51 protein-coding genes and 1 tRNA gene (1 of these 52 cut by a window edge) are annotated in these 56,653 nt (G+C 72.3%); 27 read left to right on the top strand and 25 right to left on the bottom strand.

Annotation, left to right across the window (positions count from 1 at the left end; genetic code table 11):
• The 4 genes from ACIRQF_RS34865 to ACIRQF_RS34880 form a co-directional block, all read right to left on the bottom strand.
• Positions 1-368: biotin carboxylase N-terminal domain-containing protein (locus tag ACIRQF_RS34865; RefSeq protein ID WP_404098634.1), on the bottom strand; the 368-nt coding region annotated here is incomplete at its 3' end.
• Between the two features lie 166 nt (positions 369-534).
• Positions 535-1,527, bottom strand: coding sequence for an aldo/keto reductase (locus tag ACIRQF_RS34870; RefSeq protein WP_404098636.1), 993 nt, complete (start codon positions 1,525-1,527; stop codon positions 535-537).
• A 111-nt stretch (positions 1,528-1,638) separates the two neighbouring features.
• Entirely contained in the window at positions 1,639-2,568 is a 930-nt protein-coding gene (locus tag ACIRQF_RS34875) for an NAD-dependent epimerase/dehydratase family protein (protein WP_404098639.1), read from the bottom strand.
• Between the two features lie 31 nt (positions 2,569-2,599).
• Entirely contained in the window at positions 2,600-3,523 is a 924-nt protein-coding gene (locus tag ACIRQF_RS34880) for a ScbA/BarX family gamma-butyrolactone biosynthesis protein (RefSeq protein WP_389753701.1), read from the bottom strand.
• 457 nt (positions 3,524-3,980) lie between these two features.
• On the opposite strand from ACIRQF_RS34880, the gene ACIRQF_RS34885 reads away from it, so the two are divergent.
• Together ACIRQF_RS34885 and ACIRQF_RS34890 are read left to right on the top strand one after the other, a co-directional pair.
• A complete protein-coding gene (locus tag ACIRQF_RS34885) occupies positions 3,981-4,751 on the top strand; it encodes a response regulator transcription factor (RefSeq protein ID WP_404098641.1) in 771 nt (256 codons plus the stop codon).
• A 172-nt stretch (positions 4,752-4,923) separates the two neighbouring features.
• Positions 4,924-5,610 (top strand): ScbR family autoregulator-binding transcription factor, encoded by a 687-nt coding sequence (locus tag ACIRQF_RS34890; RefSeq protein WP_376637107.1) that lies wholly within the window; start codon positions 4,924-4,926, stop codon positions 5,608-5,610.
• Between the two features lie 406 nt (positions 5,611-6,016).
• On the opposite strand, the gene ACIRQF_RS34895 is transcribed toward ACIRQF_RS34890, so the two are convergent.
• Positions 6,017-6,520 (bottom strand): TetR family transcriptional regulator, encoded by a 504-nt coding sequence (locus ACIRQF_RS34895; protein ID WP_382482759.1) that lies wholly within the window; start codon positions 6,518-6,520, stop codon positions 6,017-6,019.
• Positions 6,521-6,840: 320 nt separating this feature from the next.
• A complete protein-coding gene (locus ACIRQF_RS34900; protein WP_404098644.1) occupies positions 6,841-8,673 on the bottom strand; it encodes an acyl-CoA dehydrogenase in 1,833 nt (610 codons plus the stop codon).
• A 289-nt stretch (positions 8,674-8,962) separates the two neighbouring features.
• Between ACIRQF_RS34900 and ACIRQF_RS34905 the strand changes: the two genes are divergently transcribed.
• The 4 genes from ACIRQF_RS34905 (at position 8,963) to ACIRQF_RS34920 (ending at position 13,513) form a co-directional block, all read left to right on the top strand.
• Entirely contained in the window at positions 8,963-9,649 is a 687-nt protein-coding gene (locus tag ACIRQF_RS34905) for a ScbR family autoregulator-binding transcription factor (RefSeq protein ID WP_376637104.1), read from the top strand.
• 121 nt (positions 9,650-9,770) lie between these two features.
• Positions 9,771-11,006: a cytochrome P450 gene (locus tag ACIRQF_RS34910; protein ID WP_376637118.1), complete on the top strand. Its 1,236-nt coding sequence runs from the start codon at positions 9,771-9,773 to the stop codon at positions 11,004-11,006.
• Between the two features lie 88 nt (positions 11,007-11,094).
• Positions 11,095-11,775 (top strand): ScbR family autoregulator-binding transcription factor, encoded by a 681-nt coding sequence (locus tag ACIRQF_RS34915; protein ID WP_376637103.1) that lies wholly within the window; start codon positions 11,095-11,097, stop codon positions 11,773-11,775.
• Positions 11,776-11,875: 100 nt separating this feature from the next.
• Positions 11,876-13,513 carry a class I adenylate-forming enzyme family protein gene (locus ACIRQF_RS34920; protein WP_404098648.1) on the top strand — a complete coding sequence of 546 codons (1,638 nt, stop codon included), beginning with the start codon at positions 11,876-11,878 and terminating at the stop codon, positions 13,511-13,513.
• Between the two features lie 21 nt (positions 13,514-13,534).
• Here the strand turns inward: ACIRQF_RS34920 and ACIRQF_RS34925 are convergent, their stop codons facing one another.
• Positions 13,535-14,809, bottom strand: coding sequence for a M6 family metalloprotease domain-containing protein (locus ACIRQF_RS34925; protein WP_404098651.1), 1,275 nt, complete (start codon positions 14,807-14,809; stop codon positions 13,535-13,537).
• A gap of 311 nt (positions 14,810-15,120) precedes the next feature.
• Here ACIRQF_RS34925 and ACIRQF_RS34930 point away from each other — a divergent pair, with 311 nt between their 5' ends.
• Both ACIRQF_RS34930 and ACIRQF_RS34935 read left to right on the top strand, forming a co-directional pair.
• Entirely contained in the window at positions 15,121-15,750 is a 630-nt protein-coding gene (locus ACIRQF_RS34930) for a TetR/AcrR family transcriptional regulator (RefSeq protein WP_382482834.1), read from the top strand.
• Positions 15,751-15,848: 98 nt separating this feature from the next.
• Entirely contained in the window at positions 15,849-17,390 is a 1,542-nt protein-coding gene (locus ACIRQF_RS34935) for an MFS transporter (protein ID WP_404098654.1), read from the top strand.
• Between the two features lie 66 nt (positions 17,391-17,456).
• Here ACIRQF_RS34935 and ACIRQF_RS34940 read toward each other — a convergent pair whose 3' ends face one another.
• Positions 17,457-17,945, bottom strand: a complete 489-nt coding sequence (locus ACIRQF_RS34940; RefSeq protein ID WP_376637099.1) for a MarR family winged helix-turn-helix transcriptional regulator — start codon at positions 17,943-17,945, stop codon at positions 17,457-17,459.
• Positions 17,946-18,099: 154 nt separating this feature from the next.
• Here ACIRQF_RS34940 and ACIRQF_RS34945 point away from each other — a divergent pair, with 154 nt between their 5' ends.
• Complete coding sequence (locus ACIRQF_RS34945) at positions 18,100-18,906, top strand: dioxygenase (RefSeq protein WP_382482765.1); 807 nt, start codon at positions 18,100-18,102, stop codon at positions 18,904-18,906.
• 25 nt (positions 18,907-18,931) lie between these two features.
• On the opposite strand, the gene ACIRQF_RS34950 is transcribed toward ACIRQF_RS34945, so the two are convergent.
• Positions 18,932-19,444 carry a GNAT family N-acetyltransferase gene (locus ACIRQF_RS34950; protein WP_404098656.1) on the bottom strand — a complete coding sequence of 171 codons (513 nt, stop codon included), beginning with the start codon at positions 19,442-19,444 and terminating at the stop codon, positions 18,932-18,934.
• Positions 19,445-19,609: 165 nt separating this feature from the next.
• Here ACIRQF_RS34950 and ACIRQF_RS34955 point away from each other — a divergent pair, with 165 nt between their 5' ends.
• A complete protein-coding gene (locus tag ACIRQF_RS34955) occupies positions 19,610-20,635 on the top strand; it encodes an RNA polymerase sigma factor RpoD/SigA (protein WP_382482766.1) in 1,026 nt (341 codons plus the stop codon).
• A gap of 139 nt (positions 20,636-20,774) precedes the next feature.
• Here ACIRQF_RS34955 and ACIRQF_RS34960 read toward each other — a convergent pair whose 3' ends face one another.
• Complete coding sequence (locus ACIRQF_RS34960) at positions 20,775-21,737, bottom strand: helix-turn-helix transcriptional regulator (protein WP_404098659.1); 963 nt, start codon at positions 21,735-21,737, stop codon at positions 20,775-20,777.
• A gap of 62 nt (positions 21,738-21,799) precedes the next feature.
• Here ACIRQF_RS34960 and ACIRQF_RS34965 point away from each other — a divergent pair, with 62 nt between their 5' ends.
• Entirely contained in the window at positions 21,800-23,323 is a 1,524-nt protein-coding gene (locus ACIRQF_RS34965; protein ID WP_376637094.1) for an MFS transporter, read from the top strand.
• Between the two features lie 92 nt (positions 23,324-23,415).
• Here ACIRQF_RS34965 and ACIRQF_RS34970 read toward each other — a convergent pair whose 3' ends face one another.
• From ACIRQF_RS34970 to ACIRQF_RS34990, 5 genes are all read right to left on the bottom strand, one after another.
• Positions 23,416-24,195 (bottom strand): DUF6227 family protein, encoded by a 780-nt coding sequence (locus tag ACIRQF_RS34970; protein WP_376637093.1) that lies wholly within the window; start codon positions 24,193-24,195, stop codon positions 23,416-23,418.
• 171 nt (positions 24,196-24,366) lie between these two features.
• Complete coding sequence (locus ACIRQF_RS34975; protein WP_389753928.1) at positions 24,367-25,452, bottom strand: P1 family peptidase; 1,086 nt, start codon at positions 25,450-25,452, stop codon at positions 24,367-24,369.
• 259 nt (positions 25,453-25,711) lie between these two features.
• Complete coding sequence (locus ACIRQF_RS34980; RefSeq protein ID WP_404098664.1) at positions 25,712-26,515, bottom strand: SDR family oxidoreductase; 804 nt, start codon at positions 26,513-26,515, stop codon at positions 25,712-25,714.
• Positions 26,516-26,703: 188 nt separating this feature from the next.
• Positions 26,704-29,556, bottom strand: coding sequence for a BTAD domain-containing putative transcriptional regulator (locus tag ACIRQF_RS34985; protein ID WP_404098666.1), 2,853 nt, complete (start codon positions 29,554-29,556; stop codon positions 26,704-26,706).
• A 117-nt stretch (positions 29,557-29,673) separates the two neighbouring features.
• The gene (locus tag ACIRQF_RS34990) at positions 29,674-30,846 is read right to left on the bottom strand and encodes a low temperature requirement protein A (RefSeq protein ID WP_404098669.1); all 1,173 of its coding nucleotides are present in this window, start codon (positions 30,844-30,846) and stop codon (positions 29,674-29,676) included.
• Between the two features lie 662 nt (positions 30,847-31,508).
• Between ACIRQF_RS34990 and ACIRQF_RS34995 the strand changes: the two genes are divergently transcribed.
• The 7 genes from ACIRQF_RS34995 (at position 31,509) to ACIRQF_RS35025 (ending at position 38,708) form a co-directional block, all read left to right on the top strand.
• A complete protein-coding gene (locus ACIRQF_RS34995; protein WP_382482775.1) occupies positions 31,509-32,933 on the top strand; it encodes an MFS transporter in 1,425 nt (474 codons plus the stop codon).
• A 272-nt stretch (positions 32,934-33,205) separates the two neighbouring features.
• Positions 33,206-34,369 (top strand): MFS transporter, encoded by a 1,164-nt coding sequence (locus tag ACIRQF_RS35000; protein ID WP_404098671.1) that lies wholly within the window; start codon positions 33,206-33,208, stop codon positions 34,367-34,369.
• Positions 34,366-36,675 carry a molybdopterin oxidoreductase family protein gene (locus ACIRQF_RS35005; RefSeq protein WP_404098674.1) on the top strand — a complete coding sequence of 770 codons (2,310 nt, stop codon included), beginning with the start codon at positions 34,366-34,368 and terminating at the stop codon, positions 36,673-36,675. The genes ACIRQF_RS35000 and ACIRQF_RS35005 overlap by 4 nt, the downstream gene beginning before the upstream one ends.
• 7 nt (positions 36,676-36,682) lie before the next feature.
• The gene (locus ACIRQF_RS35010) at positions 36,683-37,282 is read left to right on the top strand and encodes a 4Fe-4S dicluster domain-containing protein (RefSeq protein ID WP_376637086.1); all 600 of its coding nucleotides are present in this window, start codon (positions 36,683-36,685) and stop codon (positions 37,280-37,282) included.
• Between the two features lie 62 nt (positions 37,283-37,344).
• Positions 37,345-38,019, top strand: coding sequence for a Rieske (2Fe-2S) protein (locus tag ACIRQF_RS35015; RefSeq protein ID WP_404098833.1), 675 nt, complete (start codon positions 37,345-37,347; stop codon positions 38,017-38,019).
• Positions 38,016-38,435: a hypothetical protein gene (locus tag ACIRQF_RS35020; RefSeq protein ID WP_382482779.1), complete on the top strand. Its 420-nt coding sequence runs from the start codon at positions 38,016-38,018 to the stop codon at positions 38,433-38,435. The genes ACIRQF_RS35015 and ACIRQF_RS35020 overlap by 4 nt, the downstream gene beginning before the upstream one ends.
• A gap of 57 nt (positions 38,436-38,492) precedes the next feature.
• Positions 38,493-38,708 carry a hypothetical protein gene (locus tag ACIRQF_RS35025; protein ID WP_376637083.1) on the top strand — a complete coding sequence of 72 codons (216 nt, stop codon included), beginning with the start codon at positions 38,493-38,495 and terminating at the stop codon, positions 38,706-38,708.
• Between the two features lie 19 nt (positions 38,709-38,727).
• On the opposite strand, the gene mscL is transcribed toward ACIRQF_RS35025, so the two are convergent.
• The 6 genes from mscL to ACIRQF_RS35055 all read right to left on the bottom strand — a co-directional run bounded on the left by mscL (position 38,728) and on the right by ACIRQF_RS35055 (position 44,493).
• Complete coding sequence (gene mscL, locus ACIRQF_RS35030; RefSeq protein WP_376637082.1) at positions 38,728-39,240, bottom strand: large conductance mechanosensitive channel protein MscL; 513 nt, start codon at positions 39,238-39,240, stop codon at positions 38,728-38,730.
• Between the two features lie 114 nt (positions 39,241-39,354).
• Positions 39,355-39,888, bottom strand: a complete 534-nt coding sequence (locus ACIRQF_RS35035; protein WP_382482780.1) for a hypothetical protein — start codon at positions 39,886-39,888, stop codon at positions 39,355-39,357.
• A gap of 222 nt (positions 39,889-40,110) precedes the next feature.
• Positions 40,111-40,971 carry an S-methyl-5'-thioadenosine phosphorylase gene (locus ACIRQF_RS35040; protein ID WP_404098679.1) on the bottom strand — a complete coding sequence of 287 codons (861 nt, stop codon included), beginning with the start codon at positions 40,969-40,971 and terminating at the stop codon, positions 40,111-40,113.
• A gap of 91 nt (positions 40,972-41,062) precedes the next feature.
• Positions 41,063-41,383 carry an FmdB family zinc ribbon protein gene (locus ACIRQF_RS35045; protein ID WP_376637079.1) on the bottom strand — a complete coding sequence of 107 codons (321 nt, stop codon included), beginning with the start codon at positions 41,381-41,383 and terminating at the stop codon, positions 41,063-41,065.
• Between the two features lie 68 nt (positions 41,384-41,451).
• The gene (locus ACIRQF_RS35050; protein ID WP_403527225.1) at positions 41,452-42,732 is read right to left on the bottom strand and encodes an MFS transporter; all 1,281 of its coding nucleotides are present in this window, start codon (positions 42,730-42,732) and stop codon (positions 41,452-41,454) included.
• A gap of 246 nt (positions 42,733-42,978) precedes the next feature.
• Positions 42,979-44,493 (bottom strand): potassium/proton antiporter, encoded by a 1,515-nt coding sequence (locus tag ACIRQF_RS35055; RefSeq protein WP_376637077.1) that lies wholly within the window; start codon positions 44,491-44,493, stop codon positions 42,979-42,981.
• Between the two features lie 268 nt (positions 44,494-44,761).
• Here ACIRQF_RS35055 and ACIRQF_RS35060 point away from each other — a divergent pair, with 268 nt between their 5' ends.
• Positions 44,762-47,488, top strand: coding sequence for a penicillin acylase family protein (locus ACIRQF_RS35060; RefSeq protein ID WP_376637076.1), 2,727 nt, complete (start codon positions 44,762-44,764; stop codon positions 47,486-47,488).
• Positions 47,489-47,529: 41 nt separating this feature from the next.
• Here ACIRQF_RS35060 and ACIRQF_RS35065 read toward each other — a convergent pair whose 3' ends face one another.
• Positions 47,530-48,135, bottom strand: coding sequence for a 5-formyltetrahydrofolate cyclo-ligase (locus tag ACIRQF_RS35065; protein ID WP_404098683.1), 606 nt, complete (start codon positions 48,133-48,135; stop codon positions 47,530-47,532).
• 159 nt (positions 48,136-48,294) lie between these two features.
• Between ACIRQF_RS35065 and galU the strand changes: the two genes are divergently transcribed.
• From galU to ACIRQF_RS35100, 7 genes are all read left to right on the top strand, one after another.
• Positions 48,295-49,194 (top strand): UTP--glucose-1-phosphate uridylyltransferase GalU, encoded by a 900-nt coding sequence (galU, locus tag ACIRQF_RS35070; RefSeq protein ID WP_404098685.1) that lies wholly within the window; start codon positions 48,295-48,297, stop codon positions 49,192-49,194.
• A gap of 4 nt (positions 49,195-49,198) precedes the next feature.
• The gene (glp, locus tag ACIRQF_RS35075; protein WP_404098688.1) at positions 49,199-50,557 is read left to right on the top strand and encodes a gephyrin-like molybdotransferase Glp; all 1,359 of its coding nucleotides are present in this window, start codon (positions 49,199-49,201) and stop codon (positions 50,555-50,557) included.
• 57 nt (positions 50,558-50,614) lie between these two features.
• Complete coding sequence (gene moaC, locus ACIRQF_RS35080) at positions 50,615-51,100, top strand: cyclic pyranopterin monophosphate synthase MoaC (RefSeq protein WP_376637072.1); 486 nt, start codon at positions 50,615-50,617, stop codon at positions 51,098-51,100.
• Positions 51,097-51,684, top strand: a complete 588-nt coding sequence (locus ACIRQF_RS35085) for a molybdenum cofactor biosynthesis protein B (protein ID WP_404098691.1) — start codon at positions 51,097-51,099, stop codon at positions 51,682-51,684. Before moaC ends, ACIRQF_RS35085 begins: the two co-directional genes overlap by 4 nt.
• Positions 51,681-52,298 carry a GNAT family N-acetyltransferase gene (locus tag ACIRQF_RS35090; protein WP_376637070.1) on the top strand — a complete coding sequence of 206 codons (618 nt, stop codon included), beginning with the start codon at positions 51,681-51,683 and terminating at the stop codon, positions 52,296-52,298. The genes ACIRQF_RS35085 and ACIRQF_RS35090 overlap by 4 nt, the downstream gene beginning before the upstream one ends.
• A 146-nt stretch (positions 52,299-52,444) precedes the next feature.
• Positions 52,445-53,512: a gephyrin-like molybdotransferase receptor GlpR gene (gene glpR, locus ACIRQF_RS35095; RefSeq protein ID WP_404098695.1), complete on the top strand. Its 1,068-nt coding sequence runs from the start codon at positions 52,445-52,447 to the stop codon at positions 53,510-53,512.
• A 95-nt stretch (positions 53,513-53,607) separates the two neighbouring features.
• Positions 53,608-53,681, top strand: a tRNA-Ala gene (locus ACIRQF_RS35100).
• Between the two features lie 81 nt (positions 53,682-53,762).
• Here the strand turns inward: ACIRQF_RS35100 and ACIRQF_RS35105 are convergent.
• On the bottom strand, positions 53,763-54,731 hold the full coding sequence (locus ACIRQF_RS35105) for a trypsin-like serine peptidase (protein ID WP_376637066.1): 969 nt from the start codon (positions 54,729-54,731) through the stop codon (positions 53,763-53,765).
• A 144-nt stretch (positions 54,732-54,875) separates the two neighbouring features.
• Entirely contained in the window at positions 54,876-55,376 is a 501-nt protein-coding gene (locus ACIRQF_RS35110; protein WP_376637065.1) for a GNAT family N-acetyltransferase, read from the bottom strand.
• Between the two features lie 50 nt (positions 55,377-55,426).
• Between ACIRQF_RS35110 and ACIRQF_RS35115 the strand changes: the two genes are divergently transcribed.
• A complete protein-coding gene (locus ACIRQF_RS35115) occupies positions 55,427-56,239 on the top strand; it encodes an exodeoxyribonuclease III (protein WP_382482793.1) in 813 nt (270 codons plus the stop codon).
• A 281-nt stretch (positions 56,240-56,520) separates the two neighbouring features.
• Here the strand turns inward: ACIRQF_RS35115 and ACIRQF_RS35120 are convergent, their stop codons facing one another.
• Positions 56,521-56,653 carry the 3' portion of a MerR family transcriptional regulator gene (locus ACIRQF_RS35120; RefSeq protein ID WP_376637063.1) on the bottom strand. 482 nt of this gene lie beyond the right edge of the window, so 133 of the gene's 615 nt are visible here — the last part of the coding sequence; its start codon lies beyond the right edge, outside the window — the gene reads right to left on this strand; its stop codon occupies positions 56,521-56,523.

A 56,653-nucleotide genomic window follows, 5' to 3' on the forward strand; every position in this document is an offset into this window, starting at 1 on the left:
TGGGCGATGTGCCGGGCGGCGACCTTGTCGCCGAGGTCACGGATCGCCTGCGGCGGCGGGCCGATCCAGGTCAGACCGGCGTCCAGCACGGCCTGCGCGAACTCCGCGTTCTCGGACAGGAAGCCGTAACCGGGATGGACCGCGTCCGCCCCCGAGTCCTTGGCCGCCGACAGCACCTTGTCGAAATCCAGATAGCTGGTGGCCGGGGTGTCGCCACCCAGCGCGAACGCCTCGTCCGCGGCCCGGACGTGCAGAGCGTCCCGGTCCGGGTCCGCGTAGACGGCCACACTGGCGATCCCGGCATCCCGGCAAGCACGGGCCACCCGGACAGCGATCTCGCCACGGTTGGCGATGAGCACCTTGCGCACGATGCCTTCCTTCTGCTGAAAGTCTCTGCTGAGAGTACGAATACATCCGGCCGCCCCCGCTTCTGGCGAGGCTCCCGGCCGGTCCTGCGGGACGGGTGCCGCCCCGGAGGCACGCACCACCGCACGGGTACGTGGCTCCGGGGCGGCGTTCAGCACGCGAGCGTGCTCACCAGGCGTAGGCCTCGGGCGCCGGCTTGGCCCCGTTCGGGCCGGGCGGCGGGAACAGCTGGTCCAGCTTCGCGAGCACGGTCGAGTCGAGCCGGATCGTCAGGGCGCGCAGCGAGCCGTCGAGCTGCTCGGCCGTGCGCGGTCCGATGATGGGGCCGGTCACGCCCTCCTGGGCGAGCAGCCAGGCCAGGCCGACGTGCGCCGGGTCCTCGCCGATCTCGGCGCACAGCTTCTCGTACGCCTCGACGGTGTCGCGGTGCTGGGCGAGCAGCCCGGCGGAGTGCCCGGAGGTGCCGCGCGCGGCGCCGCCCTCCTTCAGCTTGCGCAGGACGCCGCCGAGGACGCCGCCGTTGAGCGGGCCCCAGGGGATCAGGCCGAGGCCGTAGTGCCGGGCCGCGGGCAGCACCTCCAGCTCGACCCAGCGGGTCATGAGGTTGTACCGGGACTGCTCGCTGACCAGGCCGAGGAAGTGCCGCGCCTTCGCCGCCTCCTGCGCCTGGGCGATGTGCCACCCCGCGAAGTTCGACGAGCCGAAGTAGAGGACCTTGCCCTGCTGGCGGAGGACGCTGAAGGCCTCCCAGATCTCCTCCCACGGCGTGTTCCGGTCGACGTGGTGCATCTGGTAGACGTCGATGTAGTCGGTGCCCAGGCGCTGGAGCGAGGCCTCGCAGGCACGCCGGATGTTGAGCGCCGACAGGTACGACTCGTTGGGCCAGTTGCCGGTCGGGAGATAGACCTTGGTGGCCAGCACGGTCTTCTCGCGCCGCCCGTTGCCGCCGGCGAACCAGCGGCCGATGATCGGCTCGGTGGGCTGCTCGCCCGGCCGCGTGCCGTACACGTTGGCCGTGTCGAAGAAGTTGATGCCGCGGTCGTGCGCCCGGTCCATGATCGTGTGGCTGTCGGCTTCGGACGTCTGCGTCCCGAAGTTCATCGTGCCGAGCACGAGCCGGGACACGGACAGTCCGCTGCGGCCGAGGTTGGTGTATTCCACGTGAGTCCTTCAGTAGTGCTGGATCTCCGACCGCGCGCCGGTGCCGGGGCGATCGGGGCTGGGGGGTGCCGTACGGGGCCGGGCCGGGCCCGGACGACGGGGGGAGCGGGATCAGGCGGCGGCCGCGTCCGGGTACCACTCCGCCATGCGCGCGAGGTCGGCCTCCCATCCGGGGCCCGGTGCGCGGCCCAGGTCGGCCCAGAGCGGGGCGCTGTCGAACCAGTGGTCGGTGGCCAGCATGTCCAGGGCGCGGGTGGCGGCCCCGTTCTCCGTCGGCAGGGCACGGGCGTGCGCGAGACCGATGTTCCGCCGGGGCGGCGGGGGAGTCATCCGGCCGGCGACCGCCTGCAGCAGCGCGGACGCGGTGACCGGCTCGGGATAGGCCGCGTGGTAGACGTCCGAGGAGAGGCCCTCGCGCGGGGCGAGGCCGACCGCGACGATCAGGGCGGCGAGTTCGGCGACCGAGATGACCGAGAGCCGGGCGTCCCAGCCGGTGGGTGTGCCGGGCAGTGTCCGCAGCAGCCGGCTGAGCCCGGGCACGACCCAGGCGTCGCCGGGGCCGTAGACCAGGTGGGGCCGTAAGACGACGCCCCCGGCGGCCAGGACGGCGTCCTCGGCCTCGGCCCGGGTCCGGGAGGTGGGCGACCGCGGCCGGCGCGGCAGCTGTTCCGGGCGGGCGCACCGGAAGATGCCGCGTCCGTATACCGAGGCGGTGCTGAGGTGGACGATCCGGGAGACTCCGGCGCGCTGCGCGTCGGCGACGAGTGCGGCGGTCCCCCGGGCGTTGACGGCCTCGTTCGCCTCGGGCGTCCCGCCGATCCGCGAGGCGCAGTGCAGGATGACGTCGGCGCCGTCGCACAGTCCGTGCAGCGAGGCCGGGTCGGCCAGGTCCGCCCGTACGATCCGGGCCCGGCCCGCGGCGGGCGGCCGCGGCGGTGTGCGGTGCGAGGTCAGGGTCAGCCGGGCGCCGAGGCGGGCGGCTTCACGGGTGACGTGGGCGCCGATGAATCCGCCCGCTCCGGTGATCAGGATGTTCTGCACGTGGGAGCTCCGGTCGCGTGACGGTCGTGGGTCACCGGCTGCGCGTGCGCAGGGTGAGGTGGGTGACGAAGACGGATGCGCCGTTCTGGGTCCCGCGCACCCGGACGTGGACGTCGCCGGAGGGGTCGACCGCGGTCGGCTCGGCCTCGATGACGGTGGGCGCGTCGAACTCGGCGTACCGCTCGAAGGTGCTCGACAGGTCGAGGACGACGGTGTCGGTCATGCCGGTCACGGCGTGCGCGGCCTGCCGGGCGGCCTCCAGGAGGACCATGCCGGGGACGTGGTCCACGGGGTGGTCGAAGAAGATCGGGTGGCTGCAGTCGACGCGGAGCTCCCATCGGTTGGCTCTGCCGCCCGGATCCTCGCAGAGCACCACGTGCTGCGGGTCGGTGCGGCCCACCCGGGCCGGGTCTATCGGCTGTCCCGGCCGGCGGTCGGTGCAGGTGGGCCGCTCGCCGCGCAGGCGCTTGTAGACGCTCGGCCGGGTGCAGCTCAGGGAGGCGCCGGCGGTGGCCAGGGTCTCTCCGTCGATCTTCACGTTCACTTCGTAGCGCATGCCCCCCAGTTCCTTGCCCCGCCGGACGATGTCGCGGCACACGGTGTGCAGTTCGACCTCGGTCGGGGTGGGTGTGGCGACGAACAGCTCCATCCTCGAGGCGAACGAGATGGAGTGCATCAGGAACTGGTGCCCGAAGCCGACCCCGAACTCGGCGTGCGCGAGCAACGCGCCTGTCTGGCGCACCGATTCGACCAGGAGCATCGGGTCCTGGTAGCCGCCGGACTGGGCGAACAGCGCGTGACCGCGCGGCCACTGGGCCCCCACGACGAAGGAGTCGGGCTCCTCGGTCCACCGCCAACCGGTGAGCAGGACCTCAGAGACAGCGGCCCGGTGCACGTACTGGCGCGGAACGGTGGTGGTGAAAGCCGTGGGCGCGGAATCGAGCATTGCGGTCATGGCTGGCGCTCCTGTCTGTTTTCGGGCAGGGCGGAGCTGCTGAGTGTGGCAACAGCCCCCGTTCGGTCCACACACCCAACAAAATACAGACAGGTCTGTTGGGTAAATCAAGTAAAAAGTTGGGGTCGGGCGTGTCGAAGAACGGAGTCCCAGGCTCCGCCGGCGCCTGCGCGCAGCGGAGCAAGCGCATCACGCAACGAGATCAAGGAACCGGCAGTTTTGCCGGTTCTTGGCCATCGTCCCACGTCGGCCCGGCTAGGCAAAGGGGCTCGGCGGGGCCGGTGCAAAGCACCCCATTTTCTACGTCAAGGCAGGTCAGGGGTGTTCGAGCAGCCCTGACACGGCTGCTTCAATACGCATTGACAATCAGACAAGTCTGTTTGGTATCTTCGCCGAGCACCTGAACTTCGAGACGAGCATTTGGCAGTCGGTGACGCCGGCGCTCCAGGAGGACCAGATGAACCAGCAGGTAGCAGACCTACCCGACGCCCACACCGCGCGGCTTCACCCCGTGCCCCAGCACGCCCACCCCGCCGCGCCGCGACTGCACGTCCCGGTCGAGCACCCTGCCCTGCGCATCCTGGTCGTCGAGAACGAGGAGCGTTCGGCCAAGGCCCTGGTCCAGGACCTGATTCGGCGGGGGTACCGCGCCGACAGCGTGACCACCGGGAGCCAGGCGCTCCAGGTGCACCGCCAGGCCGACCTCATCCTGCTCGACCTCGACCTGACCGACCTGGACGGCCTGGAGGTCTGCCGGAGCATTCGCGCCATGAGCGACACCCCGATCATCGCGGTGACCGAGCGCGGCAGCGAGCTCGACCGCGTCCTCGGGCTGCAGGCCGGCTCCGACGACTACATGGTCAAGCCCTATGGCTTCCATGAACTCCTCGCCCGCATAGGGGCGGTGATGCGCCGCGTGCGGCCCTCGCCGACGGCCCGGACGATCGAGTACGGTCCGCTCCGGATCGACGCCGACACCCGCAGGGTCACCCTGCACGGGCGCCCGGTGGACCTCACCCGCAAGGAGTTCGACCTGCTGCACATGCTCGCGATCCAGCCGGGCGCCGTCGTCTCCCGGCGGCAGCTGATGACTCAGGTCTGGGACGACGCGTGGTCGCACAAGGGGCGCACCATCGACACGCATGTGAGCAGCTTGCGCGGCAAGCTCGGATCCAGCCATTGGATCGTGACCGTCAGAGGTGTCGGTTTCCGTCTGGGCAACCCGTGAGGGCGCGTCGCGGCCGCCCGGTGCCGGAGGCGAGGGCTCTCCGCACCCCGGCGCGCGACGGAAGTGCGCAGTCTGTCCGTTTCCGCTTGCGCGCCCCTGGCCAGCGGCGCACGGGTAAGTAGAATGCAGACTTGTCTGTTTCGTTCGTTGGCGAGTGGCGAGGATCCGGGGTATGGCAAAGCAGGAACGCGGAACGCGATCAAGGCAAGCGATCCTGGAGGCCGCCGCCGAGGTCTTCGACCTTCGCGGCTACGACGCCGCGAGCACGAACGAGATCCTGGCCCGCAGCGGTCTCACCCGTGGGGCCCTCTACCACCACTTCCCCTCCAAAGAGTCGATCGCCATGGCGCTGCTCGACGCGCACGGCGGTGCTCTCTTCGCTCCCGAGCGGACCACCAAACTCCAGTCGGTGATCGACCTGACCTTCGCGTTCGCCGTCCAGCTGCAGTGCGATCCGGTGCTGCGGGCGAGCGTGCGCCTGGCGGTGGAGAAGACGTCCTTCCCCCGCCCCGTCGAGACGCCCTACGAGCAGTCGACCGTCGCGATCGGCGAACTCCTCGCCGAGGCCCAGCAGCACGGCGAGATCCTGCCGGGCCTGGACGTCGGCGACGCCACGACCGTCATCATCGGCGCCTTCACCGGCCTCCAGGTGATGTCGCAGGTCTACACGAACCGTGAGGACCTGCCCCAGCGCGTCAGCGCCATGTGGCGCTTCCTGCTGCCGGGCATGGTCGCCCCCGGCCTGATCGGCAACCTGCGGGTCACCCCGCCGTCCGACGAGCTCGTCGCCGCCGACGTGGCCCGGGCCGAGGTCCTGACCGAGCAGGCCGCCGCCGCGGCGGCCACCCAGGCCCCCTAGACCTCGGACGTCACACGCCCCGGCCGACGGCTCCGCTGCCGGCCCGGCGTGACCCGACCGGGCCGCCCGCTGTCCGCCCGCCCTCTCTGTACGCCAGGAGCAAGGCCGCGGGTCCCGGTGCGGCGTCCGCCGTCCGCGCCGCCCGTACGGCCGGGCCGGAGGCGTTCCGTCGGACCTGGCGCCTGGGCCGACGCGACCGCGACCGACCGCCCGCGGCGGACTGGCTCACCGACCGTCCGCGGCGGACTGGCTCACCGACCGTCCGCGGCGGACCGGCTCACCGACCGTCCGCGGCGGACCGGCTCACCGACCGTCCGCGGCGGACCGGCTCACCGACCGTCCGCGGCGGACCGACTCACCGACCGCCTGTCCGTGTCGGCCGGCCGGCCGGTCCGTCCGCAGGGCCTCAGCCGGCTTCCTTGAACAGCGGCAGCAGCATGTCCCATATCCGCTCGGTGCTCTCCCGGCTCCACCAGGCCGTGTCGGTGTACCCGAGGGACTCCAGGCCCGCGGTGACCACGACGGCCAGGTCCGCCAGGATCTTCCGGTCCGGGCGTTCGGGGGTCTCCGTGAGGACCTCGGCGCGCACCCGGTCCAGCATCGCCTCGCGCAGCCGGGGCGGGTTGTCGGTGCCGTCAGGTGCCAACCGCAGCCCCGCGCGCACCAGTTGGTCGTCCGCCAGGGCCCTGCCGAGGGCGACGCTGAACCGCGCGGGCGCGTCGGCGCCCCCGTCCGCGAAACTGTCGTCGGCGAGAGTCCGGACGCGGTCCTGGGCCTGCGTGTGGACCTCCGCCACCAACTCCGCGATGGACGGGAAGTGGTGGTAGAGCGCGCCACGGCTGACCCCGGCGGTGTTGCAGATGTTGACCAGTCCCGCGTCGGCGAGCCGGCCGTTCGCGATGAGCTCCACGGTGGCACCCACGAGTGCCTGACGGGTCGTATGCGACCGTTTTTGCATCGCGCATGTCCCTTGCCCGGTACGACGGCTCTCCCTGCGACAGCCCGAAGTGTGAGGAGGCGCCGAAGGTGCCTCCGCCAGCAAGAACCATACAGCTATGCCTGTTTCGAAGGACACCCACGGAAGGGTACGTATCTCAAATTCCACGCAAGACGGCCGGTTCCTGCTAGGGAGCGCCGTGTACGCGTCAAATCCTTTTCTTGGGGCAGTTAACCAACATACAGGTCTGTATGTTTTGGCTCAGGCGTGGTCGGCCCCTCCCGGGCGGGCGGTCAGGACCCGAAACGGTCCAGGTAGTCCGCATTCGCGAGCGGGGTCGCCGCCAGGTACTCCGCGGGCAGGTCGAAGGCGTCCACCAGAGCCGTCAGATGGGGCGCGAGGTCCGCGACGGCGCTTTCCGTCGTGCCGTGCAGGGCCTCCACCTGGGCCGGGGTGAGGTGCCCCGCGACGAGCAGGTCACCGGTGTGCGGGCGCAGTTCGTGGAGGAGGAAGAGCCGGGAGGCGCCCTCCAGGAGGAAGCGGGTGCGCGGTGCGGTGGCGCGGGCGGTGGCGGCGAGCAGGGCGTCGGCGGCGCGCACCCGGGCGTGGGCGGCGACCATCTCCAGGGCGGCGCCGGAGGTCTCGTTCCAGCGCCCGACGGGGTCGCCGGAGGGGCCGCCGCGCAGGGCGGTGCGGGCGCGGTTCTGCCAGATGCGCTCGACGCAGGCGTGCAGGTCGCGCAGGAATCCCAGGTCGCCGAGCTCGCCGCGCGGGGCACGGGCCGGGCCGGCCTCGTGGGCGAAGACGAGCTCGGAGCCGGCCTTGACCCAGATGACCAGGTTGTCGCCCTCGGCGGTGATGCCGCCCTCGACGTTGAGCGGCAGGTCGGAGAGGCCGTTCGCGGGGAACAGGCCCTGGGCTCCGCAGCGTTCGCGCGCCTCGATCGTGATGTCCCGGGCCTGCCAGGTGATCCAGCCCTTGGCGATGGCGATCAGCCGCTCGACCTCCTCCCGCTCCACCGGGTCGGCCGGGTCGTGACCGGCCCACCGGTCGACGACCGAGCGGTGCAGGAAGGTCATCGCGTAGGCGGTGGCGACGGCGCGGAGCAGCCGGCCGTGGTGGCTGCGGTGGGCGCTGAGCGGCATCCGCTCGCCGGCCTTGGGGGCGCCTATCTTGCGGTGGTGGGAGTAGCGGACGGCGATGGAGAGCGCGGCGCGGGCCATGCCCAGGGTGCCGCCGCTCATGCACAGCTTGCCCATGGTGACCCGGCCGACGGAGCGCAGGAACCGCTTGCGCCGGTTGCCGAGGCTGCTGGTGAGCCGGCCGCCCTTGTCCAGCCGGCCGTGCGCCGCCTCCAGCATCGCCTCGCGGGGGAGTCGTACGTGGTCGAAGGAGGTGAGGCAGTGGTCGACGGGGGTGCCGGTGCGGTCCGGCAGCGGGTGCACCCGTATGCCGGGGAGATGGCCCTCGGCGTCGCTGAGCGGGGTGAGGAAGAGGAAGATGCCCTGGTCCTCGTCGTCGACGAGCAGGCGCGCGGCGACGACGGCGGTCTTGGGGCCGCCCGCGAGGCTCGTGTTGGGCATGAACTTGCGCGCCCCGGGATGGGGGGTGTGCAGGACGAAGCCGCCGGTGTCGCGGTCGTGGCGGGCGACGGTCTCCAGGGACGTGACGTCGTTGCCGTGGGCGAGTTCGGTGCACAGGAAGGTGCCCACCCGCTCCATGGCGGTGTAGGGGGACAGGTCGCGCCGGTAGCCGTCGTGGTCGAGGAGGCTGCCGAGGAAGAGGTTGTAGTGGATGCTCGCGAGGGTGCACAGCCCGCCGTCGAGGAAGCCGGTCCACTCGTGCAGGGCGGCCAGCCGGTGCGCGTCGTAGCTGAGCGCCTCGGCCGCGGGGCCGGTCACGGTGTCGTTCACGAGCCGCAGGCGGTCGTAGGAGAGGGCGATGCGCTCGGCGGGGGTGAGGTCGGGGCGGTGGGCGAAGGCCTCGCCGGCGATCAGGCGCCGCCATTCGCCGTGGACGCGCTCGCGGTCGTCCCCGTCGAAGAGGAGGCGGGTGAGTTCGTCCGCGCCGCCTGGGGCGATGCCGTCTCCGGCCTGTCTGAGCGGTGCCTCCGCATGCTGGAGCATCTCGGCTCGTCCCCCGAAGTGAGTTGACCGGTGAGGGTGGTCTGACCTGTCAAGAGTAAGATACGTACCACCCGGTTTTGTTTCAATAGCCTGTCAAACCTTGTCAAACCGGTTGGATGGTTTTATTCTCGAAATGTGGATGTGTGAAGAAACCGGGATCGCCGGGGCCCACCCTACGCGCGTCGTGAGTCCCTGCGGAGAGACCGGTCGCCGACGCATCACTCCATGTGAGCCGTTGGAATACCAGCCTCGCGGTTTGTTTCGGTTTCCGCGAGGTACGGAGGATGTAGTGGCGCAACAAGAACGGGCCATCCGTACACGTCAGAAGATCGTGCTCGCAGCGGCCGAACTCTTCGACGAGGTCGGCTACGAGGCGGCGACGATCTCCGAGGTCCTGAAGCGCTGCGGGGTGACCAAGGGCGCCCTGTACTTCCACTTCTCCTCCAAGGAGGAGCTCGCCCAGGAGGTGCTGGCCGGACAGGTCGGCGCCCTGCCGCCGGTGCCGCAGCGCGAACTCCACCTCCAGCAGCTCACGGACGAGGCGCTCGTCCTCGCCCATCTGCTGCGCGTCGGCGACCCCATGGTGCGCGGCAGCATCCGCCTCACCGTCGAGCAGGGCTCGCTGCAGGACGGCCTCGACCGCCAGGTCCCCATGCGCGGCTGGATCGACCACAACATCGACGTCCTCACGCACGCGAAGGCGGCCGGCGAGCTGCTGCCGCACGTGGACATCACGTCCGCCGCGACGCTCTTCACCGGCAGTTTCACCGGGGTCCAGATGCTGTCCAAGATCATGACCCAGCACGCGGACATGGTGGACCGGGTCGCCGACCTGATGCGGACACTCCTGAGCGCCATCGCCGTGCCGGGCGTCCTCGTCCGCCTCGACTTCGAGCCGTCCCGCGCGGAACGGGCCTACGAGGAAGCGCTGCTGGCGCGCAACGGCGGCACCGCCGTCGCCTTGCCGGCGAACTGACGACGCCTCGGCGAAGGGGACGAGGGGGAGGGGAAGCCACGCTCTCCTCGGTTGCGTGTGCGGTGGGGGCACGCACGGAACGTACGGCCGAACCGAAACGGAGAACACACGCATGGACCCCATGGAAAAGGCTTCCTGCCCCTACGCCCTCGACGTGACCGGACGCGACCTCGCCGGCGAGGCCGCCATGCTGCGGGACCAGGGCCCCGCCGTGCAGGTCGAACTCCCCGGTGGCGTACGGGCCTGGGCCGTCGTGCGCCAAGAGCAGGTCGAGGCGCTTCTCGTCGATCCCCGTGTCTCCAAGGACGCCCGGCGCCACTGGCCCGCCTTCGTCGAGGGCCGGATCACGCCCGAGTGGCCGCTCTACCCGTGGGTCGCCAACGAGAACATGCTCTTCGCGTACGGGGCCGAGCACGCCCGGCTGCGCCGCCTGGTCGCCGCCGCGTTCACCGCCCGCCGTACCGCGGCCCTGCGGCCCCGGGTCGAGGAGATAGCGGCCGGGCTGCTCGACGGCCTCGCCGCCCGGTTCACCGCCGGGGAGCCGGCCGAACTGCGCAGCGGATACGCCGAGTCGCTGCCCCTCCAGGTCATCTGCGAGCTCATGGGCGTCGCGGAGGGGGCCGCCCGTGACGAGCTCACGGCGGCCCTGCGCACCGTGTTCAGCTCCAGCGTCTCCGCCGAGACGATGGAGGCCGCGCGCGGCACCGCCTTCCGGCTGCTCGCCGAGCTCGTCGCCGCCCGCCGCCAGGAGCCCGGCGACGACCTGACCTCCTCCCTGATCGCCGCCCGCGACGGTGCCGACGCCCTCACCGAGAGCGAACTCCTCGGCTCCCTCTTCCTGTTGATAGCCGCCGGCCAGGACACCACCGCCGCGCTCGTCGTCAACGCCACCGCCGCGCTGCTCACCCACCCCGAGCAGCTGGCCCATGTCCGGGCCGGCCGCGCGAGCTGGGACGACGTGGTCGCCGAGACCCTGCGCACCCACAGCCCGGCCGCCTACTCGCCGCTGCGCTTCGCCGTCGAGGACCTCGAACTCGACGGCCTGAAGATCGCCCAGGGCGACCCGATCCTGGTGAACTTCGCCGCGGGGGGCCTGGATCCGGCCCGCTACGGCGCTGACGCCGCCCGCTTCGACGTGCTGCGCACCGACCGGGACACCCTCGGTCTCGGTCACGGAGCGCACCGGTGCCTGGGCGCCCCGCTCGCCACCCTGGAGGCGACCGTCGCCCTGGCCGCGCTCTTCGAGCGCTTCCCCGACCTGGAACTCGCCTGCCCGGCGGAGGAGTTGGCTCCGCTCCCGACCTTCCTGCTGAACGGCTACGGGGCGCTGCCCGTGCGGACAGCCGCCCGCGGCTGAGGAGTTCCGGGGGGAGCCGGAAAACCGCTCATCCGGTTTGTTACTGTGGAGTGACACGTGTGACAACCACGGCGGTGACGGAGGCCCCTTGGCCAAGCAGGAGCGGGCGATTCGGACGCGCAACGCCCTCGTCGAGTCGGCGGCCACGCTCTTCGACCGGGAGGGCTTCGAGGTCGCCTCGCTGGCGACGATCAGCGCCAGGGCCGGGGTCAGCAGCGGGGCCCTGCACTTCCACTTCCCCAGCAAGGCGGCGCTGGCCGAGGCGGTCGTCGCGGCGGCCGGCGACCGCCTCGTGCGGATCACCCGGGAGCGCGAGGCGCTGCCCCTGCAGACCCTCATCGACGCCAGCCACGAGCTCGTCCAGGGGCTGCGCGTCGACCCGGTGCTGCGCGCGGGCTTCGTGCTCAGCGCCGGCGGGCCGGAGCGCACCCGGATGCCGCAGGACCTCCGGCGGGCCTGGCGCGAGTGGGTCGAGTCCGTCGTGGCACGCAGCGAGCGGGCGGGACTGCTCGCCCCGGACGTGACGGGCTCGGACGTCGCCGCCGCCGTGGTGGCGGTGGCCGCCGGGCACGCGGCCCTGGGGCAGCAGGACCCGCGCTGGCTGGAGCCGGCCCCGCTGACCCGGTTCTGGGCGTTCCTGCTGCCCCGCGTGGTCGGCGCCACCCGCGTGGGCCTGTTCGTCGCCTCGGGCGCGGAGGACGAGCCGTACGGGGGAGTCGTCGCCGAGGTCCACGAGGAGCCGGCCGTCGGGGCCGAGGCCCGTCCTTGACCGGCCCGCAGGGGCGCGCATAGCGTCGCCTGCCGGGCGCGTGCCCCGGCAGGCGCCGGGGGAACGAAGCCGGGGCCGACGGCAGAGAGGGAGCCGCACCGTGGCCGAGCCGCACACCGACCCGGTCGCCGGGGTACTCACCGGGCCCGGCGCGCCCTTCGCCGTCGAGAACGGCGTCTACACCGGAGGCCCGCGGACCCTGCGCGAGTTCGTCGAGGCCACCTGGGGCTACGGCGACCGCCCGTTCCTCGTCTCCGAGGACGGGGTGACCGGTTACCGCGCCTTCTTCGACGCCGCCTGCGGCCTCGCCCGCCGGCTCGTGGACGTGCACGGACTGCGCCCGGGCGACCGGGCGGTCGTCGCGATGCGCAACCACCCGGAGTGGCACGTCGCCTTCTGGGCCGCCCAGCTCGCCGGACTCGTCGCCGTGCCGCTCAACGCCTGGTGGACCGAGGACGAGTTCCGCCACGCCCTCGACGACTGCGCGCCCCGGGTGCTGCTGGTGGACGGCGAGCGGGTCCCCCGCGTCTGCGCCTGGGCCCGCGCCCACGCCGTGCCCGGCATCGTCTTCCACGGCGAGGCCTCCGAGGGCTTCGAGGCGTACGTCCCCGACACCGACCCGTTCCCCGGGCCGCCGCCCGTCGAGGTGCTGCCCGAGCACGACGCCACGATCATCTACACCTCCGGCACCACGGGCCGCCCCAAGGGTGCCGTCGCCACCCACCTCGCCCAGGCGGGGGCCGCGATGAACCCCCGCTACTTCGCGGCCGCCTCCGCCCTCGGGCGCGGCGAGCGCCCCGGTGCCGGCCCCGCGCCGGTCTCGCTCACCACCTTCCCCTTCTTCCACGTCGCCGCCTTCACGTCCTTCTACTCGGTCATGGCGGCCGGCGGCACCCTCGTCATGATGCGCAAGTGGGACGCGGCCGCGGCCCTGGACCTGATCCGCGCGCACCGCGTCACGCACTACGCCGGCGTCCCCACCACCGCCCTCCAGCTGCTCGACCTGGCCGAGCGCAGCGGCGACCCGCTGGACTCGCTCGTCCAGCTCAGCACCGGCGGGGCGGCCGCCCCGCCCCGGATCACCGCCCGCCTCACCGCCGCGTACGGGGAGCGGATCGAGCCCCGCAACGGCTACGGACTCACCGAGACCTGCGGTGGCGTGCTCGCCAACTTCGGTGCCGAGTACCGCGCCCACCCCGGCAGCGTCGGCCGGCCCACCCCGGCGACCGAGGTGCGGATCGACCGGCCGGACGCCGAGGGGGTCGGCGAGCTGTGGCTGCGCGGCCAGTCCCTGATCCGCGGCTACTGGGGCGACGAGGAGGCCACCCGGGCGGCCTTCACCCCGGACGGCTGGTTGCGCACCGGCGACCTCGCCCACCTCCGGGACGGACGGGTCACCGTGGTCGACCGGATCAAGGACCTGGTGATCCGGGGCGGCGAGAACGTCTACTGCGTCGAGGTCGAGGGTGTCCTGCACGCCCATCCGGACGTCCTCGAGGCCGCGGTCCTCGGCGTCCCGCACGCCGAGCTCGGCGAGGAGGTGGCCGCCGTGGTCCGGCTCCGGCCGGACGCGACCGCGGGACCGGACGAGCTGCGGGCCCACGTCGGGGCGCGGCTCGCCGCCTTCAAGGTGCCCGCGCACGTCGTCGTACGGGACGGGGAGCTGCCGCGCAACGCGGCCGGCAAGGTCCTCAAGCACGAGCTGCGCGCAGGGGTCGCGGGTGCCCTGGACCGGTGAGGCGCCCGGAGCTGCGCGAGCTCAGCTCCGTGAGATGCGGATCCGGTAGCCGCCCGTCTCCGTGTCCTCGCCGAGGACGGTGACGCGGATCCCGTTGGCCCGGTCGTGGAAGCTCTCGCCCGGTCCGTAGGGGGCGTCCGACAGCTCCGAGTGGACGTTCGGGCGCCGGGTGCAGCCACCGCTGCCGTGGTCGCTGTCGGTGACGGTGACCGGCCCGTGTCCGGTGTCCACGTCGGTGTCGACCCGGTAGACCAGGACGCCGGGCTTGCAGACCGCCTCGTCGTTGCCCTCGCGGGTGCGCGCCTCGATCGCGTAGCCGGAGGTGCCGGAGAGCGGGACGAAGGCGAGCTTCGGGCCGCCGGTGGTGGCGAGCGGGGTCAGCGTGTACTCGAAGTCGCCGGTCTTGGCGGCGCAGCCGACCTGGTCGTTGTCGAGCCAGCCGAGCTTCCACTTGTGCCAGCCGAGCAGGTCGTTGTTGGCCCCCCAGTCCTCGGACATGATGTCCCAGTGCCCGACGGTGCCGCCGCCGTCGACGGTGTAGAGGTCGGGCAGCCCGAACACGTGCCCGTTCTCGTGGGGCAGGACCCGGTAGCCGGTCTCGGCGTAGGTCCCCGAGCCGTCGTCCTGCCGGCTGTAGACGAAGGACGTGTTGGAGAGCGGGACGCCGTCCGCGTAGGGGGCGTCGTCGTTCCCCGAGAAGGTCACGGACAGCACGGTGTCGAGGGCCGAGGGCCCGGCGTTCGGGGTGACGAGGACGTTGACCAGGTCGTAGGCGCTGAAGTCGACCTGGGAGTCGGCGGCCCTCACGATGTCCTCGACGAGCTTGCGGTAGCCCGGTTCGTACGGGGAGCCGCGTTCCACCCCGTACGAGGAGAAGGGGTGCGGCATCCGCAGCCAGTCGGGTATCGGGGCGTCGGGCCGGTAGACCAGGCGCCCGTAGGAGCTGGTGCGGAACCACTCGGTGGTCTTCGGGAAGAACTCGTCGTAGCGGCCCATCGCGGTGCCCTGCCCGGGGGCGTCCGGGAAGTCGATCATCAGGTTGAGGGCCCGGACCAGGCCCGTGGAGCGGGCGTATCCGGGGGAGGTGGGCATTCCCTCCGACATCTGCACACCCATCGTCGTGGCGATGCGGCACGGTCCCAGCGGCGCTTCCCCGGGGCCGGCGGCCACGGGACCCGCGGAGGCGGGCGCCGGGCCGGGCAGGGTCGAGCTGGCCGTTGCCAGCGCGGCGAGCGCGAGGGCCGTCGCCGCGGCCAGGGCGATGGGTCTGCGTATCCGTCGGCGGGTGCCCTGCATCCGGTCGCCTCTCTGAGCAGCGTCATCGATGCGATCAGCCTCGGTCGGGGGAGGGGGGCGCGCGCGCCGGGTGGCCCGACCGGGGGAGTCCGACCCGCCGGGCCGGACGTGTGAGCCAGGTCACATCATGAGCGGGAAATAACCGGGGACCCAGTCCCCGTTTACCCCTGTGTCCGGCGAAGTGGGGACTCCTTCCCCGGATGGGTTCCGGAGTCGGACCCGGAGATGCTTCGAGACGAGACAGACCCCGAGACGAGACAGGGAGAGGCACCGTGAGCACCAGCACCGCCGACACCGCGCCCGCCCGGCGCATGCCGCGCCCCCGCGCGGACGCGCTGCGCAACCGGGAGCGGATCGTGACGGCGGCCCGCGAGATGTTCGTCGAGTCCGGCGCCCAGGTGCCGCTCGACGAGATCGCGCGCCGCGCCGGCGTCGGCAACGCCACGCTCTACCGGAACTTCCCCGAGCGCGACGACCTCGTCCGCGAGGTCGTCGTCTCCCTGATGGCCCGCATCACCGAGCGGGCCCAGGAGGCCGCCGAGCGGGAGAGCGACCCCTTCGCCGCCCTCCGCCGCTTCACCCACGCCGCCGCCGACGAGCGGATCGGCGCCCTGTGCCCGATGCTCGACGGCGACTTCGACAAGCACCACCCCGACCTGGACGCCGAGCGCACCCGCCTGGAGGAGGCCGTCGAAGGCCTCGTCGAGCGGGCGCGAGCGGCCGGCCGACTGCGCGCCGACATCGGCGTCGGGGACCTCATGGTCGCGGTCTCCCAGCTGACCCGGCCGCTGCCCGGGACGGGCTGTCTGAACATGGACCGCTTCGTCCACCGTCATCTGCAGGTGTTCCTGGACGGTCTGGAGGCGCCCGCGCGCTCCGAACTGCCCGGTTCCGCCGCGACCCTGGAAGACCTGAGGAGCCAGTCCTGCTCCGGCTCGTGACCCCGCCCGTGCCCGCGGCTCCGTAACGCCGTACCCCGCTTCATCCCCGTACCTTTTCGCTGTTTTTCACCGTTCCGCGCCAAGAGGTGGCTACCCCCATGTCAAAAATCACCACGACCCCTCCCCCGGCCGCCCAGGCCGACCCCAGTCGCTGGAAAGCACTGGTCTTCATCGCCCTCGCCCAGCTGATGGTCGTGCTCGACGCGACGATCGTGAACATCGCCCTGCCCTCCGCCCAGCAGGACCTGGGGATCTCGGACGGCAACCGGCAGTGGGTCATCACCGCCTACGCCCTCGCCTTCGGCGGACTGCTCCTGTTCGGCGGCCGGATCGCCGACCTGTGGGGCCGTAAGCGCACCTTCGTCGTCGGCCTGATCGGCTTCGCCGCGGCCTCCGCCCTCGGTGGCGCCGCCACCGGCGAGGCCATGATGCTCGGGGCCCGCGCGCTGCAGGGCGCGTTCGGCGCGCTGCTCGCCCCGGCCGCCCTCTCGCTGCTCGCGGTGATGTTCACCGACGGCAAGGAGCGCGCCAAGGCCTTCGGCATCTACGGTGCGATCGCCGGTGGTGGCGGCGCCGTGGGTCTGATCCTCGGCGGTTTCCTCACCGAGTACCTGAACTGGCGCTGGACCTTCTTCGTCAACATCCCCTTCGCGATCGTCGCGGCGGTCGGCGCCTACTTCGTCATCCGTGAGCCGGCCGGCGGCCGCAACCGCTCGCCGCTCGACATCCCCGGCGTGGTCCTGTCCACCCTCGGTCTGGTCTCGCTGGTCTACGGCTTCACGCGCGCCGAGTCCGACGGCTGGTCCGACCCGACGACCATCGGTCTGTTCGTCGCCTCCGCGGTACTGCTCGCCACCTTCGCCTTCGCCGAGTCCCGGGTGAAGTCCCCGCTGCTGCCCCTGCGCGTCGTCACCGACCGCAACCGCGGCGGTGTCTACCTGTCGCTCGGTCTCGCCGTCATCGCGATGTTCGGCCTGTTCCTGTTCCTGACCTACTACCTGCAGGTCGTGAAGGGGTACTCGCCGGTCAAGACGGGCTTCGCGTTCCTGCCGATGATCGCGGGCATGATCACCGGATCCACCCAGATCGGCGCCCGCCTGATGACCCGGGTCCCGCCGCGCCTGCTGATGGGCCCCGGCTTCCTGACCGCCGCCCTCGGCATGCTGCTGCTGACCCAGCTGGAGATCGGCTCCTCGTACGCCGGTCTGATCCTGCCCGCGCAGCTGCTGCTCGGCCTCGGCATGGGCACGGCGTTCATGCCGGCCATGTCCCTGGCCACGCACGGGGTCGACCCGCGCGACGCCGGTGTCGCCTCCGCGATGGTCAACACCTCGCAGCAGGTCGGCGGAGCCATCGGTACGGCCCTGCTGAACACCATCGCCGCCTCGGCGACCACCGCGTACCTCGCCGACCACGCGGCCGGCGCCACCACCCCGGCGGCCCAGAAGCTGCTCCAGCTCCAGGGCATGGTCGAGGGCTACGCGGCCGCCATCTGGTGGGCGGTCGGCATCCTGGTCGTCTCCGCGACCCTGGCGCTGACCCTCATCAACACCGGCAGGCCCGGCACCGGCGTGGTGGCCGGCTCGGGCGAGGGCGCGGGCGCCCAGGACGAGCTGAAGGTCCCCGTCATCGCCCACTGACCCCCGGCCGCCCGGTGCGGTCCACCTCCACGGCGCTTCCTGCCCTGGCTCCGCTGAGCTCCCGGCTCAGCGGAGCCAGGGCAGGTCCGCGTTCGGGTCCGTGGGCTGCAGGCCCTCGGCGACCGTCCGCATGATCGCGCCGAGCTGCTCGACCTGCTCCGCGGTCAGGCGGTCGAAGAGCGCCTGACGCACGGCGTCGACATGACCGGGCGCGGTGCGGCTCAGCACCGCGTACCCCTCGTCGGTCAGCGTGGCGAACTGACCCCGCTTGTCGGAGGGGCACTCCTCGCGCGCCACCCAGCCGCTCTTCTCCAGGCGCGCGATGGCGTGGGAGAGCCGCGAGCGGGTGATCTTCACGTCCTTCGCCAGCTCCGTCATGCGCATCCGGCGTCGCGGGGCCTGGGCGAGCTGCACGAGCAGTCCGTAGTAGATGTGCGGCATCCCGGCGTCGCGCTGCAGCTGGCGGTCGAGATGGTCCTCGAGGAGGGTGGTGGCGTGGAGGTAGGCGCGCCACACGCGCTGTTCCTCGTCACTGAGCCAGCGGGGTTCGGTCATGGATCCATGGTACGGCCAATTCTTGAAAGTTGAACTAGATCGGGTCTAAGCTGTTCCCGAGCATCGAGCTTGAAACTTCAAGGAACATCTCGGGTCCCCGGTCCTCCAGGGACACGACGGACCCCCAGGACGCGCAGCCAAGGAGGCGGACGCCATGGACGCCACGCTCGAACGGAACCCCGCCCCCACCCGGATGCCGGCCCTCTATCTCTCGCACGGCGCACCGCCGCTCGCCGACGACCCCGTCTGGCCCGGCGAGCTCGCCGCCTGGTCGGCCGGACTGCCCCGCCCCAAGGCGATCCTCATGGTCTCCGCCCACTGGGAGGAAGCCCCGCTCGCGCTCGGCGCCACCGAGACCGTTCCGCTCGTCTACGACTTCTGGGGCTTCCCTGAGCACTACTACCGGGTCCGCTACGAGGCCCCCGGCGCCCCCGCGCTCGCCGAGTCCGTCCGCAAGCTCCTGCGCGCCCCCGGCACGCCGGTGCAGGACATCCCCGACCGCGGCCTCGACCACGGTGCCTACGTCCCGCTCGTGGAGATGTTCCCCGGGGCCGACATCCCCGTCCTGCAGATCTCCATGCCGACCCTCGACCCGCGCCGCCTCATGGACATCGGGCGCAAGCTCGCCCCGCTGCGCGACGAGGGCGTCCTGATCGTCGGCAGCGGCTTCTTCACCCACAACCTGGCCGCCCTGCGGCACACCGGCGGCGGCGTGCCCGGCTGGTCCGCCGAGTTCGACGCCTGGGGTCACGAGGCGCTGGCCGCGCGCGACGTCGACGCCCTGCTCGACTTCGAGCGCAAGTCGCCCGCCGGCCGGCTCGCCCACCCGCGCACGGAACACTTCGCCCCGCTCTTCGTCACGATGGGCGCCGCGGACGCCGCCGGCGACCTGGGCGAGGAGCGCAGCGTGATCGACGGCTTCTGGATGGGCCTGGCGAAGCGCTCGGTCCAGTTCGGATGAGGCGCCGGCGGCCGGAGGCGGTCCGTCAGAGCTCCTTCTCGAACCAGGCCACGTCCCAGTAGCGGCCGAACTTCCATCCCACCTCCCGGTAGACGCCGACGGGGCGGAAGCCGAAGCGGGCGTGGAGGCGGCCCGAGGCCTCGTTGGGCTGCGCGACGCCCGCGTACGCGCGATGGACGTCCTCCCCGGCCAGGACCCCGAACAGCTCCTCGTACAGGAGCGTGCCGATGCCCCGTCCGCGGGCCGCGGGGGAGAGGTACACGCTCACCTCCACGGAGGTGGCGTACGCGGGCTTCGGCCGGAACGCGCTGCTCGTCGCGTAGCCGAGGATCTCGTCGGACCGCTCGTCCCTCGCAACCAGAAGGCGGTGCGGGCCGTCTTCAGGGTGGGAGCGGAGCCAAGGGAGTCGCTGCTCCGGAGTGAAGGGTTCCGTGTCGAATGTGATCGCGGTCTCACGGACGTAGTGGTTGTAGATCTTGGTGAGCGCGCCGAGGTCGGCCTCTTCCCCCGCCCTGACCTGCACATCCGTGGGTCGCATGGTGCGTTCCTTCGTGTCGTCGGCGGGGTTTCGGCGGCGCAGGATACTGCATGATCGCGAAAATCCATGTGCCGGGTGGGAATTCTGTCCTGATTCCAGTCGTTGTTTCCGTCGGATGCAGGGCACCCGAAAAGGTGTCGCGACCTACTCAGCAAGGGAGCACGCATGGCAACCCGTGCCGTCGCCCGTCGTCAGTCGTCCGCCGCGAGCGGAGGCAGCCGGGCAAGCAGCGTTCGCGCCGTGGGCGGGGAGATCGCCGACCGCGACCTGGTCGGCATGTACCTCGACGAGATCGCGCGCACGCCCCTGCTCGACGCCGCCAGGGAGGTCGAGCTCTCCCAGACCATCGAGGCGGGCGTCTACGCCCAGCAGATCCTCGACGGGACCGTCTCCTCGGCCGCCGGCGCGGCGGAATCCGGCGAGGCGGGCGGGGCGACCCGCGAGGAGCTCGAAGCGCTCGTCGCCGAGGGTGAGCGGGCCAAGGACCTCTTCATCAAGTCCAACCTGCGCCTGGTCGTCGCCGTGGCCCGCCGCTATCCCCGCAGCGGCCTCCCGCTGCTCGACCTGATCCAGGAGGGGAACGCGGGCCTGGTGCGCGCGGTCGAGAAGTTCGACTACGCCAAGGGCTTCAAGTTCTCCACGTACGCGACCTGGTGGATCCGGCAGGCCATCACCCGCTCCATCGCCGACCAGTCCCGCACGATCCGGCTCCCCGTCCACCTGGTGGAGGAGCTCGGGCGCATCCGCCGGGTGCAGCGCGAGTTCAACCGCGAGAACGGCCGTGAGCCGGAGCCCGCCGAGATCGCCGCCGAGCTGGGCTCGACGCCCGAGCGGGTCATCGACGTCCTGGACTGGGCCCGCGACCCGGTCTCGCTCAACATGTCGGTGGACGACGAGGGCGAGACGCAGTTCGGCGACCTCCTGGAGGACACCTCGGCGATCTCCCCCGAGCAGTCCGTTCTCACCCTGCTGCGCAGCGAGGAGCTCGACGACCTCATCGACAAGCTCGACAACCGCACGGCGTCCATCATCCGCATGCGCTACGGCATCGAGGACGGCCGCGAGCGCACCCTCACGGAGGTCGGCAAGGAACACGGCCTGACCCGCGAGCGCATCCGCCAGATCGAGAAGCACGCGCTCCTGGAGCTGAAGAAGATGGCCCGGGACACGGGCTTCGACGCGGTCGCCTAGAGCACCCTCCGGCGACCGGGACCTCGCTCCGCCGCGGCGGAGCGAGGTCTCCGGCTGCCCCGGTCGGGCAGGCCCGTCCGGGGCATGCCGCTACCACCAGGACAGGCGCCGCGCCGGTGGCCCGGCTGCGGCTGCCCCGCTACCGGCGGCCCGCCGCCGCACCGAGCCGCGTCGCCAGGTCCCGGGTGTACTCCACGAGCGGCACCGGCCCGTGGATCGTGAAGGGCGCGTCGACCAGCGCCAGCCGGACGGCCAGCCACTCGGTGGAGTCGTTGGTGCGGGCCCGCAGCCGGCAGCTCGTCTCCGTGACCGGCACGGGCGCGAGATGCGCCGGCAGGCGCCCCGCCACGAACTCCGCCGGCGCCTCGAAGCTGACGTCGAGCTCGACCTCGGGCTGGGCCCGCGCCATCGACCGGGTCAGATAGGCCGCCGCGTCCCCTGTCGGCAGCTCCCGCGGAGTGAACCGCGCCGCGGTCGGGAAGGGCTCGCTGACCCGGTCCACCCGGAAGGTCCGCCAGTCCTCCCGCCCCATGTCGTACGCGACGAGATACCAGCGCCGCCCGGTCGACACCAGCCGGTACGGCTCCACGAGCCGCTTCGTCTCGTTGCCGTCGCCCGCCCGGTAGCCGAACCGCAGCCGCTCCTGCCCCGTCACCGCGCCCGCCAGCGTCGTGAGCGTGGACGGGGCGACCGTCGCGCCGTCACCCCGGGTCAGCGGGATGGTGGCGTTCTGGAGCGTGGAGACCCGGTGCCGCAGCCGGGACGGCAGCACCTGCTCCAGCTTGGCCAGAGCCCGGACGGACGCCTCCTCGACCCCCTCGATGGCGTGCCCCGCTCCCGCCCGCAGCCCGACCGCGATGGCCACCGCCTCCTCGTCGTCCAGGAGCAGCGGCGGCATCGCCGTCCCGGCCACCAGCCGGTAGCCGCCCACCGCGCCCTTCGTCGCCTCGACCGGATAGCCCAGTTCCCGCAGCCGGTCGATGTCCCGCCGGATGGTCCGTGCCGAGACCGCGAGACGTTCTGCCAGCTCGCTGCCGGGCCACTCGCGCGGGGTCTGGAGGAGCGACAGCAGGTTCAGGAGTCGTGCCGGTGTGTCCGTCATGTTCTCCAGGATGTCGCTTATCTAGGACATGAGCTGACCTATATGGCCTCTACTTTCTTCCCATGAGTTCACACGACGCCGTCATGGATGCGGCTCCCACGGATCGGCGGCGCTGGATCGCCCTCGCCATCGTCATGACCGCCGCCTTCATGGACCTGGTCGACGCCACGATCGTCAACATCGCGATCCCCAGCATCGAGCGGGACCTGGGTGCCACCTTCGGCGCGATCCAGTGGATCACCGCCGGTTACGCGCTCGCCTTCGCCGCGGGCCTCATCACCGGCGGCCGGCTCGGTGACATCTACGGCCGCAAGCGCCTCTTCCTCGTCGGCACCGCGGGCTTCACCCTCGCCTCCGCGCTCTGCGGCGTCGCCGCCAACCAGGAGATGCTCGTCGGCTCCCGTCTGCTCCAGGGCGCGGCCGCGGCGCTGATGGTGCCGCAGGTCCTGTCGATCGTGCACGTCACCTTCCCGGCACACGAGCGGGGCAAGGTCTTCGGCATGTTCGGCGCGATCATCGGCCTGGGCGCGGTCTCCGGACCGCTGCTGGGCGCGCTGCTCACCCAGTGGAACGTCGCGGGCCTGGAGTGGCGCCCGATCTTCCTCATCAACCTGCCGGTCGGCGTCGCCGCGCTCGTCCTCGGTCGTCGCTTCATCACCGAGTCCAGGGCGCCGCAGGCGCTCCGTCTCGACATGGTCGGCGTGGCCCTGGTGACGATCGGCCTGCTCATGCTGATCTACCCGCTGACCCGCGGCCGCGAACTCGGCTGGCCGCTGTGGGGCCACCTGATGATGGCCGGCAGCCTCGTCGTCTTCGGCGCGCTCGTCGCGTACGAGAAGTACAAGACGAAGAAGGACGGCTCGCCCCTGATCGAGCTGTCGCTCTTCAAGGTCAAGTCCTTCGCGGCGGGCATCGCGGTGCAGCTGACCTTCGGCGTCGTGATGGGCATCTTCTTCCTGGTGTGGACGCTCTACATGCAGATCGGCCTCGGCTGGACCCCGCTGAAGGCGGGCCTGACCGGTGTGCCGTTCTCGATCGCGGTCTCCACGGCGGCGGGTCTGTCGGTGCAGCAGCTGGTGCCGCGCTTCGGCCGCAAGGTGCTCCAGGCGGGCGCCCTGACGATGGCGGCGGGCATCCTCCTCTACTTCCTGGTGGCCGGCCGCTACGGAGCGGACATCGCCCCCTGGCAGATGATCCTGCCCCTCGTCGTGATGGGTCTGGGCATGGGCCTGATCGTGGCCCCGCTGACGGACGCGGTGCTGTCGGACGTGCCGCGCGAGCACGCCGGTTCGGCCTCGGGTCTCATCAACACCACCGGGCAGATGGGTAACGCGCTCGGCCTCGGCCTGGTCTCGGTGGTCTTCTTCGGCGTCGTCGACGACCGGCAGCCGATCACCTCGGCGGCGGCGAACGCGGCGGCGTTCACGGACGCCTTCCAGAACTCCCTCGTCTGGGCGGCGGTCGTCCTCGGCGGCATCTTCCTCGTGATGTTCGCCCTGCCGGCGAAGCCGAAGCAGCACCTCGAGGGCGGCACCGACGAGGAGCCGGTCGCCGTCGAGAAGGAGCCGGCGCTGGCCGCCTCCTGAGCACCCGCCCACGGCGCACGCTCGACGAAGGGCCCCGGCCCCGGGACACGATCCCGGGGCCGGGGCCCTTCGTTCCTCTCGCCGAGCCGGGGTCAGCGCACCCGGGAACGCGCCTCCATCGCCCCGCGGGCGGCGCGCTCGTCCTCGTACACCTCGCACATGTGGCGGCCGTCCGGGGTCGCCGTGTGCTCGACCTCCCACAGGCTCAGCTCACTGCCGTCGAGGAGCAGGAACTGGTGCTCGTAGAGGGTGAAGCCGGCGTCCCGGCCACCCTCCGCGGCACACCGGCGCCCGAACGCCTGCGTGATGTGGTGCGCGAACGCGAGCCGCAGCCGGCGGGCGGTGGCCTCGCCCGGCCGGTCCGCGTTCTCCGCGCGGCGCAGCACCCGGCGGGCGTGGTCCGCGGAGTTGTCCTGCACGTACATCCGGGGCTGCGCGGGTATCGGGCGGGCGAGCAGCGCGCTCAGCAGCTCCAGGTCGTCGTTCTCGTCGGACGGGGAGCCGTCGGCGCGTTCCACCGTCCAGCCGAGCGAGGGGCCGGCCGGCAGCCGGGACGCGGCGAGCCGGGCCTCGGACTCCTCCACGTACAGCTCGTGCTGGTCGGTGCCGCCCCGGCCGGAGTTGTGCACCAGCTCCCAGAGGCTGAGCGCCGTGCCGTCGGGGAGCAGATAGGTGTGGCGGTAGGTGGTGCGGTGCAGCGACGCGCTGTGGTGCGAGGAGTACAGGGTGCTGGAGTGGGCCAGCGCCGTCTCCAGGCGCTCGATCGTGGAGTCGGGCAGGTCGAAGGAGTTGAGCGCCCGGCCGAGGAGTCGCTCAAGGTGGGTCTCGGTCGTCTCGTACGGATCGTGAGAAGGATCCAGTGGATCGTTCAAGGGGGTCTCCAGGCCGTCGCCGCATGTCACTTGCTGCTTGCTAAACGTAGTCCCTGGGTCTGACATCGTGTCCGGCGTTCGGGAAAACGAACGGGGGCGCGCACGGAGTTCCCGCGCCCCCTACGCGTGTCCGTCAACTCTCCTTGGTATACCGGCAGTCGGTGGCCAGAGCTAGCCGTCGGACGCGGCGCCGTACAGCTCCCGGTACGCGGGGAAGTCCCCGACCGGCCCCGAGGCCCCGGCGGACGGTGCGAGAACGGCCTGGACGATGGCCCGTGTGACGGTGTCCGCGCCCGCCGCGAGGACCTCGTTGAGGGCGAGCGGACCCGGAGCGGAGGGCAGTTCGCGCGCCCCCGTCGCGAGGGCGAAGACGGTGTCGCCGTCATTGAGGAGATGCACCGGACGGACGGCGCGTGCGATGCCGTCGTGCGCCGTCCCCGCGAGCTTCTGCGCCTGAGCGCGCGTCAGCGCGGCATCCGTCGCGACCACCGCGAGAGTGGTGTTCAGGGGCGGTGGGGCCGCCTTCGCCCGAGCGTCCGCGAGCCGCCGCAGCGCCGCCTCGTGCACCGCCGGGTCGGGGTAGGAGGGGCGTACGCCGGGCGTGAAGAAAGCGCCGTACGGCACGCCCGTCTCCGGATCCACCGCCGAGCCGACCGCGTTCACGACGACCAGCGCGGCGACCGTGATCCCCGACTCCAGGACCGTGCTCGCCGTCCCCACCCCGCCCTTCAGACCGCCGACCACCGCTCCCGTGCCCGCGCCCACCGCGCCCGTCTCCACGGGCGCGTGCGTCCCGCTCGCGGCCGCCGCCTCCACCGCGGCCCGGCCCGTCGACGCGTCGGGGCGGGCCTTGAAGTCGCCGCCCCTGCCCAGGTCGAAGACACAGGCGGCCGGCACGACCGGCACCACGTGCGCCGGATCCGGGCCGACCCGCACCCCGCGGCGCTGCTCCTCCAGCCAGGCCATCACCCCGGCGGCCGCGTCGAGGCCGTACGCGCTGCCGCCGGTCAGCACCACGGCGTCGATCCGCTGGACCAGGTTGCGCGGGTCGAGCGCGTCCGTCTCCCGGGTGCCCGGCCCCCCGCCCCGTACGTCGACGGCGGCCACCGCCCCGCCCTCCGGGGCGAGCACCACCGTCGTACCGGACAGCGCCCCGGGCCCCCGCACCCGGGCGTGCCCGACCCGGAGACCGGCCACGTCCGTGAGGGCGTCGTGCGGGGGCGGCGCGCCGTGGGGCAGCGCCTCACGCGAGGTCAGGGGGCTCCGGGCTGCGTCGTTCTCGTGTTCGGCCACCCCTCCTGCGTAGCACGGATGTGGGGGGCTGGGCAGGGTGAGGCGGGGATGGTCGGATCTCGGTGCGGGGTGCGGGGTGCGGGGGTCCGGGGGGCTGGGTGAGGGGGGCCGGGTGGCTGGGTGACGGGGTCCGGGTGGCTGGGGTCTCGGCTCCGGCACCGGCAATGGGGCAGCGGTGGGGCCGGGGCCGGGGCCGGGGCCGGTACGGGGTGCCGGGGCCGGGTCAGCGCTTCGGGCCGAGGTACGTGCCGCCCGAGGCGTCGACCACCGTGCCGGTGATCCAGCGCCCGTCCGGCGAGGCGAGAAAGGCGACGGGGTCGGCGATGTCCTCGGGCTGGCCCACCCACGGCAGCGCCTGCCCCGCGATCAGCATCTCCTCCAGCTGCGGCACGGCGGCCATGGCGGCCGTCAGGCCGGCGGTCTGCGTCGGCCCGGGGGCCACGGTGTTGACGTTGATCCGGCGCGCGCCGACGACGTTGGCGAGGGTGCGCGTGAACGTCTCCATCGCGCCCTTGGTCATCGCGTAGGCCAGCTCGTCGGAGAGCGAGATACGGGTGACGGCGGAGCCGATGTTGACGATGCTGCCGCCGTCGCGCAGGACCGGGAGGAGCTTCTGGACCAGGAAGAACGGGGCGCGGACGTTGACCGCGAAGAGCCGGTCGAACTGCTCGACCGTCTCGTCCTGGAGGTGCCCGCCGGAGGAGGTGACGGCCGCGTTGTTGACGAGGACGTCGAGTCCGGCGTCGCCGGTGTGGGCGACGAGCCCGGCCCGCAGGCCCTCGACGAGGGCGAGCACGCCCCCGTGCGTGCCGAGGTCGGCGCCCACGGCGAAGGCCCGGCCGCCCGCGGTGTGGATCAGGTCGACGGTCTCCTGGGCGGCGACCGCGTCGGAGCCGTAGTGGACGGCGACGACGTGCCCGTCCTGGGCGAGCCGCAGGGCGACGGCCCGGCCGATGCCGCGCGAGGAGCCGGTGACCAGGGCGGTGCGGGCGGCGGTGCCGGTGGCGGTGGAAGCAGTGCTCTGCATGGTGTGGCTCTCCTTGGCGGGGTCCGGATCGTGACCCGGAGTCCTGGGTTCTTGCCGGGCGATCGCCTCGACAGGAAGGAGAGTGGCCGGGGCCGCTGACGGCCCGCGCACCGCGCGCTGACCGCTGCTGACGGGCGCCGGCGCGGGGTGGCGCCCGAGCCCCGCGCGGGGCCGCCGGGCCGTGCTCGTCAGACAGCCGGGTCTGTCAGATCTTTCTGATCTGTCAGACCTGTCAGACCTGTCGGGTCCTGCGGGCCCGGCGGGCCCGGCGGGTCTGTCGGGTCCATGGGGTCGATCGGGTCCGGCAGTCCCGCCCGGCGTGCCACCTCACGCGCGCGGGCGAGGTCGGCGGCGGCCGCGTCCGCGTCGCCCGCGGCCGTGTGGACGGCGGCGCGGCGCCCGAGGAGGTCGACGATGTCCTCGGCGACCCCCAGCGACTCGAAGAGGGCCAGGGCTTCGGCGAACAGTGGCAGCGGATCGGCGGACAGGGCGGCGAGGCCCTCCAGGGCGGTCGCCGTCCCCCAGCGCTCCCCGAGCGCCCGGAACTCCGTCAGGGCCTCCGCGAGCCGCTCCCGCGCCGTCGCCGCGTCGTCCCGCGCGAGCGCGAGATGTCCCTGGCCGACCAGGTCGAGGGCGCGCGACCAGGCGTCGTCGGGGACGGGGAGCCGTGCCTCGGGGCCGACGGTCGTGGCCCACAGGAAAGCGGTGAAGGGCTGCCGCAGGGGCTCCGTACGCTCGGTCAGCAGTGCCCTGGCCCGTGCGATCCGCTCCTCGTCCCGTGCCCCGGCGGCCAGTACGCACAGCGCGTACTCCTCGCCGAGGTCCTGTGCGCCGGTGAGGCCCGCCCGCTCGACGGCGCCCAGCAGTTCCGCCGCGAGCACCGCGACCTGCCCGCGCAGTCCGCGCAGCCACCAGTACGGCGTGAGCGCCGCCACGAGCCGCAGCCCGTCCTCCGGGGAGGCGCGGCGCAGGGCCGCGCGCAGGTTCGGCTCCTCGGCGTCGAGTCGGGCCAGCCAGGCCTGCTGGGCCGCGCCGCGCAGCTCGGGGTCGGCGGCGCGGGCGAGGCGGAGACAGTGGGCGGTGTGGGCCGCGTGCGCGGGATCGGCGGCGGGCAACCGGCCGGCCGCGTAGGCGCGGACGGTCTCCAGCATCCGGTACCGCCCGTCGACACCGTGCCCGACTCCGAGCCCGCCTACTCCGAGTCCCTCGTCGTCTGTCCCGAAGGCCTCCGACCCCGGCACCGCCACCCCGGACCCTGCTGTCACCGTCCCTGCGGAAGCCGTCTCTGCGGAAGCCGTCCCCGAGGCGGGCGTCCCCGAGGTCGGCGTCCTGGAGGTCGGTGTCCCCGAGGTCGGCGTCCCCTCCGTCCCCGCCGTCCCCGGCGCCCCCGTGGCTCCCGCCGTCTCCGTCAGCAGTCGCTCCACCAGGGACTTCTCCGTCAGCGAGACCAGCAGGTCCTCCGCGTCCGCGGTGTCGAGCCCGCAGACCCGGGCCACGGCCTCCGTCGTCGCGCCGCCGCGGAAGACCGACAACCGGGCCGCCAGGGTGCGTTCCTCCTCGGTCAGCAGCTCCCAGCTCCACTCGACGACGGCGGCGAGCGTCCGGTGCCGCTCGGGTGCCGTGCGGTCGCCACGGGACAGCAGGCGGAAGCGGTCACCGAGGCGGTCCGCCAGTTCGTCGGCGGTGAGCGTGCGCAGCCGGGCGGCCGCCAGTTCCAGGGCCAGCGGCAGCCCGTCCAGGGCGGCGCAGATCTCCGGCACGCGTGCGTGCCCGGTGAATCCGGGCCGGGCCGCGGCCCCGCGCCGTACGAACAGCTCCTCCGCCGCCCGGGGCGCCAGGGCGGCGAGCGGCAGCAGCGACTCGCCCGTGACGCCGAGCGCCTCCCGGCTGGTGGCGAGCACCCGCAGGTCCGGGCAGCCCGCCAGCAACTGCCGTACGAGCACGGCAGCCTCCGTCACCACGTGCTCGCAGTTGTCGACCACGAGCAGCACCGGCCGGTCCGCGAGGGCCTGGACGAGCCGGTCCGGGGCCGCGTCCCGCACCCCGAGAGCCCGGGCGAACGCCCCCGCCACCTCGCCGGGGCCCACCGCCCCCAGGTCCACGAAGACGGCCCCGTCCGTGGCCGCCTCCAGCGCCAGCCGCGTCTTGCCCGCCCCGCCTGGGCCGACCAGGGTCACCAGGCGTGCCGCCGTCAACAGGGCGGCGAGCCGATCCCGTTCGCCCTCCCGGCCGACGAAGTCGGTCAGCGGCACCGGGGGACGTACGGGCCCGGGGCCGGCCACGGGCGCCGGGCGGACCGCAGCCGCCCCGGACGGCTCCCCGCGCAGCACCGCCAGGTGCGCCTCCGCCAATTCCTGCGCCGGGTCCGCGCCGAGCTCGTCGGCGAGCGCCCCGCGCACCTCCTCGTACACGGCGAGCGCCTCGGCCTGCCGCCCCGCACCGGCCAGCGCCCGTATCTGGAGCGCCCGCAGCCGCTCGCGCAGCGGATGCGCCGTCGCCGCCTCGGCCAACTCCCGTACGAGCGGAACCGGATCCCCGCCCGAGGCGAGCCGCGCCGCCGCCCACTCCTCCAGGGCGTCGGTCCGCAGCGCGTCGAGCCGGGCCACCTGCCCGTCCGCGTAAGGGGCGTCCCGTACGTCCGCGAGGGCGGGTCCCCGCCACAGCGCGAGGGCCTCACGCAGCCATCCCTCGGCCCCCACGGGGTCCCCGGCCGCCCCGGCCCGGGCGCCCTCCCGCACCAGCCGCTCGAAGCGGAGGGCGTCGACGTCGTCGGGGCCGGCGCCGGTCAGCCGGTACCCGGCGGGGGAGTGCTCCACGGCCACCCCGTCCGGCAGGACCCGGCGGAGCCGCGAGACCTGCGACTGGAGGGCGTTCGCCGCGCCCGCGGGGGGCTCGTCCCCGTACAGGCCGTCGACGAGCCGCTCGGCGGTGACGATCCGGCCGGCGTCGAGCAGCAGCAGCGTCAGCAGGGCCCGGACGCGGGGGCCGCCGGGGGCGGGGGCGCCGGCGACGGTGAGCGGACCGAGAACCCGGAAGATCATGCGACGAATTCTGGCGCACGGAGCGACGCTCCCGGCAGCTCCCGGAGCTTCCGCACAGGAACGGCCACGGACCCGCGTGGGGACCCCGAAGGGCTCACCCGCCCCGGCCCGTGGGCCTCACACGGTCCCGCGCGTGGCCGGGTTGGTGGCCGTCAGCGTCACCCCCACCGCCACTGTGGCGGCGGCCACGAGACCGGCCGCGAGCACCGCCCAGTGCCCGGCGAAGGTGCACATGAGGATGGCCAGGGACGACACCGGCAGCACGGCCTGCTGGGCGATGCCGACCTTGAAGTACCGGGCGTGCAGCAGCCACACGCACAGCAGGAAAACGGCGGTCGGGATGGTCACGGCGGACGACGCGGCGAGTGTCGAGAGGTGCGCCTTGCCGACCGCCTGCTCGACGGCGATCTCGATGCCGGCGCCGATCGCTGCCGCCGAGGCGAAGATCAGGTAGTGGCCGTAGCCCCAGAGGAAGCCCTGGCGGTTCGAGGCGAGCCGGTCGTGCGCGGGCACGACGAAGTAGATCCACCAGGCGGCGAAGACGATGAGCAGCCCACCGGCGGCGATCGGCAGCACCTCGCCGAGGGCGTCGTTCTCGGTGACCCCCGACTTCACGGCGACCGTCGCCGCCGCGATCGACTCGCCGAGCACGATGATGGTGAACAGGCCGTAGCGCTCGGCGATGTGGTGCGGGTGCCACTGCGTGGTGACGTCCTTCTCCGCGTAGACGGGCACGCCCATCTCGGCCACCGCCATCACGAGGAAGACCCACGGCCGGGCGTCCTCCGGCACCAGCAGCAGTGCCACCCAACCGATCTGGCAGGCGATCACCCCGCTCGCGTACCGCCGGCACATCGTCCGCTCGGCGGCGTCGGTCGCGTGGTGCGCGGCCCGCAGCCACTGGGAGGACAGGGCGAGCCGCATGACGACGTAGCCGATGAAGACGACGAGGAAGTCGTGGTCCTCGAAGGCGCGCGAGACACCGGCGGCGAGGATCAGCACACCGGCGATCTGGACGAGCGTGACGACGCGGTAGAGCACGTCGTCGTTGTCGTACGCCGAGGCGAACCACGTGAAGTTCATCCACGCCCACCAGATGGCCCAGAAGACCATCGCGTAGTTCAGGATCCCGGACCCGGCATGCCCCTCCGCCACGGCGTGCACGAGCTCGGCTCCGGCCTGCGCGACCGCGACGACGAAACAGAGGTCGAAGAACAACTCGAGCGGGGTGGCTGCCCGGTGCGCCTCGTCACGGGAACGGGCGGTGAGAGGGAGGAAGGGTTGCGTCATGCCCCACAGAACACCAGATCAGCGGGTGGGGCGACAGCCCCGACACCACGGGCCCGCACCACCACGGCCCGGGCACGGGGGCTCGGCCCGGTCGCGCGCCCTGACCCGGCCACCCACGGACGACCGCCCCGGCCTCGCGCCGCGGCAGTGGCTCGGTCCGCGCGCTCCCGCCCCGGCCTCGCGCCGCGGCGGTGGCTCGGTTCGCGCGCTCCCGCCCCGGCGGGCCCGCCCCCGCCCCGTCCGGGGCCGCGGCGGCGGTGTCGTTCGCCGCCGCGGCCCCCCGGCTCTCACGCTACGTCCGCGTGGCCGCCGTGCCGGCCCGCCACAGGTCCCCTCCCGCAGGGTCGCAAGTCCCCTCCGCCGGGGCGGCGCTTCCGTAGCCGTACCGGACCCGCCCCCTGCCTCCGCCCGTCACCAGAACCGCCCGCGCCTCCGCCCGTCAGCGGAACCGCCCCTGCCTCCGCCCGTCGGTGACGAACCGCAGGCGGCGGCGCTGTCCGGGAGCGGCGGCACGGGCGGTCCCCGCGGCGCCGACGGCGCAACGTCCCGGGTCCGACGGGACCTAGGCCCGCCCGCGTCGACGACCATCGACTCTCACGGACCTCGTGTGCGCGGCACAGCCTGGAAGAGCAAGGAACCCCTCGAAACGTCAGGGAAGCGCCATGAGTTCCGTAGCCCAGGACAGCAGAACGACGAGCGGGCCTGCAGCCGCCTCGTACGACATGGGGCAGTACGGGCCCGGAAGGCCGATCACGGACTGGGAGCCGGAGAACGAGCTCTTCTGGAAGTCCATCGGGCACAGGGTCGCCGCCCGGAACCTGTGGATCGCGGTGCCGGCGCTGCTCGTCGCGTTCGTCGTGTGGCAGGTGTGGTCGGTCACCGCGACCGACCTGAAGGACGTCGGCTTCGCCTTCTCCACCTCCCAGCTCTTCTGGCTGACGGCCGTCCCCGGCCTGACCGGCGGCACCGCCCGGATCCTCTACACCTTCCTCGGCCCGATGATCGGGCAGCGCCGCTTCACCGCCCTGTCGACGCTCGTGCTCGTCGTGCCGCTGATCTGGCTCGGCATCGCGATCCAGGACCCGTCGACCCCGTACGGCGTGATGATCGCCATCGCCGCCCTCTGCGGCATCGGCGGCGCCAACTTCGCCTCCTCCCTGGCCAACATCGGCTTCTTCTTCCCGAAGGCCAGAAAGGGGAGCGCGACCGGCATCAACGGCGGCCTGGGCAACCTGGGCGTCTCAGCGGTCCAGTTGCTGACCCCGATCGTCATCACCTGGTCGACGATCGCGATCGGCTCCGCCCAGCACAAGGCCGACGGCACCCCGGTCCACCTGCAGAACGCGGCCTTCGTCTGGGTCCCGGTGCTGCTGGTCCTGGCCGCCGTCGCCTGGTTCGGCCAGAACGACCTGAAGGTCGCCTCCACCCCGTTCAGCCGCCAGAAGATCATCTTCAGGCGGAAGCACAACTGGCTGATGACCTGGCTGTACGTCGGCACCTTCGGCTCCTTCATCGGCTTCGCCGCGGCCCTGCCGATGCTGATCAAGACCACGTTCCCGGACTACTCGGTCGCCACCTACGCCTGGACGGGCCCGGCGGTCGGCGCCCTCGCCCGGTGGGCGGGCGGCTGGATCGCCGACAAGTGGGGCGGCGCGCGGGTGACGATCCTCTCCTTCGTGGGCATGGCCGGCTCCCTCGTCGGTGTGATCACCTTCCTGCCCTCGGGCGGTGACGGCGGCTCCTTCCCCGGCTTCCTCCTCTGCTTCCTCGCGGCGTTCTTCTTCTCCGGCATCGGCAACGGCTCGACCTTCCGGCAGATCCCGGTCATCTTCCGCGGCACCCACCTGAAGGGGCTGACGGAGGGCACCCCGGAGTACGCCCGGGCGCTGAAGCAGGCGGAGATGGAGTCCGGGGCCGTCACCGGCTTCACCTCGGGCATCGCGGCCTACGGCTTCTTCTTCATCCCGGCCCTCTTCGGCTCGGTGGCCGTGACCAGCGCGATGTGGGGATTCGTCGGCTTCTACGTCAGCTGCACGGTCGTGACCTGGTGGTTCTACGCCCGGAAGGGCGCCGAGGCGCCGAGCTGACCGTCCCCGTCGGACCATGGAGAAGGCCCTGCCACGGCGGGCCTTCTCCCGTACCCGGGCCGGGTCCTTCGGCCGTCCGCCGGTGACCCTTGCCGACCAGGCCCACGGCCTCTACGTCGTTCGAGTCCCGCGGGCCGTCCGATCCCTGCGGACGCCCTTGGCGGCCGGGGGTGTTCGCGCAGCCGGCGGCGGCCGAGCCCCGGCAGGACGTCGCTCACCCATCCGTGCCATATAACGGGCGAATGAGGTAAAAACCTACCTAAGGTGGCGGCGTGATCGAGCCACCGCAGGCCTCCGCCGAGCCCCAGCAGGCCCCCGCCGAAACGACGCCCGCCCCCGCCGAACGGTCGCCCGCCCCCGCCGAACGGACCCCGCAGAGCCCCGCCCAGGTGCGCCGTCGCGCCGCCGTCGCCGGGGCTGCCGTCTCCCTCCTGCTGATCCTCGCGATCGTCCTCGGCAGCCGGCTGCTGCGCGACTTCGACTCGGCACTCCTTCCCTACGCGGTGGCGACCGTCTTCCTCGCCTTCGGCGTCGCCTACCGCTACACCGTGTGGGTCTCCGCACCGGGCGCCCGGCGCCTGTTCAAGCAGGGCTGGCGTGCCTTCTTCTCCGTCGGGAACTTCCGCCGTGCGCCCACCGCCCTGCCCCGGATGATCGCCACCTACCTCGGCTTCCAGAAGTTCCTCGGCGCCCGCTCGCACGCCCGCTGGGCCGCCCACCAGCTGATCTTCTGGGGCTGCATCCTCGCCGCCCTCATCACCTTCCCGCTGACCTGGGGCTGGTTCACCTTCACCTCGTCGACCGGCTCGGGACCCGGCTACGAGATGCGGATCTGGGGCTTCAAGGTCCTCGGCTTCGACTCGCTGAACTTCGTCGGCTGGCTCATGTTCCACGGCCTGGACATCGCCGCCGTGCTCGTCATCCCCGGAGCCGCCTACTTCCTTTGGCGCCGGATGAAGGACCGCGGAGCCATCACCGGGCAGCGCTTCGCCTACGACCTGGTCCCGCTGATCGCCCTCATCGTCATCTCCGTCACCGGCCTGCTGCTCACCTTCTCCTCGATCTTCCTGCACGGCGGCGGCTACGAGTTCCTGGCGATCCTGCACATGGTGTCGGTGGTCTTCACCCTCATCTACATCCCGTTCGGGAAGTTCTTCCACATCGTCCAGCGGCCCGCCGCCGTCGGCATGCAGCTGTTCAAGTACACGGCCCGCCGTCGTGACGGGCAGCCGGCCGCCGACGCCGCCGACTCCGGCCTCCTCGCCTGCCGCCGCTGCGGGCAACCCATCGACACCGCCCCCTACGTCGAGAACCTCCAGGGCACCATGCGCGACCTGAAGCTCGACTTCGACGAATGGGCCGAGTACTGCCCGCGGTGCAAGCGCGTCCTGCGGGGCACCGCTTACCTCAGCCACGTCAAGAAGGGCTTCAAGTGACCTCGCCGCTGCCCGCTCCACCGCCCCTCGACCCCTCCGTCGCCCCACCCGGCACCCGCAACTTCCGCGACGCCGGCGGCATCCCCGCCGACCGCTGGCACGCCGACCAGAACAACGAGACCCTCGTCCCCACCCACTGCTGCTTCTGCGGCGTGCAGTGCGGCATGTATCTGCGCGTCGACCACCGCGGCAAGGTCTTCGGCGTCGAGCCGCGCAACCACGACATCAACCGGATGCGGCTCTGCCCCAAGGGCATCAGTGCCTACCAGCAGGTCAACCACCCCGACCGGCTCACCAGCCCGCTGCTCCGGCGCAACCGCGACGAGCCCTTCCGCGAGGCGAGCTGGGACGAGGCCCTCGACTTCACCGTCTCCGAGATCCGCCGCATCCAGGCCGAGTACGGCAACGACGCCTTCGGCCTGCTCGGCGGCGCCAGCCTCCATTCCGAGAAGACCTACCTCGTCGGCAAGTTCGCCCGCGTCGCCCTCAAGACCCGGCACGTCGACTACAACGGCCGGCTCTGCATGGTGTCCGCCGCCGGGGCCAACAAGCTCGCCTTCGGCATCGACCGGGCCGGCAACCCCTTCTCCGACATCCTCCTCACCGACTGCCTGCTCATCGCCGGCTCCAACGTCGGGGAGTGCTTCCCCGTGATGACCCAGTACCTGTGGGGAGCCCGTGACCGCGGCGCCACCCTCATCGTGGTCGACCCGCGCGAGACGGCCATCGCCCGCACCGCCGACATCCACGTCGCCCTCAAGCCCGGCACCGACTCCGCCTTCTTCAGCGCCGTCCTCCACGTCGTCGTCGCCGAGGGCCTCACCGACGAGGCCTACCTCGCCGCCCACACCACCGGCTGGGAGGACGTGAAGAAGACCGTCGCCGCGTACCCGCCCGCCCGCTCCGCCCAGATCTGCGGCGTCCCCGAGGAGCAGATCGTCCAGGTCGCCCGCATGTTCGCCGGCGCGGGCAAGGCCATGGCCTGGCACGCCCGTGGCGTCGAGCACCACTCCCAGGGCGTCGAGAACTGCCTGACGATCATCAACCTGTGCGTCGCCACCGGGAACATCGGCCGCCCCGGCGCCGGCTACGGCACCATCACCGGCCAGGGCAACGGCCAGGGCGGCCGCGAACACGGCCAGAAGTCCGACCTGCTGCCCGGCGGGCGCTCCATCTCCAACCCCGAACACCGCCGTCAGATCTGCGAGATCTGGGGCATCGAGGAGTCCGAACTCCCGCCCGCCGGCACCTCCATGATGGAGATGGTCTGGCAGATGCAGCGCCGCGAGATCCGCGGCCTCATCGGCATCTGCAACAACCCCTTCGTCTCCCTCCCCCACTACGCCACGGTGAAGGAGGGCTACGACACCACCGAGTTCCATGCCCAATTCGACTTCTTCCTTTCCGAGACCGCCGCCAACGCGCACGTCGTCTTCCCCGTCACCGTCTGGGCCGAGGACGAGGGGGTCATGGCCAACGCCGAGGCCCGGGTCGTCAAGCACAACAAGGCGCAGGAGCCTCCCGCCGGCGTCCGCACCGACACCTGGGTGATCTGCGAGCTCGCCAGGCGGCTCGGAGCCGGCGACAAGTTCGCCTTCCCGGACTCCCGGTCCGTCTTCGAGGAACTCCGCATCGCCTCGGCCGGCACGGTCAACAACTACTACGGCATCACCTACGAGCGGCTCGAGGAGACCGGCGGCATCGCCTGGCCCTGCCCCACCACCGACCACCCCGGCACGCCCCGCCTCTTCGAGGACGGCCGGACCTACCACCCCGACGGCAAGATCCATCTGCAGGTCGTCGAATGGCACCCGCCCATGGACCCGTACAGCGAGGAGTACCCCCTCTCGCTCACCACCGGACGCACCGTCGCCCACTTCCTCTCCGGTAACCAGACCCGCCGCCTGGGCGCCCTCGTCGAGCAGACCCCGCGACCCTGGGTCGAGGTCCACCCCTCCCACGGCTTCCGCAACGGCGACCCGGTCCGCGTGGTCACCCGGCGCGGCAGCGAGGTCTTCCCCGCCCTGGTCACCGAGGCCATCCGCCCCGACACCGTCTTCGTCCCGTACCACTGGCCCGTGCCCACCGCCGCCAACGCGCTGACCATCGACGCCCTCGACCCCCGCTCGAAGATCCCCGAGTACAAGGTCTGCGCCGCCCGCATCGAGGCCGCCGAGCGCGTCGACGAGGTGCCGGCGCCGCCCACCGCCCCCGGCCACGTCGCCTACCCCGCGACCCAGGTCTCCCGCGACGACCCCCTGCCGCCCACGTCCCCGCAGGGCCGTGGCACCTCGGAGAGGAGCTGACGCCGCCATGATGGGCCGCACGATCTTCATCGACCCGGGCCGCTGCATCGGCTGCCAGGCCTGCGTCTCCGCCTGCCGCGAATGCGACTCGCACCGCGGCAAGTCGATGATCCACCTCGACTACCCCGACGAGGGGCACTCCGTCGCCTCCCTTCCCACCGTCTGCATGCACTGCGAGGACCCCGTCGCCCCGTGCGCCGAGGTCTGTCCGGCCGACGCGATCCTGGTGACCGCGGACGGCGTGGTCCAGCAGGCCGACACCACCCGCTGCATCGGCTGCGCCAACTGCGTCAACGCCTGCCCCTTCGGCGTCCCGAAGATCGACCTCCAGGCGAAGCTGCAGATGAAGTGCAACCTCTGCTACGACCGCACCGCCTACGGCCTCGCCCCCATGTGCGCCACCGTCTGCCCCACCGGTGCCCTCTTCTACGGGACCCTCGACGAGCTCCGCGCCGAGCGCCCCGGCGTCCAGGTCGCCGACTCCTTCACCTTCGGCTCCACCACCGTCTCGACCGGCGTGGCGATGGTCGTCCCCGCCGACAAGGTCCAATGGCCGGTCCCCGGCGGCCTGCCGATCGTCGAAGTCAACGGAGTGGATGTCCGATGAGCCTCACCGAGCAGCCCCCGGGCCACGGCTCCGACCCCTCGGACCCCACGGACGCGGACCCCATGGATACCGATCCCGCGGGCGCCGATCCCGCGGGCGTCGATCCCGCGGACGCCGGTCGTGCCGACGCGGCCCAGGCGGCCCTCCGCGACCGCATCTCCGCCGACTCCCTCACCACCCGCCGCGACTACCTGCGGATCGTCGCCACCGTCTCCGGCGGCCTGGCGATCGGCGGCATCGGCGTCGCCTCCGGAATCCTGCACCGGCACGGTGACAGCGACGGATCCCCCGAACCCAAGCGGATCGCCGACCGGATCCTCCCCGGCGACTCCGTCGCCTTCCGCTATCCCGACGAGGAGGACCGCGCCGTCGCCGTCCGCCTGGAGGACGGCACCCTCGCCGGCTACTCCGCCGTCTGCACCCACCTCGCCTGCGCCGTGCTCTGGCGCAAGGACCGTGGGAGCGAGGGCGAGCTGTACTGCCCTTGCCACGAGGGAGTTTTCGACGCCCGCACCGGCGAGGTCACCGCGGGCCCGCCGCCCCGCGCCCTCCCGAAGGTGATCCTGGTCGAGGAAGCCGACGGCAGCGTCTGGGCGGTGGGCACCACCCGCTCCGGCGAGAGCGTCCAGGAAGGTCTGTGCCGCCAGCTCGGTCAGGAGCGCCCCGACCTCGCCGACCGCCTCGGCTGCCCCGGTGCCTCAGCCCGCGGCGCCGTGGAGAGGAGCCGCAGGACATGACCGACACACCGTTCCCCAAGGACCCGGCCGCCCCCGGCCACCAGACCGGAAGCCCCCAGGAGCTTGCGCCGCGGCCCGTCTACACCCCCGGCAGCGCCCAGCCCCGGCTCAACCGCCCGGTCCACGATCGCTACCCCCAGATCCGCCCCACCAGCGGCTACGGCGATCCCCGGGTCCGCCACACCGGTCCGGGCCCCGGCGCCGGCACCGACCAGGAACCCGAGCGCTCCTCCAGGCTGTCCGCTCGCCTGGCCCTCGCCCTCACCGTGCTCGTCGGCCAACTGTGGGGCCTGACGATCGTCGTCGACGAGTGGATGTCCGGCGACACCGGCACCGCCTGGTGGGGAGCGGGCTTCCTGGTCCTGTCGTTCCTCGTCGTCCTCGGCCTCTGGCTGCTCGACCCGAAGGACCGCTGAACGGAATTCCGCAGATCAGCGGGGATCGGTGCGGTGCTTCGGGCGTAACCTGAATACATGAGCACCGCCCCCGCCCACGGACCGCGCGCAGCGAAGCAGTCCGACACAGCCTCCAACCCGGAACCCAGGCCGGCACTGATCTTCGACGATCCGCTGGACCGCCAGTCCGCGGACGATACGGACCGTGGATGGGGCGAGCGGCCTCCCACCGGCGGCGACAGCGCCGCCGACCTTGCGCGCTTCCTCGACGAGAAGCCGCCGCACCACCTCTGACACCGACGCGAGCCGTCGGTCAGGAGGTGGAGTGCGCCCCCGTGCCGCCGCCGGTCTTCGAGGCCACGCCGGTGTGGTTCACGGGACCGCGCTGCGAGACCAGGTGGTCGCGGATCTCCTTGAGCACTTCCAGCTCGCTGACCTCCAGGGTCTCCTGGACGCCTTCCTTCGCCTTCTCGTGCGCGGCCCGCTTCGCGAGGATCTTCGCCATCGGCAGGACCATCAGGAAGTAGACGACGGCCGCCGTGATCAAGAAGCTGAGGACGGCGCTGAGCACCAGACCCCACTGGATCTGGATGCCCTGCATCTCGCCGTCGACCACCCGGCAGGGGTCCTTCAGGCAGGACGAGTAGCCCTCCAGGTCCTTGGTGCCGAAGGCTCCCACGAGCGGGTTGATGATGCCCTTGACCACCGAGTTCACGATATTGGTGAACGCGGCGCCGATGACGACGGCCACCGCCAGGTCGATCACGTTGCCACGCATCAGGAAGGCCCTGAAGCCTCCCAGCAAGCTTTCCTTCTTCTCGGCCACCGAGGTGCCTTTCGTCGCGTGTGCTCCTGTGTGCGGAGCCATTACGCCGCGCGCGGCGCAGGAGCGTCCAATCCGTACACACGGGACGGTTACTTGACAGGTCGTCAGTGCGAATCAGCACAGTGTCACCGCCAGTTGTGACGTGATGCCCGCACCGGCGAGTGCTGTCGCCGTCGACCGCGGAACGGACAGGACGACCAGGGCCCCACCGTCCGAAAGAGTCTCACCCGGGGGCGGCACTTCGGCCACTCGGGCGCCCGCGGCGACCACCCGGGCCTCGCCGCCCGCGCCGAGACCGGAGTGGGGAGCGGCGATCACGTCCACCCGGTCGCCGGGCTGCAGCAACCGGACCGTCGCCGCGTCCGCGATCCGCACCGGTGCGGACACGAGCGGTGCGGCGGCCGGCACATGCCGCTCCCGGGCCGGTGGGGGCGGCTGCGGGACCGGGTCGTCGGCTCCGGCCGCCCCGGTCGCCGCGAGCGCGGCGGCGGTCATCGCGAGAACCGCGGCGGGCGCCCGCCGCCTGCGGCGCAACGCCCTGCGCAGGCGTAGCTTCCCGCCGCGCACGCGCAGCGGGTCGAAGTGCGGAACCCCGCACGGCGGGGGGACCGAGGTGCGGGTGTGGGGGAGGCAGGAGTTCGTGTCCATCGCGCAACCACCTGTCGTGAGTCGGGCCGTTCACCGGACCCTCCGGCGAACCGCACTCACCGTGCCGCACGAGCCGCGATCCTGCTCGGGCCTGTGGACAACCCGGCGGTTGTGGACAACTTGCTCACCCCCGCGAGCGATTGTGGCCGTGGGGCGGGGCGAGGACGCTGGAGGCAGATCGGTCCTCGCGTCGCGGTCCGCGCCTCACCCCGCTCGCGTCGCTCAGGGCAGGTCGATGCCCAGATCCCACCCCGCGTGGGCCTGGGTGCACAGGCAGTCCCGGTCGACCGTCGCGGGGAGCGCGCTCACCGCGTCGAAGAGCACGTCGCGCAGCCGGCCGACGTTCTCGCCGAACACCCGCAGGACCTCGGTGTGGGAGACGCCGTCCCCGGTCTCCGCGCCCGCGTCCAGATCCGTCACCAGTGCGAGGGAGGTGTAGCAGAGTCCCAGTTCCCGGGCGAGGACGGCCTCGGGGTGGCCGGTCATGCCGACCACCGACCAGCCCTCGGCCGCATGCCAGCGCGACTCGGCGCGCGTGGAGAAGCGGGGGCCTTCGATGACGACCATCGTGCCGCCGTCTACCGGCTCCCAGCCCTGTCCCCGGGCGGCCTTCACGGCCACGCGGCGCCCGTCCGGGCAGTAGGGGTCGGCGAAGGTCACGTGGACCACGTTCGGTACGGCCCCGCCCCAGGCCTCCGGCAGCGGTTCACCGTCGAAGAAGGTCTGCGCGCGGGACTTCGTCCGGTCGACCAGCTGGTCGGGCACGACGAGGGTGCCGGGGCCGTACTCCTCGCGCAGTCCGCCCACCGCACACGGCCCGAGGACCTGGCGCACCCCCACCGAGCGCAGGGCCCAGAGGTTGGCGCGGTAGTTGATCCGGTGCGGCGGCACGTGGTGGCCGCGGCCGTGCCGGGGCAGGAAGGCGACCTGTCGGCCGGCGATCTCGCCGAGGAAGAGGGAGTCGCTGGGGCTGCCGTACGGGGTGTCGACCGATACCTCGGTCACATCGTCCAGGAAGGAGTAGAACCCGGAGCCGCCGATCACACCGATGTCCGCGAACACGTCAGTCGTCTGGGTCGCCATGGGCGTCACCCTAACCGCCGCTGTGAGACGCCGAATGCCCCACCGAGCGGATCGGCAGGGCATTCGTCAGGTACGTGCTGCGGCGCCTGGGTCAGGCGGCCGAGGTGGAGCTCGACGAGGTCGAGGTCGAGGTCGTGCTCGACGACGTGGAAGACGCCGAAGAGGAGGACGACGACGAAGAGGACGCCGAAGACGAGGAGGGCTTCGACGAAGCCGGCGAGCTACTGGACGACGAACCACGGCTGTCGTTCCGGTAGAAGCCGGAGCCCTTGAAGACGATGCCGACCGCGGAGAACACCTTCTTGAGGCGTCCCTCGCAGTTCGGGCACTCGGTCAGAGCGTCATCCGTGAACTTCTGCACCGCCTCGAGGCCCTCGCCGCACTCGGTGCACTGGTACTGGTAGGTCGGCACTTGTCTTCCTCCTGGCACTCACACTCATCGAGTGCTAACGACGATCCATAGTGACGTATTCCGCGGGTTCAGTCCACCGGCACGGGGACTCGGTGACCGATACCACGTGCCGCGACCCGGCTCGACACGTGGGGTCGGAGCCGCGAGCGCAGGGCGACCAGGGTGGCGAGAGCGAGCACCGTGCCCGCCATCGGCACCAGGAATCCGGTGCTGGAGCCATGGGCGTCGGCCAGCCGGCCGGCGACCGTGACGGCCGCCGCCTGGCCCAGCGCCACGGCGCCGGTCAGCCAGGTGAAGGCCTCGGTGCGGGAGGACGCCGGGACCAGGGTCTCGACGATCGTGTAGCCGGTGATCAGGGCCGGGGCGATGCACAGACCCACGACCAGGCCGAGGGCGCCGAGCAGGACTACCGAGTGGGCGGACCACAGAAGGGAGGCGGCGACGGTCAGACCGGCGTAGCCGAGGAACAGGCGGCGGCGCGGGCCGGTCTTCCAGGCGATGGCGCCCATGGCGATGCCGGCGAGCATGTTGCCGGCGGCGAAGATGCCGTACAGCAGGCCGTTGGCGCCGGGGTTGCCGATCTCCTCGGAGAAGGCGGTGAGGGAGACCTGCATGCCGCCGAAGACCGAGCCGATGCCGAGGAAGGCGATGGCGAGGACGCGGACACCGGGGATGGACAGGGCCGAGCGGTGCGGCTCGCCGTCCGCCTGGCCCGCCGCGGCGGCCAGGCCGTGCGCGGGCTGGGTGCGGCGCTGGGCGGCGAAGAACAGTCCGCCGAACAGGGTGAGCGTGGCCTCGGCGATCAGGCCGGCGGCGGGGTGGACGCCGGTGCACAGGGCGGTGGCGAGGACCGGGCCGACGACGAAGGTGAACTCGTCCGTCACCGACTCGAAGGCGGCGGCGGTCGGCATCAGAGGGGTGCCGTCCAGCTTGGCGGCCCAGCGGGCCCGGACCATCGGACCGACCTGGGGCACGGAGGCGCCGGAGGGGATGGCCGCGAGGAACAGTGCCCACAGCGGGGCGCCGGCCAGGGCCAGCACGACGAGGAGGGAGACGGAGGCGGTGTGGACGAGCACGCCGGGGATGAGGACGGCCCGCTGGCCGAAGCGGTCGGCGAGCTTGCCGCTCTGCGGGGCGAACAGCGCCATGGAGACGCCGGTGACGGCGGCGACGGCACCGGCGCTGCCGTAGGAGCCGGTGGTGTGCTGGACGAGCAGGACGATGCCGATGGTGAGCATCGCGAAGGGCTGCCGGGCGGCGAAGCCCGGGAGCAGGAAGGAGAGAGCACCGGGGGTGCGCAGCAGCTGTCCGTAACCGGGCCGCTTCTCGGTGACGACCGTGGACGCCACGGTCCTGGCCTTTCTGCCGCCTGGTAGCGCGCCCGAGCACGGTGGTGCGGGTTTCGCCGAGAGCTGTCCTCTTGCGCGGAACTGCGGTAGATACCGGGCCCCACTGCGGAGGGCGCCTCGGCCGCCATACGGTCGCGCCAGCTCTGCGTCAGGCAGAGTTGGTTCGATCAAGTGTGCCTTCATGGTACAGGGAAGGGCGTCTTCCCGCCTGGGAAAACGCCCCCGGGCCCGAATTAATGCCTGGGATTAACCGGAGGTTCGCCGGAACGGCTTTCGAGGGGGTCTCCGGTGGGGCTCCGCGGCGCTGACGGCGGTGGCGCCGCCGGTTCCCAGCCAGCCGGCCAGCTTTCCGCCCTGGCCGACGGCCCGGAGCCGGCGTTCGGCGGCGTCCCGCACCGGGTCGGTGGCGACGACGAGCAGTTCGTCGCCGCGCCGCAGCACGGTGGCGGGTCCGGGGACGAAGCTCCTGTCCTCCCGGACCACCAGGGTGACGGCGGCGCCGGCGGGCAGCCGGAGCTCGGCGACCTCGACGCCGTGCATCTTCGAGCCCTCGGGGATGGCCACCGACAGCAGGTGGCCGCGCAGCCGCTCGAGCGGGGCCGACTCGACGCCCAGGTCGGCGGCCTCGGCCGAGTCCCCGAGCTCCAGGGCCCGGGCCAGCCACGGCAGGGTCGGGCCCTGGACCAGGGTGTAAACGACGACGAGCACGAAGACGATGTTGAAGACGCGCTCGCTGCCCTGGATCCCCGAGACCATGGGGATCGTGGCGAGGATGATCGGGACGGCTCCGCGCAGGCCGGCCCAGGACAGCAGGGCCTGCTCCCGCCAGGGGAGACGGAAGGGAAGGAGGCTGGTGAAGACCTCCATGGGGCGCGCGACCACGGTGAGGACCAGGCCGATGACGATCGCCGGCCAGAAGTCGCGGACCAGCTCGTGCGGGGTGACGAGCAGGCCGAGCAGGACGAACATGCCGATCTGGGCGATCCAGCCGAGCCCCTCGGCGAAGCCCCGGTTGGCGGGGGCGTGGGGCAGCTTGGCGTTGCCGAGCACCATCGAGGCCAGGTAGACGGCGAGGAAGCCCGAGCCGTGGGCCATGGCGCCGGCGGCGTAGGCGACGACGGCGATGGCCATGACGGCGATGGGGTAGAGGCCGGAGGCGGGCAGGGCGACGTGGCGCAGCCCGTAGGCGCCGACGAACCCGACGGCGAGGCCGACCGCGGCGCCGATCACGAGTTCCAGTGCGATCTCGCCGACGAGGAAGTACCAGGAGTCGGCCTGTCCGACGGTGGAGAAGGCGACGACGAGGATGACGACGGGGGCGTCGTTGAATCCGGACTCGGCTTCCAGGATGCCGGTGACCCGGGAGGGCAGTGGCACCTTGCGCAGCACGGAGAAGACGGCGGCGGCGTCGGTGGAGGAGACGACTGCGCCGATGATGAGGGCCTGGCGCCATTCCAGGCCGACGAGGTAGTGCGCGGCCGAGGCCGTGATGCCCACGCTCACCGCGACGCCGACGGTCGAGAGCACGACCGCCGCGGGCAACGCGGGTTTGATCTCCTTCCACTTGGTGCCCAGGCCACCCTCGGCCAGGATCACCACAAGTGCGGCATAGCCGATCACCTGGGTCAGTTCGGCGTTGTCGAAGGCGACGTTGCCGATGCCGTCCTGCCCGATGGCGACCCCGATCCCGAGGTAGAGCAACAGGCTGGGGAGCCCGCTCCGGGACGAGATCCGCACCGCCGCGACAGCGACGAGCAGCACGAGCGAGCAGATGAGCAGGAGTTCGTTGAGCTGGTGGACAGTCAGTGGCCGTTCCTTCCCCTCACGTGCGGGCGGATCGTTCCTCCGCCGCCGGTACTTCGTTACCTTACCTAATCTTTAACGCTTTCTTGACGCCTCCTTGGTGTCTCTTCGCACCTCAGTACGTATAGGTACGGTGCTCTTCCTGACACCGCGTCCAGTGCCTCTGGACGCTGCGCCTAAGGTTGCACCCGTACTCCAGGACCACCCTGCCCCTCGAAGGACAGCGATGCCCTCCAACACGACCGCGCCCCCCGCCAAGAAGAAGGGGCGGCGTGCCCGCCTGATCGTCCTCGTCCTGGTCCTCGCTCTGGTCGCGGGTGTCGGGTACGGCGCGTACTGGGGCGTCAGCACCGTCCGGGGCTCGTTCCCGCAGACCAGCGGCACGATTCGGATCGACGGACTCTCCGCCCCGGTCGAGGTGAAGCGCGACGCCTACGGTGTTCCGCAGATCTATGCCGACAACGAGGCCGACCTCTTCCGCGCCCAGGGCTACGTCCAGGCGCAGGACCGCTTCTACGAGATGGACGTCCGCCGCCACGTGACGGCCGGCCGCCTGTCCGAGATGTTCGGCAAGAGCCAGGTCGACACCGACGCCTTCCTGCGCACGCTGGGCTGGCGCCAGGTCGCGCAGCAGGAGTACGACAAGGTCCTGTCGGCGGAGACCAAGAAGAATCTCCAGGCCTACGCCTCGGGCGTCAACGCCTATCTCAAGGACCGGGACCCGTCCGACGTCTCCGTCGAGTACGCGGCCCTCGCCTTCACCAACGAGTACCGGATCGAGCCGTGGACCCCGGTCGACTCGGTGGCCTGGCTCAAGGCCATGGCCTGGGACCTGCGCGGCAACATGCAGGACGAGATCGACCGCTCGCTGATGACGAGCCGGCTCAAGCCGCAGCAGATCAAGGCCCTCTACCCGGGGTACCCGTACGAGCTGCACCAGCCGATCGTCGACAAGGGCGCCGTCGACAAGATCACCGGCAAGTTCGACCCCAAGGCCGAGCCCAAGGACGACGACGGCGCCACCGGCGGCGGCAACGGCGCCCAGGGCATCCAGTCCCAGCTCGCCGCGCTCTCCGACACCCTCGACGAGATCCCGGCCCTCCTCGGCCCCAACGGCAACGGCATCGGCTCCAACTCCTGGGTCGTCTCGGGCGACTACACGACCTCCGGCAAGCCGCTGCTCGCCAACGACCCGCACCTCGCGCCGATGCTGCCCTCCCTCTGGTACCAGATGGGCCTGCACTGCCGCTCCGTCTCAGCGACCTGCCGCTACGACGTCGCCGGCTACACCTTCTCCGGCACCCCCGGCGTGATCATCGGCCACAACGACTCCGTCGCCTGGGGCTTCACCAACCTCGGCGCCGACGTCACCGATCTCTACCTGGAGAAGATCGGCACCGACGGCTACGTCGTGGACGGCAAGACCAAGCCCTTCATCGTCCGCGACGAGACCATCAAGGTCGCCGGCGACGTGGACCGCCGGATCTCCATCCGCTCCACCGAGCACGGTCCGCTGGTCTCGGACCGTTCCACCGAGCTGGAGAAGGTCGGCAAGACCGCCCCCGTCGGCAACGCCGCCCCCGACCGCGGCACCGGCTACGGCGTGGCCCTGCGCTGGACCGCGCTGCAGCCCGGCAAGTCCATGGACGCCGTCTTCGAACTCAACCGCGCCAAGGACTTCAAGAGCTTCCGGGCCGCGGCCAAGGACTTCGAGGTCCCGTCCCAGAACCTGATCTACGCCGACACCCAGGGCCACATCGGCTACCAGGCCCCCGGCAAGATCCCGGTCCGCACCAAGGGCAAGACCTACGACGGCACCATTCCCGTGCCCGGCTGGGACTCCTCGTACGACTGGAAGGGCTACATCCCCTTCGACGAGCTGCCCTACGAGTACGACCCGGCCCGCGGCTACATCGTCACGGCCAACCAGGCCGTCGTCGACGAGAAGAAGTACCCCTACCTCCTCACCCGGGACTGGGGCTACGGTTCGCGCAGCCAGCGGATCAACGACCTGATCGAGTCGAAGATCAAGGACGGCGGCAAGATCTCGCCTGCCGACATGCAGACGATGCAGATGGACAACCGCAGCGAGATCGCGACCCTGCTCAACCCGCTGCTGCTGAAGATCGACATCTCCGACCCGCAGGTCCGCGAGGCGCAGAAGCTGCTCGAGGGCTGGGACTACACCCAGGAGCCGGACTCGGCCGCCGCCGCGTACTTCAACGCGGTCTGGCGCAACGTCCTCAAGCTCGCCTTCGGCGACAAGCTGCCCAAGGAACTGCGCGTCGAGGGCGAGTGCATCAACGTCCGCGTCGCCGACGCCACCGGCCCGGTCGACGAGCAGAACAGGCTGGTCCGCGAGTGCGGTGAGCGGGACTCCGACACGGCGCAGCCGGACGGCGGCGACCGCTGGTACGAGGTGGTCCGCCCGCTGCTCAAGCAGGAGAAGAGCGAGTGGTGGAAGACGCCGGGCGACCGGCTGAACGCCCCCACCGAGACCCGTGACCAGCTGCTCGCGCAGGCCATGAAGGACGCCCGCTGGGAGCTGACCGCCAAGCTCGGCAAGGACGTCTCCACCTGGAGCTGGGGTCGGCTGCACCAGCTGACCCTGGAGAACCAGACGCTCGGCACCGCGGGCCCCGGCTTCGTGCAGTCGCTCCTCAACCGCGGCCCGTGGAACCTGGGCGGTGGCGAGGCCGCGGTCGACGCGACCGGCTGGAACGCGGCCGGCGGCTACGAGGTGATCTGGGTGCCGTCGATGCGGATGGTCGTCAACGTCGGCGACTGGGACAGGTCCCGCTGGATCAACCTGACTGGCGCCTCGGGCCACGCCTTCAGCAGCCACTACACCGACCAGACGGAGAAGTGGACGAAGGGCGAGCTGCTCGACTGGTCCTACGGCCGGGCGGCGGTCGAGGCCGGCACCAAGGACACGCTCAAGCTGGAGCCGTAGGGTTCCCCGGCGCTCGAACGGGCGGGAGCCGTGAAGGCTCCTCAGCGCTCGAAGCGCCGGACCCCCTCGGGGGTCACCACCGCGTGCACGGGGTGGTCGTGCGGTTCCTCCGGGACCCGCGCGACCACCTCGTTCGCGTAGAGGAGCACCACCAGGGCCGGATCCGTCGCCGCCCGCACGAGCCGGGCCAGGACACGGTCGTACGAGCCGCCGCCCCGCCCGAGCCGCATGCCGCGCGCGTCCACCGCGAGGCCGGGCAGCAGCACCGCGTCCGCCGCGCACACCGCCTCGGGGCCGAGGCGCTCGCCGACCGGTTCGAGCAGCCCCCGGCCCGCCTTCGCGAGCCGCTCGGCACCCTCGTACGGGGCCCAGTCCAGGTCGTTGTCGGGCAGCAGAACCGGCAGGAGGACCCGTACGCCCCGCTCGCGCAGCGCGTCCAGGAGCGCGCGGGTGCCGGGCTCGCGCCCCACCGAGACGTAGGCGGCGACGGTGTCGGCGTCCTCCAGCTCGGACAGCTCCAGGGCGTGCTCCGCCAGCAGGCCGGCGGCATGTGCGATGTCCTCCGGGGCCAGCGCGGCGCGGGCGGTGAGCAGGGCCCGGCGCAAGAGGGCCTTCTCGGTCGGTTCCTCACGGGTTTCGGTGCTCAAAGCTGGGGATCCTCTTGTATCGGGCGGTGGCGGCACGAGGTCGAGAAGGCTCCGGTGATGCGCGGTTTCTCGCCGCATCTCCCCGTAGTCCGCTGCATCTCGCTGCATCTCGCAGCATCTCTCATGTTCTTCCCATACCGAACGGCTAGGGTGCTCCGCATGACTCAGACGCCGTCCATCACAAAGGCTGTCATCCCGGCCGCGGGCCTCGGCACCCGGTTCCTGCCGGCCACCAAGGCGACGCCCAAGGAGATGCTGCCGGTCGTGGACAAACCGGCGATCCAGTACGTGGTGGAGGAGGCCGTCGCGGCCGGGCTCTCCGACGTCCTGATGATCACCGGCCGCAACAAGCGCCCGCTCGAGGACCACTTCGACCGGAACTACGAGCTGGAAGAGGCGCTGACCCGCAAGGGTGACGACGAACGGCTCGCCAAGGTCCAGGAGTCCAACGACCTGGCGACCATGCACTACGTCCGCCAGGGCGCTCCCCGCGGTCTCGGCCACGCCGTGCTCTGCGCCGCCCCGCACGTCGGCGAGCAGCCCTTCGCGGTGCTCCTCGGCGACGACCTGATCGACCCGCGCGACCCGCTGCTCGCCCGCATGGTCGAGGTGCGCGAGCGCTTCGGCGGCAGCGTGATCGCGCTGATGGAGGTCGAGCCCTCCCAGATCCACCTCTACGGCTGCGCCGCGGTCGGGCCGACGGGCGAGTCGGACGTGGTGAAGGTGACGGACCTGGTGGAGAAGCCGGAGCCGGCGGAGGCCCCGAGCAACCTCGCGATCATCGGCCGCTACGTCCTGGACCCCGCCGTCTTCGCGATACTGCGGGAGACCGAGCCGGGCCGCGGCGGCGAGATCCAGCTGACCGACGCCCTGCAGAAGCTCGCCCAGGACGAGCGGGTCGGCGGCCCGGTCCACGGCGTCGTCTTCAAGGGGCGCCGCTACGACACCGGCGACCGTGGCGACTATCTGCGTGCCATTGTCAGACTGGCGTGCGAACGTGATGATCTGGGACCGGACTTCCGGACCTGGCTCCGCAGTTACGTCAGCGAGGAGATGTAGCACCTTGAGCAGCAGCACGGCACCGTCGGACCGCGACCCCGCGGGCGACTCCTCCGGTGATCCCTGCGCGGGCCCGGCCCGCGGCCTGTGGTCCGTCGACGAGCACCTCGACGACATCCTGGCGACGGTCGCGCCGCTCGAGCCCATCGAGCTGCAGCTGCCCGACGCCCAGGGCTGTGTGCTCGTCGAGGACGTCACGGTGCCGGTCGCGCTGCCGCCCTTTGACAACAGCTCCATGGACGGGTACGCGGTGCGGGTCGCCGACGTGGCCGGTGCGAGCGAGGAGTTCCCCGCCGTCCTGACCGTGATCGGCGATGTCGCCGCGGGCGCCGGCGGGCTGCCCGAGGTCGGGCCCGGCGAGGCCGCCCGGATCATGACCGGCGCCCCGCTGCCGCCCGGCGCCGAGGCCGTCGTCCCCGTCGAGTGGACCGACGGCGGCACGGGCGGGGGCGCGGCCGGCGCCATGCGCCCGGCGGCAGCCGCCCCGGAAGGCGCCGCCGGCGAGGTCCGCGTCCACCGTCCCGCCGAGGCCCGCGCCCATGTCCGCGCGCGTGGCAGCGACGTCACGGCGGGCGAGCTGGCGCTCGCCGCGGGCACGGTCCTCGGGGCGCCGCAGATCGGCCTGCTCGCGGCCATCGGCCGGGGCACCGTGCGGGTGCGCCCCCGCCCGCGGGTGGTCGTGATCTCCACCGGCAGCGAACTGGCCCAGCCCGGCGAGCCCTTGGCCGAGGGGCAGATCTACGACTCCAACAGCTTCGCGCTGGCCGCCGCCGCGCGCGAGGCCGGAGCCCTCGCCTACCGGGTGGGCGCCGTCGCCGACGACGCCGAGTCGCTGCGCGCCGCCATCGAGGACCAGCTGATCAGGGCCGACCTGATCGTCACCACGGGCGGGGTCAGCGTCGGGGCGTACGACGTGGTGAAGGAGGCGCTGACGGCGGACGGCGAGGTCGACTTCCGCAAGCTGGCGATGCAGCCGGGCAAGCCGCAGGGGTTCGGGATGATCGGCCCCGACCACACCCCGCTGCTCGCCCTGCCGGGCAACCCAGTCTCCTCGTACGTCTCCTTCGAGCTGTTCGTCCGCCCGGCGATCCGCGCCCTCATGGGGCTGCGCGACCGGCCGGACGCGCACCGCCCCACGGTCCGCGCCGTGCTGAAGTCGGACCGCGCCCTGACCTCGCCGGCGGGTCGCCGGCAGTTCCTGCGCGGCACCTACGACGCCGAGTCGGGCACCGTCACCCCGGTGGGCGGCGCGGGCTCCCACCTGATCGCGGCGCTCGCCCACGCGGACGCCCTGCTCGTCGTGCCGGAGGAGGCCACCGGGGTGGAACCCGGCTCCGAGCTCGAAGTGGTCCTCCTCGGCTGAGGGGTGCATGGTGGGGGTACCGTGTCGTCCCACACAGCGACCGGGAGTGTCACCGCCATGAGCACGCAGCAAGGCCTCACCCACATCGACGAGGCGGGGGCGGCCCGCATGGTCGACGTCTCCGCGAAGGACGTCACGGCCCGCACCGCCCGTGCCAGCGGCCGCGTCCTCGTCTCGCCGCGCGTGATCGAGCTGCTGCGCGGCGAGGGCGTGCCGAAGGGCGATGCCCTGGCCACGGCCCGGATCGCCGGGATCATGGGCGCGAAGAAGACCCCGGACCTGATCCCGCTCTGCCACCCGCTGGCCGTCTCGGGCGTCACGCTGGACCTGGCGGTCGCGGACGACGCCGTCGAGATCCTGGCGACGGTGAAGACCACCGACCGCACGGGCGTCGAGATGGAGGCCCTGACGGCGGTGACGGTGGCGGCGCTGACCGTCGTCGACATGGTGAAGGCGGTCGACAAGGGCGCGGTCATCTCCGACGTACGGGTGGAGGAGAAGACCGGCGGCAAGTCCGGCCACTGGACGCGGAGCGCCTCATGACACGCGCGGGCAAGGTGGCGGGCGCGCACGAGCACGAGGCGCACGCGCCGGCCGCGGAGGCGCCCGCTGGCGTGCCCGCCCCGTACTCCGCTCTCGTGGTGACCGCCTCCAACCGGGCGGCGGCCGGCGTCTACGAGGACAAGGGCGGCCCGCTGATCGCGGAGGGGCTGCGCGGCATGGGCTTCGCCGTGGACGGCCCGCAGGTCGTCCCGGACGGCGCTCCGGTCGAGGCGGCGCTGCGCGCCGGCGTGGCGGCGGGCTACGACGTCGTCCTCACCACCGGCGGTACGGGCATCTCGCCCACCGACGAGACCCCCGAGGCCACCCGGCGGGTCCTCGACGTGGAGATCCCGGGGATCCCGGAGGCGATCCGCGCGTACGGCCGGGAGAAGGTGCCCACCGCGGCCCTCTCGCGCGGTCTGGCCGGGGTGGCCCGGGGCACGCTGATCGTGAACCTGCCCGGTTCGACGGGCGGGGTGCGGGACGGGCTCGCGGTGCTGGAGCCGCTCCTGGTCCACGCCGTGGACCAGATCCGCGGCGGCGACCACCCGAGAACGGCGTCGGAAGCGGGCCCGGAGTCATGATCCCCTCCTGGCCCGTGGTCCTGGTGGACGGCGACGTGCTGCTCCGCCCGATAAAGATGCGCGACCAGCGGGCCTGGCGCGAGGTGAACCGGCGCAACCGCGACTGGCTGCGCCCGTGGGAGGCGACGGTCCCGCCGCCCGGTCCGGGCGGCCCGATGGCGCAGCGCCCCACGTACCGTCAGATGGTGCGCCATCTGCGGGCGGAGGCGAACGCGGGCCGGATGCTGCCGTTCGTGATCGAGTACCAGGGGCGTCTGGTCGGGCAGTTGACGGTGGCGGGGATCGCCTGGGGCTCGATGTGCTCGGGGCACGTGGGCTATTGGGTGGACAGCGAGGTGGCCGGCCGTGGCGTGATGCCGACGGCGGTCGCGCTCGCCGTGGACCACTGCTTCCGCACGGTCGGGCTGCACCGGATGGAGGTCTGCATTCGCCCGGAGAACGGGCCCTCGCGGCGGGTCGTCGAGAAATTGGGATTCAGGGAGGAGGGGCTGAGGCCCCGTTACCTCCACATCGACGGTGCCTGGCGTGACCATCTCGTCTTCGCCCTGACGGCGGAGGAGGTGCCGGAGGGGTTGCTGCGTCGCTGGCACCAGGCACGTCGCCAGCCCCAGTAATTCCCATAAGTGTTCGAATTAAATCGCCAGTTGACCATCAATCGATCTGAACAATCACAAAAAAGTTCAGTGATATCAGCCAGATCGTGCGACACACCGGGCCAATTGGCCGATGCCCTCACCCGAACCCCTCTACCGTGTGAAGCGTGAGCAGCAGCGGCCTCATCTACGCAGTCATCGTCGGGGCCTGGGCCGCCTACTTGGTGCCGATGTGGCTCCGCAGGCAGGACGAGCTGAACGAGGCCCGTCCGACGGAACGCTTCAGCACCGCCATCCGGCTGCTGTCCGGACGGGCGGGCATGGAGCGCCGTTACGCCAAGGAGCTGAGGGACCGGGATCGTGCGGCGGAGGAAGCGGCGCCCGACGTGGACCCGGACGCGGAGACGGAGCATCTGAGCTCGGTCGACGTCCGGGCCTTCAGCGCGCCCGCGGCCAGGACGGAAGCCCGTCTGGAGCTGCCGGAACCGGCACCGGCACCGGCACCGAAGACCCAGGCCCCCGCCCAGGCCCCCGCATCCGCACCCGCCCGGCGCACGCCCAGCGCGGCGGCCGAGCGGGCCCGCAGAGGCAAGGTCCTGGCCCGGCGCCGGCGCACCACCGTGCTCCTCTTCCTGGCCTTCACCCTCGGCGCGGTCGTCGCGGCCGTCGGCGGCCTCGCCTTCCTGTGGGCCCCTGCCGCCCCGGCCGTGCTCCTGAGCGCGTACATCGTCTATCTGCGTGCGCAGGAGCGCCGGCGGTTCGTCTACGTGATGGACCGCCGCAGCGCGGAGGCCGCCGCGGCCCGGCTGCGGGAGAGCCGTCGCCCGGCCCCGACGCCCGAGCCGGAACCCGCCCAGCCGCCGGCGCCCGCGCAGGCGGTCTCCCCGCAGGAGGCGGACCGCCGTGCGCTGGTGGAGCAGACGGACCACGCGGAGTGGGTCGACCAGCAGCGCGAGCGGGGCCCGGCCCGCGGCGACAGCTGGGAACCGGTCCCGGTCCCGCTTCCGACGTACGTCACCGCCCCGGTCGCCCCGCGCGCCTCGGGCGGCGTCGACATCACGGACCCGGAGACCTGGAGCTCGGCCCGCTCCTCCACGGCGGCCGATCCGGCTCCGGCTCCCGCCCCGGCACCCCGCCAGCGCACCGCCCAGCCGCGCCCCCGCCGCGACCACGGCCGCACCCCGCTCTTCGACCAGTACGCGGACGACGACCGGCCGCGCGCGGCCAACGAATGACCCTCGCCGGGGGCCGGTGACGGCCCCCGGCTGACCTGCGGGGGAGCGGATTTCCAACATCGCCCGTGGGGATGCTAATGTTTCACACGTCGCAAGGGCCTGTGGCGCAGTCTGGTAGCGCACCTCGTTCGCATCGAGGGGGTCTGGGGTTCAAATCCCCACAGGTCCACAGACACGAAGGACCCCGTCCGATCGCAAGATCGGGCGGGGTCCTTCGCTTGTTCCGGGGTGGTTCCCGGGGGCGCGAACGTCAGGAGGCCTGGGCCTTGTTGTAGAGGTTCTGGGCGTCCGTGCCGAAGTAGGGGCCGAACATGCGGTTCGGCAGGAAGTTGTAGCCGAAGCTGTTCACCGAGGCCTGGAGGCCGGTGCCGGTGGTCTCGTCGAAGGAGGCGAACCAGGGCCCGCCGCTGGAGCCGCCGGTCATGTTGCAGGCGAGCGAGTGGTCCTGGGAGAGCAGGAAGTCCTTGGACGTGTTGCCGGCGCAGTAGATCAGCTTCTTGCCGTCGTACGGGGTGGCGGCCGGGAAGCCGAAGGCGTACATCGGCTTGTTGTAGCCACCGTTGAACTGGATGCCCTGGGCGCCCGTGACCGACGTGAGGGTCCGGCCGTTCAGCGGGGCGACGACGGCGGCGCCGACGTCGTAGTTGATGTCCTCGCTCGCCTCCCACTGCGGGGTGGTGAGGGTCTTGGCGGCCGTCCACTGCCCGTAGGGCGCGTTGCCGTCGGCGTAGGCCGGGACGAAGACCCAGTTGGTGTGCCAGGCGCCCTGGTACTTCACGCAGTGCCCGGCCGTGATCACCGTGCTCGCGTTCTGACTGGTGACCGCGTTGCCGGAGCAGGAGGCCGTACGGCCCTGGAAGGTGAAGAAGACGCGGCCGGAGGTCTTCACGACCGCGCCGCCGCCCGTCCACGCGCCGCCCGCCTGCGGGAAGGCGGTGGGGGAGACGGCCGCCGTGCCGGCCGCTGTCGGGGCGATGCGCGTCGGGGTGGCCGCGTGCGGGACCCGGCGCACGGCGGTGGGGCTCGCCGTGAGGTCCAGCGGGGTGGCCGAGCGCATCCGGTCCGGGGTCCAGAAGGCGGCCGTCCGGTCCTGCTGCGCCGCCGTGAACGTGTGGCCCGTGGTGCCGGCGGCCTGGGCCGCTCCCGTCGAAGCGAGTCCGCCGGCGACGAGGGCGCCGACGGACAGCAGGACGGCTGTGGCGAAGCGATGGCGTCTCACGCATGTCTCCTTCTGCCGGGGCAGGTGGGGGATGAGAACGGTGCGGATCGACGTGCCTGGGCAGCGTGGCAGAGCCCCTGAGTTTTGTCAGGAGCGCGTCATAGCCATTCTTCGGACGGGCGGCCGGCCGGCCGCCCCGGGACCTCAGGAGGTCCCGAGCGCCTTCGCGTAGCAGCGGCTGTTCGGGTACTCCCGGTAGTAGCCGAACTTCGCGCACGGCTCGTAGCCGCTGGAGGTGTAGAGGGCGATGGCCTCCGGCTGGGCCGTGCCCGTCTCCAGGACCATGCGCGTCCGGCCCGCGGCCCGCGCGTCCGCCTCCAGGGCGGCGAGGATGCGGCGGGCGAGGCCCAGGCCGCGCGCCTCGGGGACCACGTACATGCGCTTCAGCTCGGCGTCGCCGTCGGTGTAGCCCTCGTCGTTGGCCTCCTGGGCGCGCCAGCCGCCGGTGGCGACCGGGAGGCCCTCGGGGTCGTACGCGATCAGGTAGAGGCCCTGCGGCGGGGCGAACATCGAGGGGTCGAGCGGAGTGAGATCGCCCTCACCGTCACCGTCGTCGTCTGCGTAGCGGACGGCGTACTCCAGCTGCACGGCGTCGTTGAGCTTGACCGCGTCAGGGTGGTCGAAGGAGGTGGGGCGTATATCCATGCGCAACATCGTACATGTATGCGGGCGTCGGGTGTCGGTATTCTCCCGGGATGCTCACCGTGACGTCCGTGAATGTCAATGGTCTCCGAGCCGCCGCGAAGAAGGGCTTCGTCGAGTGGCTGGCCGGGACCTCCGCCGATGTGGTCTGCCTCCAGGAGGTGCGCGCCGAGGAGGCGCAGCTGCCTGCCGAGGTGCGGGCCCCCGAGGGCTGGTTCACCGCCCACGCGCCCGCCGCCGCCAAGGGGCGCGCCGGGGTCTCCCTCTACACCCGGCGCGAGCCCGACGCCGTACGCGTCGGCTTCGGGTCCGAGGAGTTCGACGGCAGCGGCCGGTACATCGAGGCCGACCTGCCCGGCGTCACCGTCGCCAGCCTCTACCTGCCCTCGGGTGAGGTCGGCACCGAGCGGCAGGACGAGAAGGTCCGCTTCATGGACGCCTTCCTGCCGTACCTGAAGGAACTGAAGGAGCGCGCCGCCGCCGACGGCCGCGAGGTCGTCGTCTGCGGCGACTGGAACATCGCCCACCGCGAGGCCGACCTCAAGAACTGGAAGGCCAACCAGAAGAACGCCGGCTTCCTCCCCGAGGAGCGGGAGTGGCTGACCAGGGTCCTCGCCGAGGGCGACGGCGGGTACGTGGACGTCGTCCGCGCCCTCCACCCCGAGCAGGACGGTCCCTACTCCTGGTGGTCCTACCGTGGCCGCGCCTTCGACAACGACAGCGGCTGGCGCATCGACTACCAGATCACCACCCCCGGGCTCGCGGCCAAGGCGGTCAAGGCGTACGTCGAGCGGGCCGCCACGCACGCCGAGCGGTGGAGCGACCACGCGCCGGTGACGGCCGTCTACCAGCTCCAGGGGGCCTGACCCGCAGCGTTGGCCACCCGGGTGGCGCCGGGGCGTAGCGGCGGCGGGTGACGGCGACGACCGTCCCACGCCGGATCCCCGACGCCCCCTCAGGGCCTCGCCGGCAGGCGTACCCGGGCCGAGGGCCGGCAGGCGTACCCGGGTCGAGGACCGGCAGGCCGCATCCGGGTCGAGGACCGGCGGGCGTACCCGGGCCGAGGACCGTCAGGCCGCACCCGGGCCGAGGGCCGGCAGGCCGCGTCCGGGCCGAGGACCGGGCCGGCGTACGGGCCCAGGGGCGTTCAGGGGCGCATCCGGCGGTCCAGGGCCAGGGACAGTTCGGCCTCCACGACGCTCTTCGCCAGCGGGCGCAGGCGCTGGAGGTCCTTCTCCTCCGTGTACGTCCCGAGGAGCTCCGTGAAGAGCTCGGCCAGC

The organism is Streptomyces sp. NPDC101191 (assembly GCF_044767915.1).
Lineage (GTDB): Bacteria > Actinomycetota > Actinomycetes > Streptomycetales > Streptomycetaceae > Streptomyces.

Excerpts from the sequence above, each read along its gene's own strand:
- ACIRQF_RS34880 (WP_389753701.1), bottom strand. The coding sequence starts at position 3,523 with ATGACCGCAATGCTCGATTCCGCGCCCACGGCTTTCACCACCACCGTT.
- ACIRQF_RS34885 (WP_404098641.1), top strand. The coding sequence starts at position 3,981 with ATGAACCAGCAGGTAGCAGACCTACCCGACGCCCACACCGCGCGGCTT.
- ACIRQF_RS34890 (WP_376637107.1), top strand. The coding sequence starts at position 4,924 with ATGGCAAAGCAGGAACGCGGAACGCGATCAAGGCAAGCGATCCTGGAG.
- ACIRQF_RS34900 (WP_404098644.1), bottom strand. The coding sequence starts at position 8,673 with ATGCTCCAGCATGCGGAGGCACCGCTCAGACAGGCCGGAGACGGCATC.
- ACIRQF_RS34910 (WP_376637118.1), top strand. The coding sequence starts at position 9,771 with ATGGAAAAGGCTTCCTGCCCCTACGCCCTCGACGTGACCGGACGCGAC.
- ACIRQF_RS34925 (WP_404098651.1), bottom strand. The coding sequence starts at position 14,809 with ATGCAGGGCACCCGCCGACGGATACGCAGACCCATCGCCCTGGCCGCG.
- ACIRQF_RS34930 (WP_382482834.1), top strand. The coding sequence starts at position 15,121 with ATGCCGCGCCCCCGCGCGGACGCGCTGCGCAACCGGGAGCGGATCGTG.
- ACIRQF_RS34935 (WP_404098654.1), top strand. The coding sequence starts at position 15,849 with ATGTCAAAAATCACCACGACCCCTCCCCCGGCCGCCCAGGCCGACCCC.
- ACIRQF_RS34940 (WP_376637099.1), bottom strand. The coding sequence starts at position 17,945 with ATGACCGAACCCCGCTGGCTCAGTGACGAGGAACAGCGCGTGTGGCGC.
- ACIRQF_RS34945 (WP_382482765.1), top strand. The coding sequence starts at position 18,100 with ATGGACGCCACGCTCGAACGGAACCCCGCCCCCACCCGGATGCCGGCC.
- ACIRQF_RS34950 (WP_404098656.1), bottom strand. The coding sequence starts at position 19,444 with ATGCGACCCACGGATGTGCAGGTCAGGGCGGGGGAAGAGGCCGACCTC.
- ACIRQF_RS34955 (WP_382482766.1), top strand. The coding sequence starts at position 19,610 with ATGGCAACCCGTGCCGTCGCCCGTCGTCAGTCGTCCGCCGCGAGCGGA.
- ACIRQF_RS34960 (WP_404098659.1), bottom strand. The coding sequence starts at position 21,737 with ATGACGGACACACCGGCACGACTCCTGAACCTGCTGTCGCTCCTCCAG.
- ACIRQF_RS34965 (WP_376637094.1), top strand. The coding sequence starts at position 21,800 with ATGAGTTCACACGACGCCGTCATGGATGCGGCTCCCACGGATCGGCGG.
- ACIRQF_RS34980 (WP_404098664.1), bottom strand. The coding sequence starts at position 26,515 with ATGCAGAGCACTGCTTCCACCGCCACCGGCACCGCCGCCCGCACCGCC.
- ACIRQF_RS34985 (WP_404098666.1), bottom strand. The coding sequence starts at position 29,556 with ATGATCTTCCGGGTTCTCGGTCCGCTCACCGTCGCCGGCGCCCCCGCC.
- ACIRQF_RS34990 (WP_404098669.1), bottom strand. The coding sequence starts at position 30,846 with ATGACGCAACCCTTCCTCCCTCTCACCGCCCGTTCCCGTGACGAGGCG.
- ACIRQF_RS34995 (WP_382482775.1), top strand. The coding sequence starts at position 31,509 with ATGAGTTCCGTAGCCCAGGACAGCAGAACGACGAGCGGGCCTGCAGCC.
- ACIRQF_RS35010 (WP_376637086.1), top strand. The coding sequence starts at position 36,683 with ATGATGGGCCGCACGATCTTCATCGACCCGGGCCGCTGCATCGGCTGC.
- ACIRQF_RS35015 (WP_404098833.1), top strand. The coding sequence starts at position 37,345 with ATGGATACCGATCCCGCGGGCGCCGATCCCGCGGGCGTCGATCCCGCG.
- ACIRQF_RS35020 (WP_382482779.1), top strand. The coding sequence starts at position 38,016 with ATGACCGACACACCGTTCCCCAAGGACCCGGCCGCCCCCGGCCACCAG.
- ACIRQF_RS35025 (WP_376637083.1), top strand. The coding sequence starts at position 38,493 with ATGAGCACCGCCCCCGCCCACGGACCGCGCGCAGCGAAGCAGTCCGAC.
- ACIRQF_RS35035 (WP_382482780.1), bottom strand. The coding sequence starts at position 39,888 with ATGGACACGAACTCCTGCCTCCCCCACACCCGCACCTCGGTCCCCCCG.
- ACIRQF_RS35040 (WP_404098679.1), bottom strand. The coding sequence starts at position 40,971 with ATGGCGACCCAGACGACTGACGTGTTCGCGGACATCGGTGTGATCGGC.
- ACIRQF_RS35060 (WP_376637076.1), top strand. The coding sequence starts at position 44,762 with ATGCCCTCCAACACGACCGCGCCCCCCGCCAAGAAGAAGGGGCGGCGT.
- galU (WP_404098685.1), top strand. The coding sequence starts at position 48,295 with ATGACTCAGACGCCGTCCATCACAAAGGCTGTCATCCCGGCCGCGGGC.
- moaC (WP_376637072.1), top strand. The coding sequence starts at position 50,615 with ATGAGCACGCAGCAAGGCCTCACCCACATCGACGAGGCGGGGGCGGCC.
- ACIRQF_RS35085 (WP_404098691.1), top strand. The coding sequence starts at position 51,097 with ATGACACGCGCGGGCAAGGTGGCGGGCGCGCACGAGCACGAGGCGCAC.
- ACIRQF_RS35090 (WP_376637070.1), top strand. The coding sequence starts at position 51,681 with ATGATCCCCTCCTGGCCCGTGGTCCTGGTGGACGGCGACGTGCTGCTC.
- ACIRQF_RS35110 (WP_376637065.1), bottom strand. The coding sequence starts at position 55,376 with ATGGATATACGCCCCACCTCCTTCGACCACCCTGACGCGGTCAAGCTC.
- ACIRQF_RS35115 (WP_382482793.1), top strand. The coding sequence starts at position 55,427 with ATGCTCACCGTGACGTCCGTGAATGTCAATGGTCTCCGAGCCGCCGCG.